This is a genomic window from Streptomyces sp. NBC_00386 (assembly GCF_036063235.1).
Classification (GTDB): Bacteria; Actinomycetota; Actinomycetes; order Streptomycetales; family Streptomycetaceae; genus Streptomyces.
This window is the reverse complement of sequence record NZ_CP107950.1, coordinates 2,640,394-2,698,064: the sequence shown is the minus strand read 5'-3', so window position 1 is coordinate 2,698,064 and position 57,671 is coordinate 2,640,394. Positions and strand designations below refer to the sequence as shown.

The window sequence follows — 57,671 nt, the reverse complement described above, 5'->3', positions numbered from 1 at the left end:
GGGCACCCTGCTCAAGGCGCGGGTGCACGAGGAGCTGGCCGCGGACCTCGCACCGTACGTCGCGGCGCCGGCCCTCCGGTAGGCGACCGGACCGGCACTCCGGCGGGCGACCGCTCAGCACGCACGAAGGCCCGCCCCCTCCCGAGGGGGCGGGCCTTCGCCGTGCCGGCCCGTCACGTCGTGCGGGTCACCGCCCGGCGAACTTCGCGCTCACCGAGTCGTACACACCCTTGGCCACATCGCCCAGCCGCGGGCCCGCCAGCCAGCCGAACTTGACCGGGCCGATCGAGGTGTTGGACACCAGGGCCGGCTTGCCGTCCGAACCCGTGGCCACCCAGCCGCCGCCCGAGGAACCGCCGGTCATCGTGCAGCCGATGCGGTACATGGTCGGGTCGGCCTGCGCGACCGACAGCCGTCCCGGCCTGTCCGTGCACTGGTACAGCTTCTGGCCGTCGAACGGCGCCGCGGCCGGGTATCCGGTGGCCGTGATGCTCGACACCTGGGGCACGGCCGGAGCGTTGAAGTTCACCGGCAGCGCCGAACCCACCGTCTCCTCCAGGGACTTGCCGTTGCCGCCCTTCTCCGGCGTCACATGCAGCACCGCGTAGTCGTACGAGGCTCCCTGGCCGCCCGTGGAACCGCCCTGCTCGATCCACTGGTCCGAGGTCTGCGCCCAGTCGCTCCACCAGACACCGTACGGAGCGACCTCCTGGCGCGGGGCGCTCTCCAGCTGCGCCTCCGTCCTGCCGGCGTCGTTGTACGAGGGCACGAAGGCGATGTTGCGGTACCAGCCGCCCTTCTTGCCGGCGTGCACACAGTGGCCCGCGGTCCACACGAGGTTGGACTTGCCCGGGTGCGCCGGGTCCTCGACCACCGTCGCCGAGCAGACCATCGTGCCCTCGGGGGCGTCGAAGAACACCTTGCCCGCCTCGGGCACGCCGGCGTGGTACGACGCCTTCACGGCCTGAGCCGTCACCGGGGCCGGTTCCGGGTCGGTGACGCCCTGGTCACCGGTGAGGTCGGCGTCGTCGACGCCCTTGTCCTTGTCCGGGTCGTCCGCGCCGCGCATGCGGGCCGGGTCCCAGAGGTCCTTGATGATCGGGTTGATGAAGTCGTCGGCCTGGCGCAGCCATTCGTCCTTGTCCCAGTTCTTCCAGGCGCCTTTCTTCCACTTGTCGACATCGATGCCGTGCTCTTTGAGCTTGTTCTTGATGTCGTCCGGGATCTGGATCTTTCCGTCACCGCCCTGGGACGCGGAGGCGGTCGGCTCACCGCTCGCCGTGTCGCTGCCCGAGTCGCAGGCGGTGGCCGTCAGCGTCAGCGCCGCGGCGAGGCCGACGGCGGCCAGGACGGGGGACGTTCTGCGGCGCGCGCTCCTGCCTCGACGGGTGGCGAAGGGCGGGCGTATGGATCGCATGGTGTAACTCCCCCTGGAATCATGGGAACGGTGCGGTGCGGTGCGTCTGCGGGTGCCTGAGCGGCTCGTCCGGCGGGGCCGAACGGCATCACAGACTATGCGGTCGCCATGAGGGACGCCCGACGGAACGGCAACGGTTCAGCTACGGGGGCGCTCACGCGGTACCCGGCGGTCTCTGACGGAGAGCCACCGCGCGCGCCGTCGATCCACCCGGTGAGGAACCGGCGAAGAACCGGCGAGGAACCTCGAATTCACCCGCTTCCCAACGCGACCGGCGTCGTTGGTACGTACGGGGGGCCTGCCGCCTGCGTCCGGACCCTTCTGCCAACTCGCCTCTGAACAGCGGGAGGACCTGAAGTCGTGGCCGTGACCGAGTCAGTGGTGGTGCCGGTGGAGGCGCCAGGGGCATCCGAGAGGGCGCGGGACACCGGCGCCGAGGCGCCCGAGCGGGCGCGCGCCGCGCACGAAGGCATTCTGCGGCGCCAGTCGGCGCGCGAATCGGCGGCTCGTACCTACGCGCGCGCCCTTCCGATCGTTCCCGTACGGGCCCGCGGGCTGACGATCGAGGGTGCCGACGGGCGCCGCTATCTCGACTGCCTCTCCGGAGCCGGGACCCTGGCCCTCGGACACAACCACCCCGTCGTCCTGGAAGCGATCAGAAAGGTTCTCGACTCGGGCGCGCCCTTGCACGTCCTGGACCTCGCGACACCGGTCAAGGACGCCTTCACCACCGAGCTGTTCCGCACCCTTCCGCCGCGGTTCGCCGAGCGCGCGCGGGTCCAGTTCTGCGGACCGGCCGGGACGGACGCCGTGGAGGCCGCGTTCAAACTGGTGCGCGCGGCCACCGGCCGCACCGGCATGCTCGCGTTCACCGGCGCCTACCACGGGATGACCGCGGGGGCGCTCGAAGCGTCAGGCGGCGCGACCGACGTACGTGTCGCGCGCCTGCCCTATCCTCAGGACTACCGCTGCCCGTTCGGCATCGGCGGCGACCGCGGCGCCGAACTCGGCGCGCGCTGGACGGAGTCCCTCCTCGACGACACCAAGTCGGGCGTCCCGCTCCCCGCCGGGATGATCTTCGAGCCCGTCCAGGGCGAGGGCGGGGTCATCCCCGCGCCGGACGCCTGGACACGGCGGATGCGCGAGATCACACGGACCCGGAACATCCCGCTGATCGTGGACGAGGTCCAGACGGGTGTGGGCCGGACCGGCGCCTTCTGGGCCGTGGAGCACAGCGGGATCACCCCGGATGTGATGGTGCTGTCCAAGGCCATCGGCGGCAGCCTGCCACTGGCCGTCATCGTCTACCGCGACGACCTCGACGTCTGGGAGCCCGGCGCCCACGCCGGCACCTTCCGCGGCAACCAACTGGCCATGGCCGCCGGCACGGCCACCCTGGCGTACGTCCGTGAGCACGGCCTCGCCGAACGCGCGGCGATCGTCGGGGCCCGCATGCTGGACCGGCTGCGCGCGTTCGCCACGGAGTTCCCCTGTGTCGGCGACGTCCGCGGCCGCGGTCTGATGATCGGCGTCGAACTCGTCGACCCCGAAGGGCCGCCGCAGCCCACGCCCGACGGCCCCACGCCCGACGGCCCCCGCCCCGCCGCCCCCGAACTCGCCGCCGCCGTCCAGCGGGAGTGCCTGAGCCGGGGCTTGATCGTGGAACTCGGCGGCCGCCGGTCCAGCGTCGTACGGCTCCTTCCTCCCCTGACGATCAGCGACGAACAGGCGTCGGCCGTGCTCGACCGGCTTGCCGACGCGGTGAGCGCGGTGAGCGCCACGGCCATGGGCGACCGGAGACCCGGGAGGGACGGGACACGGGGTGCCGACGGTCCTGAGTGACGGCCCGGCCTCTTCCGTACCGGGCGTACGCATCCCGGTGCGACCCGCCGGAACACCCGCCCGAGGACACCACGGACCCGGCGGGCCAGGTCGGTGAGGAACCAGCCCGGGCCCACCGCCCTCCCCGCCCCACCGACCGACCAGGAACGCCGAGCGTGCGGCGCACGCCGGTACCGGCCCGGTCCCGTCGCCGCACGAGCCCGAACGACCCGCAAGGAACTTCTCGTGAACACCACGCCCGCATCCGACAGCCCTCCCGCCCCGTACGACAGCCCTCCCGCCCCGTACGAGCGAACGGCCGTCGGCACACCGGCCCCGTACGTGCCCGGACCGGAGTCCGTCCCCCGGCAGACGGAGGCGCCCCGGGCGCCCGTACGGCAGGGCGGGGCCACCGTCGATCTGCTGGACCTCCTCGACCACCCCGACATCCGGACGGCGGCGCAGGCGGCGGCGGTCGAGAACCTGCTGCGCTGCTGGGTACGGGAGAACGACCTGGCCGCCCCTCACGACGGCACCCTGCGCATCCCCCTGCCGGCCAGCGGAGCGACCCTGCTCGTTCCCGTCCACCACTGGTCCCCCTCCGGCTGGCACCGCTTCGGGCTCCCCCTCCTCGCGGGAGCTCCCGCACAGGCACCGGCCGTCGACGCGGTGACCGTGGCGGCCCTCTTCGCACGGCAGACGGCCCCCGGAACACCGGCCGCGGAGACGCGTCTCCCGGAACCCCCGGCACCCCGCGGCGAACCGGCGGCAGCCGTGCCGGGCGAAGCCGACGCCCGGGACACGGACAGCCCGGCCGGTGAAGGCGCCGACCTCGTCGGCCGCGTCGCCGACTCGGTCCGGCGCACCGCCGTATTCATCAGGGACCGCAGGGAGCACCCCGCCGACCCACCCGACCTCTTCCTCGCCGCGGAACAGGCGCTCCTCCTCGGCCACCCCCTGCACCCGACACCCAAGGGCCGCGACGGCCTCTCCGACGCGGAGGGAAGGCTCTACTCACCCGAGTTGCGCGGCTCCTTCCCCCTGCACTGGATGGCGGTCGCCCCCTCGGTACTGGCCTCCGACTCGGCCTGGACGGAACGCGGCCGCCCCGTGTCGGCGGAGCAGCTGACCATGCGGCTGGCCGGGCCCGGACTGGCGTTCCCCGAGGGCTACGCCGCCGTACTGCCCCTCCACCCCTGGCAGATGCGCGAGGTCCGGCACCGCCCCGGGACCGCGGCCCTGCTGGATGCCGGACTGCTCCGTGACCTCGGTCCGCAGGGCACGCCGTGGCACCCCACCTCCTCCGTCCGCACGGTCTACCGCTCCGGTGCCCCCGCGATGCTGAAACTGTCGCTGGGTCTGCGCATCACCAACTCCCGTCGGGAGAACCTCCGCAAGGAACTCCACCGCGGCGCCGAGGTCCACCGACTGTTGCGCGGCGGCCTGTTCGAGCAGTGGCACTCCGTCCACCCGGGCTTCGACATCGTCCGCGACCCGTCCTGGCTCGCCGTCGACGACCGGGACGGCAACCCGCTTCCCGGGCTCGACGTGATGATCCGCCACAACCCGTTCCGGCCCACGGACGATGTCGGCTGTGTCGCGGGGCTGGTCTCACCCCGGCCGTACGCGCGACTGGGCACGCACAACCCGGCCGAGCGCGGCCCCTTCATGCGCTCCCGGCTCACCGAGATCGTCACCGGGCTCGCCGGCCGGACCGGCCGCCCGCGCGGCGCCGTCGCCACCGAATGGTTCCTGCGCTACCTCGAACAGGTCGTACGGCCCGTGCTCTGGCTGGACAGCGAGGCGGGCATCGCGCTGGAGGCGCACCAGCAGAACACCCTGCTCCTGCTGGACGCGGACGGCTGGCCCACCGGCGGCCGCTACCGCGACAACCAGGGCTACTACTTCCGCGCGTCCCGGCGCGAGGAACTCGACCACCGGCTGCCCGGCATCGGGGCGCACAGCGACACCTTCGTCTCCGACGAGGTCACAGACGAACGCTTCGCCTACTACCTGGCCATCAACAACGTGTGCGGCCTCATCGGAGCCTTCGGCTCCCAACGGCTGGCCGACGAGAGCCTGTTGCTCGCCGCGTTCCGGCGCTTCCTCGGCGGCGTGGCCACCGGCCCGGCCCGGCTGCGCACCCCGCTGCCCGCCCTGCTGCTCGACTCACCCGTCCTGCGCTGCAAGGCCAACCTGCTCACCCGGCTGCACGGCCTCGACGAGCTCGTCGGTCCCGTCGACACCCAGTCCGTCTACGTCACCATCACCAACCCCCTTCATTCCTGAGGGGCTTGGCCCACCCCGTCTCCCGAGAGGAGCGTCGTCGTGCCTCCCACCGACGAGAGCACCGACGCCGGCATCGCCCGCGCCGCCCGAGCCGCCCTGGGATCCGCGCCAGGATCCCGCGCGGGCACCGGCTTCGACCCCGGCGCCGGCACGGACTGCGAGGACACGCTCGACCTGCGCCTTTCGGACGAACTGATCGCACTGTTCGCCGGGGACACCTTCTCTCGGGACGGGACCGCGGACGGGGCCGCTCACAGGACCGCGGAGGGCGCCGTCCACGGGGCTCGGGGCGGATCTCCGGAGGAGACCCCGGACGCGGACGATCTGCTCGACCGGGTCGGCGGCTGGGGGCCGGCCAGGACGATCGCGGGCGCCCTCCACCTCGTCCCGGTGCGTGCCGGCCGCGACCTGGCTCTCGTCCACCGCTGGATGAACGACCCCGCCGTCGCGGAGTTCTGGGAGCTGGCGGGGCCCGAGGCCGTGGTCGAGCACCATGTGCTCCGCCAGCTCGACGGCGACGGGCGCAGCGTCCCGTGCATCGGGGTGCTCGACGGCACCCCGATGAGCTACTGGGAGATCTACCGCGCGGATCTCGACCCTCTGGCACGCCACTACCCGGCCAGACCCCACGACACGGGGATCCACCTCCTCATCGGCGGTGTCGCCGACCGAGGGCGGGGCCTCGGCTCCACCCTGCTCAGAGCCGTCGCCGACCACGTGCTGGACAGGCGCCCCTCGTGCGCTCGGGTCGTCGCGGAACCCGATCTCCGCAACACCCCCTCCGTGTCCGCGTTTCTGAGCGCGGGCTTCCGGTTCTCGGCCGAGGTCGATCTGCCCGGCAAAACAGGGGCTCTCATGATCCGGGACCGGTCCTTGCGCGATCTGCTGTAGAGCCGTGGCTCTCGGCCCGCCGGGCGACCTGTAGCAGAGCCGTCGCTCTCGGTTCGCCGGTCCGTCCCCTGTGGAGCCGTGGAGCTGTGGTTCGTGGGCCACCGACCGCCCATCGACCGCTCGTCCCGATCCGGTCCCCGTCGAGGAGTCTCCGTGCCCCACCCATCCGTCGTCCCGGACGCCCGGGAGACGCCCGCCTCGATCACGGCGTCGGTTCCCGCCTTGATCGCTCGGTTGTCAGTGGCGCCCCGTAGGCTGGCAGCGCTATGACAAAGCCCTCACTCCCCGAACTCCTGCATGCTGCCGTCACCGCTGTCGGCGGCACGGAGCGCCCCGGCCAGGTGACGATGGCCGAATCCGTCGCCGCCGCCATCGACGACAATTCCCACCTGCTGATCCAGGCGGGCACCGGCACCGGAAAGTCGCTCGGCTACCTGGTGCCCGCGCTCGCGCACGGCGAGCGGGTGGTCGTGGCGACCGCCACCCTGGCGCTCCAGCGCCAGCTCGTGGAACGGGACCTGCCGCGCACCGTCGACGCGCTGCACCCGCTGCTGCGGCGCCGCCCCGAGTTCGCGATGCTGAAGGGCCGGTCGAACTACCTGTGCCTGCACCGCCTGCACGAGGGCGTGCCGCAGGACGAGGAAGAGGGCCTCTTCGACCCGTTCGAGGCGGCCGCGCCCACCAGCAAACTGGGACAGGACCTGCTGCGGCTGCGCGACTGGTCGGACGAGACCGAGACCGGTGACCGGGACGACCTCACACCCGGTGTCTCCGACCGGGCCTGGGGCCAGGTGTCGGTGTCCTCCCGGGAGTGCCTCGGCGCCACGAAGTGCGCCTACGGAGCGGAGTGCTTCGCCGAGATGTCCCGCGAGCGGGCCAAGCTCGCCGAGGTCGTCGTCACCAACCACGCGCTGCTCGCGATCGACGCCATCGAGGGTGCGCCGGTCCTGCCACAGCACGAGGTGCTGATCGTCGACGAGGCCCACGAGCTGGTCTCCCGGGTCACCGGCGTCGCCACCGGCGAGCTCACACCGGGACAGGTCAACCGTGCCGTGCGCCGCTCCGCGAAGCTCGTCAACGAAAAGGCCGCCGACCAGCTCCAGTCCGCCGCCGAGGGCTTCGAACGCCTGATGGAGCTGGCTCTGCCGGGCCGCCTGGAGGAGATCCCCGAGGACCTCGGGTACGCGCTGATGGCGCTGCGCGACGCCGCACGCACGGTGATCACCGCCCTCGGGTCCACCCGCGACAAGTCCGTCCAGGACGAGGACGCCGTACGCAAGCAGGCACTGGCATCCGTGGAATCCGTGCACGCCGTGGCGGAGCGCATCGCCAACGGCTCCGAATGGGACGTCGTCTGGTACGAGCGTCATGACCGCTTCGGAGCCTCGCTCCGGGTCGCTCCGATGAACGTGTCCGGGCTCCTCAGGGAAAAGCTGTTCGCCGACCGCTCGGTCGTCCTGACGTCCGCGACCCTCAAGCTCGGCGGCGACTTCAACGGCGTGGGAGCATCGATGGGGCTCGCCCCCGAAGGCACCGAGGGCGAGGACGTCCCTCAGTGGAAGGGCGTCGACGTCGGCTCGCCCTTCGACTACCCCCGGCAGGGCATCCTGTACGTCGCCCGGCATCTCTCACGCCCCGCGCGGGACGCCGATCGCGGGGACATGCTCGACGAGCTCACCGAGCTGATCCAGGCCGCCGGCGGTCGCACGCTCGGTCTGTTCTCCTCGATGCGCGCGGCCCAGCTCGCGGCGGAGGAACTGCGGACCCGCATCCCCGAGTACCCGATCCTGCTCCAGGGCGAGGAGACGCTCGGCGAGCTGATCAAGAACTTCGCGGCCGACCCGAAGACCTGTCTGTTCGGCACGCTCTCGCTCTGGCAGGGCGTGGACGTGCCGGGCCCCAGCTGTCAGCTGGTCGTCATGGACAAGATCCCCTTCCCCCGCCCCGACGACCCGCTGATGAGCGCACGCCAGAAAGCGGTCGAGGAGAACGGGGGGAACGGTTTCATGGCCGTCGCCGCCACCCACGCCGCGCTCCTCATGGCCCAGGGCGCCGGGCGTCTCGTCCGGGCCTCGGGGGACCGGGGGGTGGTCGCGGTGCTGGACCAGCGTCTGGCCACGGCCCGCTACGGCAGCTACCTGAAGGCCTCGCTCCCCGACTTCTGGTACACCACCGACCCGAACCAGGTCCGTAGATCCCTCGCGGCGATCGACGAGAAAGCCCGGATGACCGAGGAGTCCACGGCGAAGGCCGACGACGCGGCAGGCCAGGCGGACGAGATCGAGGCGGTCGAGGCGGAGGACGCGTAGCGCACCTCCACGAGTCCGTCCGGCCGCCGGGCGGGGCCGGACGGACCGGCGAACGAACAGGACCCCGGAACCGGCGCAGTTGGTTCCGGGGCCCGGTCAGGGGCGGGAGCGGCGGACCGCCCGTCGCGGTGTCACACCCGGCGCAGCACGGCGACGACCTTTCCGAGGATGGTCGCCTCGTCACCGGGGATCGGCTGGTACGCCGAGTTGTGCGGCAGCAGCCACACGTGTCCGTCCTCGCGCTTGAATCGCTTCACCGTGGCTTCGCCGTCCAGCATCGCGGCGACGATGTCGCCGTTCTCGGCGACCGGCTGGCGGCGGACCGTCACCCAGTCCCCGTCGCAGATGGCGGCCTCGATCATCGAGTCACCGACGACCTTCAGGACGAACAGTTCCCCGTCTCCGACGAGCTGGCGGGGGAGGGGGAACACGTCCTCCACCGACTCCTCGGCGAGGATCGGGCCACCGGCGGCGATACGGCCGACGAGCGGAACGTAGGACGCGGCCGGCTTGCCCGCCGTGTCCGTCGGCTGCACCGACGACTGGTCGGACCCCCGTACCTCGTACGCGCGCGGGCGGTGCGGATCTCGCCGCAGGAAGCCCTTGCGCTCCAATGCCATCAGCTGGTGTGCGACGGAGGAGGTGCTGGAGAGGCCGACGGCCTGCCCGATCTCCCGCATCGACGGCGGGTAGCCGCGCCGCTGCACGGAGTCCCGGATCACCTCGATCACCCGGCGCTGCCGGTCCGTGAGTCCCGAGCTGTCGGCCCGGATGCCTGGAGGTCGGCCAGGCAGGGAGCGCTTTGGCCCCTCATGATTCGCGGCTTCGTTCATCGCATGCACCGGCTCGAGTCGGCCCTGGGAGCGGTCCTGGGCGGTGATGGTGGCGCTGTCTGCGGTGGTGGTCACGTCGGCCCCTCTCGATGGTCTCCCTGCTGGACAACGGTAGTTGCTTTCGAAAGGTTGCGCCAAACACACGTTCGAGTGAAAAAAAGCGAATTGCCTGACGTGAGCATGTGTCTGGGTGTATGGCTGGGCGATGCGCCTGACGGGCAAAAGGGTCCGTTGCTGTACCCTTCACCGCCGTGGGCGGCGGCCGTGCCGGCTGACCTGGGCCGCCGTCCAGTCTGCCATCCGATGGCCGGCAGGCCGGGAACCGGCCCTCTTTCCGTGTGCCGACCACGCTATCCCCGTGTGTCCGGGATGGGTATGCCTGTGCGGCACGTGCCCTTACGTGTACGACACGCGGGTCGTGGGCGATTTCGCGAGTCGATCCCCACATCTAGTGGTTGGATTGCGGAGGCATCCCAGAAGTTGTGGTCCCCCGGGTCTCCAGGCCCTCGGGCATCGCCTATGCTTGAGGCTGCTTCGAGGGGCCGGTGAGGTCCCGCGAGGTTCCTGAGTCGTGCTGTGAAGGAGGGTTGGAGCCATGCACTGCCCCTTCTGCAGGCACTCGGACAGTCGCGTCGTCGACAGCCGTACGACCGACGACGGCACGTCGATCCGCAGGCGCCGCCAGTGCCCCGACTGCTCCCGTCGTTTCACGACCGTGGAGACGTGCTCGCTGATGGTGGTGAAGCGCTCCGGTGTGACCGAGCCCTTCAGCCGCATCAAGGTCATCAACGGCGTGCGCAAGGCCTGCCAGGGGCGGCCCGTCACCGAGGACGCGCTCGCCCAGCTCGGCCAGCGGGTCGAAGAGGCCGTGCGAGCCACCGGAAGCGCCGAGCTGACCACCCACGACGTGGGGCTGGCCATACTCGGACCCTTGCAGGAACTCGACCTCGTGGCCTACATGAGGTTCGCGTCCGTGTACCGGGCCTTCGACTCGCTCGACGACTTCGAAGCCGCCATCGCGGAACTCAGGCAGGTGGATCAGCGCCCCGCCGCGGACGACGACGTCCCGGACGCGGTGCGCCAGGAGACCGACCGCGGGCGCGGCGGAACCGTGGAGGTTCCCGTGCCCGCCACCGCTGCCGACTGACCGAGGGCCGGACCCATAGGGACGTCCGGCCCCGCCCACGGGCGGCGACCACAGACCTGCTGCGTCAGGCCGCGTCAGCGGCACCCGCAGCATCAGACACAGACGGTGCCACGGGAAGTTCGCGGCACTTCAGCGCGTTTTAGCCTGTTACTGGGAGGCGGCATGACAGAGACGGCGAGCGGTCCGGCACGAGGTTCCCGCGCGAAGAGCGGAGCCAAGGCCAGCAAGGGACTGCGCATCGAGCGCATTCACACCACCCCCGGCGTGCACCCGTACGACGAGGTGGAGTGGGAGCGTCGGGACGTCGTCATGACCAACTGGCGCGACGGCTCGGTCAACTTCGAGCAGCGTGGCGTCGAGTTCCCCGGCTTCTGGTCGGTGAACGCGGTCAACATCGTCACCAGCAAGTACTTCCGCGGTGCCGTCGGCACCCCGCAGCGCGAGGTGAGCCTGAGGCAGCTCGTCGACCGCATCGTGAAGACGTACCGGAAGGCCGGCGAGGACTTCAGGTACTTCGCCTCGCCCGCCGACGCCGAGATCTTCGAGCACGAGCTGGCGTACGCCCTCCTGCACCAGATCTTCAGCTTCAACAGCCCTGTCTGGTTCAACGTCGGGACCCCCCAGCCCCAGCAGGTCTCCGCCTGCTTCATCCTGTCCGTCGACGACTCCATGGAGTCGATCCTCGACTGGTACAAGGAAGAGGGCATGATCTTCAAGGGCGGCTCCGGCGCCGGCCTGAACCTCTCCCGCATCCGCTCCTCCAAGGAGCTCCTCTCCTCGGGCGGCAACGCCTCGGGTCCCGTCTCCTTCATGCGCGGTGCCGACGCCTCCGCAGGAACGATCAAGTCGGGCGGCGCCACCCGCCGCGCGGCCAAGATGGTCATCCTCGACGTCGACCACCCCGACATCGAGGACTTCATCCAGACCAAGGTCAAGGAAGAGGAGAAGATCCGCGCCCTGCGTGACGCGGGCTTCGACATGGACCTGGGCGGCGACGACATCACGTCCGTCCAGTACCAGAACGCCAACAACTCGGTCCGCGTGAACGACACGTTCATGAAGGCGGTCGAGGAGGGCGGCAAGTTCGGCCTCACCTCGCGCATGACCGGCGAGGTCATCGAGGAGGTCGACGCCAAGTCGCTCTTCCGCAAGATGGCCGAGGCCGCCTGGGCCTGCGCCGACCCGGGCATCCAGTACGACGACACGATCAACCACTGGCACACGTGCCCGGAGTCCGGTCGTATCAACGGCTCGAACCCGTGCAGCGAGTACATGCACCTGGACAACACGTCCTGCAACCTCGCCTCGCTGAACCTGATGAAGTTCCTGAAGGACGACGGCAAGGGCCACCAGTCCTTCGACGTCGAGCGCTTCGCCCAGGTCGTCGAGCTGGTCATCACCGCGATGGACATCTCCATCTGCTTCGCCGACTTCCCGACCGAGAAGATCGGCGAGAACACCCGCGCCTTCCGTCAGCTCGGCATCGGCTACGCCAACCTCGGCGCCCTCCTGATGGCGACCGGCCACGCGTACGACTCCGACGGAGGCCGCGCGCTCGCCGGTGCCATCACCTCCCTGATGACCGGCAGGTCGTACAAGCGCTCCGCCGAGCTCGCCGCGGTCGTCGGTCCGTACGACGGCTACGCCCGCAACGCGCAGCCCCACCAGCGCGTCATGAAGCAGCACGCCGACGCCAACACCGCGGCCGTCCGCGTGGACGACCTGGACACCCCGATCTGGGCCGCCGCCACGGAGGCCTGGCAGGACGTGATCCGCCTCGGTGAGAAGAACGGCTTCCGCAACGCGCAGGCCTCCGTCATCGCGCCGACCGGCACCATCGGTCTCGCGATGTCCTGCGACACCACCGGCCTCGAGCCCGACCTCGCGCTGGTCAAGTTCAAGAAGCTGGTCGGCGGCGGCTCGATGCAGATCGTCAACGGCACCGTGCCGCAGGCCCTGCGCCGCCTGGGTTACCAGGAGGAGCAGATCGAGGCGGTCGTCGCCCACATCGCCGAGAACGGCAATGTCGTCGACGCCCCCGGCCTCAAGCACGAGCACTACGAGGTCTTCGACTGCGCCATGGGCGAGCGTTCCATCTCCGCGATGGGCCACGTCCGCATGATGGCCGCGATCCAGCCGTGGATCTCCGGCGCGCTCTCCAAGACGGTCAACCTGCCGGAGACGGCGACCGTCGAGGACGTCGAAGAGGTCTACTTCGAGGCGTGGAAGATGGGCGTCAAGGCGCTCGCGATCTACCGCGACAACTGCAAGGTCGGCCAGCCCCTCTCCGCCAAGACCAAGGAGAAGGAGAAGACCGAGGTCACGGCCAAGGCCGAGGACACCATCCGTACCGCGGTCGAGAAGGTCGTCGAGTACCGCCCGGTCCGCAAGCGTCTGCCCAAGGGCCGTCCCGGCATCACCACGTCCTTCACGGTCGGCGGCGCCGAGGGCTACATGACCGCCAACTCCTACCCCGACGACGGTCTCGGCGAGGTCTTCCTGAAGATGTCGAAGCAGGGTTCCACCCTCGCGGGCATGATGGACGCCTTCTCGATCGCCGTCTCGGTCGGCCTCCAGTACGGCGTGCCGCTGGAGACGTACGTCTCGAAGTTCACCAACATGCGCTTCGAGCCGGCCGGCATGACGGACGACCCGGACGTGCGGATGGCGCAGTCGATCGTCGACTACATCTTCCGCCGCCTGGCGCTGGACTTCCTGCCCTTCGAGACGCGCTCCGCACTCGGCATCCACTCCGCCGAGGAGCGCCAGCGCCACCTGGAGACGGGTTCCTACGAGCCCTCCGACGACGACGTCGACGTCGAGGGTCTGGCCCAGTCCGCGCCCCGTGCGCAGGAGCTGAAGGCCGTCGCCGTCCCCAAGGTCGAGGCCGTGCCGGCCGAGCCCGCCCCGCGGCAGGTCCACACCAGCGCCGAGCTGGTGGAGATGCAGCTGGGCATCCAGGCCGACGCGCCGCTGTGCTTCTCCTGCGGCACGAAGATGCAGCGGGCCGGGTCCTGCTACATCTGCGAGGGCTGCGGTTCGACGAGCGGTTGCAGCTGACACCGGGCGCCGGTCCGGCGAGCGGTCGCGGCTGACACCGAGCGCCCTCCGGGCGTGAACAGCTGATCAGGGCGGTGGAGCGAGCAGTCGGCTCCACCGCTCTCGGCGTTGCGGGCGGGTGCCGCCGGGTCCGGAGGCGGGCCCGGCGTGTGCGCGCCCACCCGTCCGGCGGCGAGCCCGTCGTGCGCGCCGCCTCCCGGTGTCCCGGGTGTCGCGCGGCGACGGCCCGGGGCTCGGCCGAATTCGCCTTTCATACGAAACGATCAACGGCTAGTCTCCCTCCGCGCGCATGGAGCGCGATGGGGAGGCGGGGGACATGGCTGACAAGGTGACCGGATCGAGGAGAGGTCTGAACACGGGGGTTCAGGCCGTTGCGGCGGTGGTGCTGGTCGCGGGCGTCACGGGGGGCATATGGGGGCTTTCGCGAGTCCTTCCGAACAACAACGGCACCGACGACCCGGCCAGGTGCTCCGACCGGCTCAGCACCCCGCCGCCGAAGCGCGTCTCCGGTGAGCAGCTGTGCCAGGCGCTCAACCGCGCGGACCTGCCGGCCCTCCTCGGGACGCCCGACGAGCACGCGCGGACGGCCGACGGCGACGACAGCTGGATCACCCTCGACGGTGGCACCAAGATCGCCAGCCCTGAGGCGAACGTGACACTGGAGACCTACTCCGTGAAACTCTCGGCCTCCGACGACCGGCTTTCCGTCGCCCAGGGCCTGGATCTGCTGCCGAAGGCGGAGCCGAGGCAGATCCTCGGCCACCCGGCGGTCCTCTACTCGGACCGGACGATCGCCTTCAGCTTCGGCGGGGGCAAGGCCGAGAGCGGCCCCGGCGGTGTCGCCCGCAGTCTGCTGGTCGCCAGGGACGCCAAGGGTGACGGCGGTTCGTTCGAGATCTCCGTCTGGCGTCAGGACGATGTGGCGCCCGACGACGCGGCGCTGTTCCGCGTCGCCGAGCTGGTGCTGCCGACGGTCCCGGGCTGGAAGAGCGGCTGAGCACCCGACGCCCGGCGAGCGCGGAACCTGCGGCCGGCACAGCGCGGACGCGAGGACACCGGGCTGTGCCTCACGCCTCCTGCGGGCTGCCCATGACCCGCGCGAAGGTCGCCGGATCGGTGTCGTAGCCGTGGATGCCCGGGTGGAACGTCCATTCCCCGGAGTGGTCGCGCACGAACTCCCCGATGGTCGCCGCCGTCGAGCCCAGGACGTCGCCGAAGTCGCCCTGCGTCAGGACGGTGTAGCCCTCACGCAGGCGGAAGGCGGGGTTGAGGACACCGACGAAGGTCCGGGCCTCGGTGCGCTGCTGGATGAGGACACCGACGACCACGCGCCCGTAACGGCTGTCCAGGCGCTCGAGTTCCAGGGTCATGACCTCGTCCCAGCCGAAGCCCTTGCCGTCCTTGCTGTCGCGGTTCAGATAGATGGTGCCGTCCGGAGAACGGCTGCCGAAATACACTACGTAGTCCGGGTTTCCGTGTGGCGCGGACGCCAGATACGTCGCCGCGACGATGTCGAGATCGGTCGCGGGCTCACCCGCGGGACTGGGATCCCACTTGATCGCCAACTCGGCCTTGCGGATTCCCTTGTTGAGACCGTTCACCGGATGTCCCCTCCCCGTTCCTCAACAGTGGCCATACCAACTCCCCTGAGAGTAGGGCCGGTTGTCCATCGTGCCACGCACACCGGGGCGTGCGCCCGGATCCACTCCGCCCGAGCGTGACCGGCGCCACGTTCCGGGGCCTTACGATGGCGCGGTGCTGGTCAAGTGGATTCGCTGCACCGTGGTCGACCGCCGCGGTTTCGAACGGGGGCAGCGAAAGTGGGCGGGGCTTCTGGGAGAGCCGGGATTCCGGGGACAGGGGGGAGGATGGAGCGCGGGGCGGTCCGGCGTCGCTCATATCTTCTCCTTCTGGGAGAGCCGCGCCTTCTACGACTCCTTCATGGCCCGGTCCCATGACCGGCTGGCCGCATCGCAGTCGGGCACTTTCAAGGACTCTCAGGTCAAGCTGTTCGACTACCGCTTCGACGTGAAGACGGGCTTCGAGCCGCGCTTCACGGACTCCGACGTGGTCCGGGTCGCGCACTGCCGTGTCCACGAGGAGCGCGCGGAGCACTTCGCACTCATGCAGGAGAAGGTCTGGAACCCCGCGATGGCCGGTTCGCCCGGCATGATCCGGGGCATGTTCGGCGAGGCGCCCGGCAGCGAGTTCCTGGTCCTGTCCATGTGGCGGTCGGCCGCCGAGCACGGTAAATACCGTGCCGAGCGGCTGGAGAGGCTTGCGCTGCGCGCCCAGCTGGACGCCGACATAGCCGCCCTCGCGGGGGACGTCGTACAGCTGGAACCCGGCTGGATCGTCTGACGGAACCCTCCCTTCGGGCGAACTGATGTGCGGGAACGGTGTGACCTGCGCCTTATGAGACCCGTACGACTGCTCGAACGGCGTCGGCACGATCTAGGGTTTCGGCATGGCACGACCACGGCGCATCGTCCTTGTCCGGCACGGCGAGTCGGTGGGCAATGCCGACGACACCGTGTACGAACGCGAGCCCGACCACGCTCTGGCGCTCACGGAGACGGGGTGGCAGCAGGCGGAGAACACCGGCAAGCAGTTGCGCGAACTCTTCGCAAGGGAGCGCGTAAGCGTTTACGTCTCGCCTTACCGGCGTACCCACGAGACGTTCCGGGCCTTCCATCTCGACCCCGGGCTCGTCCGGGTGCGCGAGGAACCGCGACTGCGTGAGCAGGACTGGGGCAACTGGCAGGACCGTGACGACGTACGTCTTCAGAAGGCGTATCGCGACGCGTACGGGCACTTCTTCTACCGGTTCGCGCAGGGCGAGTCGGGCGCCGACGTCTACGACCGGGTCGGCGGCTTCCTGGAGAGCCTGTACCGGAGCTTCGAGGCCCCCGACCACCCGCCGAACGTGCTCCTGGTGACCCACGGCCTGGCCATGCGGCTGTTCTGCATGCGCTGGTTCCACTGGTCGATCGCCGAGTTCGAATCGCTCTCCAATCCGGGGAACGCGGAGGTGAGGATGCTCGTTCTGGGGGAGGACGGCCGATACACCCTCGACCGTCCCTTCGAGCAGTGGCGTGATCCGGAAATCGTACGGAGCCACCGGATAGAGTGGCAGGGCGATGATCGCTGACACCTCTCCCGACGGGCGCTTCGAGCGCGCCCTCGCCAGCCTGCGCGGAATCGCGGTGGGAGACGCGCTGGGCTCGCAGTTCTTCGTGCCCGCGAACTACCCGCTGCTCAAGCGCCGAGAGCTGCCGCCCCAGCCCTGGCAGTGGACCGACGACACCGAGATGGCCTGCTCCGTGGTCGCCGTCCTGGCCACGCACCACCGCATCGACCAGGACGCGCTGGCGCACTCCTTCGCCCACCACCACGACTTCGACCGGGGCTACGGCCCGGCGGTCAACCGGCTGCTGCGGCTGATCCGGGAGGGCGGAGACTGGCGCGAGCTCGCGTCGGCGCTCTTCAAGGGGCAGGGCTCCTGGGGCAACGGCGCCGCGATGCGGATCGCCCCGCTGGGCGCCTGGTACGCCGACGATCCGGAGCAGGCGACCCACCAGGCGGAGATCTCCGCCTATCCGACGCACCAGCACCGCGAGGCCGTGGTCGGCGCCATGGCCGTCGCGGCGGCCGCCGCGCTGGCCGCCGACCCGGCGGGCCCGCCGAGCGCCGAGGCCCTGCTGGACGGCGTCATCGCGCTCGTACCGCGCAGCGCCGTGGGGGCCGGGCTGAGGCGCGCCCGCGACATGCTCGACTACGGGGACGCCGCGACCGTGGCCGCCGTGCTGGGCTGCGGACGGCGTACGTCGGCCCATGACACCGTGCCCTTCGCCCTGTGGTCCGCGGCCCGTGCACTGGGTGACTACGAAGAGGGCTTCTGGACCACCGCCCAGGTCGGTGGCGACGTGGACACGACGTGCTCCATCGTGGGCGGCGTGGTCGCCTCCGGGAAGGCGGGAGCGCCCCCCGCGGCATGGCTGGACGCCACGGAGGCGCTGCCGGAATGGCTGCCCGGGCTCCCGGCCGGAAGTGGCGCAGGCGCCGCGTAGGGCGTACGGCAGGGGTTCCCGAGCCCTGGGGCCACCGAGTGTGCGGGCGGCGTGCGGGGGCGCGGACGGCGGGCGCAGAGGGGGCGCTGGGCTGTGTCACAGGCTTGCTACAGCCCCGCAGCGCCCCCATGAGCCGCTTTACCCCCGGATACCGTGTGCGCCACGCCGCCCGTTGATCATGACGGGTGTGTGCCGACGAAACACCGGCCGACAGCCTCCCCGCCCCAGTGGCGCAATCCGGGCTGCCCGGTGACCGGCTGGGAGGGGATCCCTTGTCCGACATACCGTCCACGCCCGAGCCCGTAGAGGGATCATCGGCGCAGCGGAAGAGCCCAGAAGCGAGCGAGGAGATTCCGGGAGCCGAGTCCCGGCCCGCGCGGGCACCGGAGCCCGCGGACTCCACGGGCCCGGCCGAACCGGGATCCACGGTGCGGCGGCCGGAGACCGGTCCCGGCGCGATGGCGAAGTCGGCCGAACCGGGGGGTGCGGCCGCACTGGTGGGTGCGGACGGACCCGAGGGCGGGGATGTGTCCGGCGGTGGGGACGAGCCCGAGGGTTCGGACGCCTCCGGGGACGACCAGTTGACCGGCGGCGGGCAGGAGCCTGGTGCGCGGTCCTCGTCCGAGCGGGTGGCCGGGGCCGACGGCCGACCGCGGTCCCAGGCCTCCCGACCGCCGCAGGCGAGGACCGGCAAGACGGCGCCGTCGGCCGCCCCCGAACTGTGGTCACCGGAGTTGTGGGCCACGTCGCCCGCCCCGGTGCGTACGCCCACGCTGTGGGCCGTGCTCGCGACCGGCGTGCTGAGCATGCTGCTCCTCGACGGCGGTCTGGCGGTCAACCTTCTGCTGGTCGCGATCCCCACGGCACTCGCCGCGTACTTCGCGGGCCGGGACGCGGGGCGCCGCACGCGCGCGTGGAGCGCGGTCTGGGGCGTCGGCGGCATCGGTCTGCTGGCCGTGCCCGCTCTGCGGGACGCGGACTGGCCGTCGTTCCTGGCCGTCGTGACGGCGATCGGGCTCGGCTCGCTCGCCCTGAACGGCGGCCGCACCTGGCCGGCGGTTCTGCTCGGTCCCGTCGGCGTGGTCAACTCGGTGGTCACCGGTGTCGCCTGGGGCTGGCGCGGGCTGCGGGAACGATTCGGCGGAGCCCGTCGAGGAGTGGGTGTCGGGCTGCGCGCGTTCGTGGTGAGTGCCGTCCTGCTGCTCGTCTTCGGGGCGTTGTTCGCCGGAGCCGACGCCGCCTTCGCCGATCTGCTCGGCGACCTGGTGCCGGACACCTCGGTCACCGGTGGACCCTGGCGCGTGGTGCTTCTGGTGTCGGGCCTGGTCGTGGCACTGTCCGTGGCCCACACGGCGGCCGCACCGGTGCGACTGGACCGGGTCGTGGTGCGACCCGGTCGCCCGCGCAACCGTGTCGAGTGGGCCCTCCCGCTGATCGTGCTCACGGTGCTCTTCGCGGCCTTCAACGCGGTCCAGCTCGTCGTGCTCTTCGGCGGTTACGACGCGGTGCTGAAGAAGACCGGCCAGTCGTACGCCCAATACGCGCGCCAGGGTTTCTGGCAGCTGCTGTTCGTCACGCTGCTGACTCTGCTCGTCGTGGTGTTCGCGCTGCGCTGGGCACCGCGGGACGGCGCCGGTGACCGGAAGCTGGTGCGCGGTGTGCTGGGAACTCTCTGCGGCCTGACGCTCGTTGTCGTGGCATCCGCTGTGCGACGTATGGACATGTATGTGGAGGCCTATGGGCTGACGCGGCTGAGGATCTCGGTGCTGGCCGGGGAGCTGTGGCTGGGCCTGGTCATCGTGCTCATCATGGCGGCCGGTGTGTGGGGCGCCCGCTGGCTGCCCCGCGCCGTCGCGGCCAGTGCGGCGGCCGGCGTCCTCGCGTTCGGGCTGATGTCGCCCGACAGTCTGATCGCCGAGAGGAACGTCCAGCGGTACGCGGACACGGGCGACTTCGACGTCCTGTACGCCCGCGATCTGTCGGCCGACGCCGTACCCGCCCTCGACAAACTCAAGGAGCCGATGCGTTCCTGCGTGCTGAGACCGATCGCCGACGAACTGGACCAGGACGACGCGCCCTGGTACGCGACCAGTTGGGGTGAGGCCCGGGCCCGGGACATCCTCCGGGACCATCCGCCCGCCAAGTCCATCAGCGAGAGCGAGTGCGACTCGTTGACGGAGTTCCCCGAATACCGCTGAACGCGTTCTTCCGATGCGTCCAAGTCCAAGTCCAAGTCCACGTCCAGGTCGACCTGGACGGGCCTGGCCACCGGCTCCGTGTTGCGGACGGCCGGATCGTGGTCACCCTGGGTCTCCCTGACCCGGACCACGGCCCGGCCCTCCGCGGGGCCGCCCGGAGCCGTTCTCAGCCCGCGGCCGCTCTCAGCCCGGAACCCCTTTCAGCCCGCGGCCGGTCCCGCCGTACCGGCGAGAGCGTCCAGGTCGCTCTTCCTGACCTTGATCACCAGTGTCGCGGTGGTCAGGGCCAGCAGAGCCATGCCCACCGCCGGCACGAAGGCGGTCGAAATGCCGTGGGCGAGCACGTCATGACTCCAAGGGGCGGGCAGCTGCTGGGTCTTGGCGAACGCCGCCTTCTGCTCGGCCGAGCCGTCCGCCAGGAACTTCGCTACCTGCTTCTGCGCCTCGTCGCGGCTGGCCGTACCGAAGACCGTGGTGAGGATGGAGAGGCCGAGCGAACCGCCCACCTGCTGCGTGACGTTGAGCAGGCCGGAGGCCGCCCCCGCCTCGTGCTGGGCGACACCGGAGACGGCGGTGACCGTCAGCGTCACGAAGTTCAGGCCCATGCCGAAGCCGAACAGCAGCATCGGGCCGAGGACTCCGCCGGCGTACGAGTCGTCGGGGCTGATGAAGGTCAGCCAGCCGAGCCCGAGGGCGACGAGTGACGAGCCGGTGACCATGAACGGCTTGGGGCCGAGCACCGGCAGGAAGCGCTGCGACAGACCCGCGCCGACCGCGATCGCGACCGTCACCGGAAGGAAGGCCACACCGGCCGAGATCGGGGTGTACCCCAGCACGTTCTGTACGAAGAGCACGATGTAGAAGAACATGCCGAACATCGCGGCGGCGAGGCTCAGCATGATCAGATACGTGCCCGAACGGTTGCGGTCGGCGAACATCCTCAGCGGGGTGATGGGTTCCCTCGCGCGCGTCTCGATGATCCCGAAGGCCAGCAGCAGGGCCGCGGCCGCGCCGAACGACCCGATCGTGAGACCGTCCCGCCAGCCGTTCTCCGCCGCGCGGATGAAGCCGTAGACCAGGGACGCCATGCCGGCCGTCGAGGTGACCGCGCCCGCGACGTCGAAGCGTCCCGGGTGGCGCTGGGACTCGTTGATGTACATCGGCGCGAGAACGGCGATCAGGATGCCGATGGGCACGTTGACGAACAGGACCCATCGCCAGTCGAGCCACTCCGTGAGCATGCCTCCGGCGAGCAGGCCGATGGCGCCGCCACCGGCCGAGACCGTCGCGAAGACGGCGAACGCCCGGTTCCGCTCCGGGCCCTCGGGGAAGGTCGTCGTGATCAGGGCCAGCGCTGTCGGTGAGGCGATCGCGCCACCCATGCCCTGAAGGGCCCGCGCCGCCAGCAACTGCCAGGGCTCCTGGGCGAGTCCGCCGAGCAGCGAGGCCAAGGTGAACAGCAGGATGCCGGTCATGAAGACCCGGCGCCGGCCGAGGATGTCGCCGGCCCGTGCGCCGAGAAGCAGCAGGCCGCCGAAGGTGAGGGTGTAGGAGCTGATCACCCATGTCAGGTCGGTGGTGCTGAAATTGAGGGCGTCTTGAATGTGCGGGAGTGCGATGTTCACAATCGTCGCGTCGAGTACCACCATGAGTTGGCAGGCCGCGATGACGGTGAGCGCGATGCCGGGATGTCCCTCCCGGCGGGCCGCACCCGGCTTGCTGTCCTTAATCAACTGAGAGGTTGTCACTATGCTTCCCCCACAAGTGAGTTAGTGAACGCTCGCGTTCACTTGCGCGTCAACGGTAGTGACTCCCCGTCAGTGAACGCAAGCGTTCACTGAAGTCGCTGTCCGCTGGCGACGTGCCGGACATCCGTCCCGCACGAAAGCCCGGCTCCCCCGAATACCGCTCCCCTGTACGACGGAGACTCTGATGGCTACTTCGCGTTGGACGGCCGCCCCCGCTCAGGCGCCACCCTCGCGCCGGCGCGGCGCCGTGCTCGAGCGCGCGATCCTGGAAGCCGCGCTGGAACAGCTCGGCGCGGTCGGCTGGAACGGCCTCACCATGGAGGGGGTGGCCGCCGCTGCGCAGACCGGCAAGGCCGCGGTCTACCGCCGCTGGCCCTCGAAGGTGGACCTGGTCGCGGACGCGCTCCAGGCCGGACTGCCGGATCTGACTCGGGCTCCCGACCTCGGCAGTGTCCGGGAGGACCTGCTGCAGGTGTGCCGGCGGGTACGGGAGGCGATGTTCTCGCCGCCGGGAATCGCACTTCGCTCTGTGCTTCACGAATGCGATGTGAGGCAGGCCGAGCGCTTCAACCGAGTCATCCGCGGCGGGGTCGTCGAGCCCACCCTGCACCTGCTCCGCGAGGTCGTTCAGCGCGGGATCGAACGGGGAGAGGTGCGTCCTGACGCGGCGAACTCGTACGTCTTCGACGCCGTCCCGGCGATGATGATGTACCGCTCCAAGGTGTGCGCGAGCGAATGGAGCGAGCTGGATCTCCAGGAGATGATCGACCAGATGATGGTCCCGCTGCTGTGCGTGCGCGTCGGCTGACCGGCCTGCGCGGGTTGGTTGACCGGCTCTGCGCGGGCTGGTCGGCCCGTTGTACGGGAGCCCGTCGGTCGGTGTGCGCGGGTCGGTCGGCGGTTGTACGGGAGCGGGTCAGCCGGTGTGCGCGGGTCGGTCGGCCGGTTGTACGGGAGCCGGTCGGCCGGTGTGCGCGAGTCTGCTCCGCCGACGCCGGGGAGGGCTTTCCGGCGGCCCGGGGGGCCTGGGTGTCGCGAGGCGCTTCAGGCGGCGTACTCTGAGGGCGCCATGCCGTACGAACCCCCCACTCATACCGTCGAGCGCTCCCTCCGCGCCACGACCGGAGCGAAGGTCATTGCCGGTGTCGACGAGGTGGGGCGCGGTGCCTGGGCGGGCCCTGTCACCGTCTGCGCCGCCGTCACCGGACTGCGCCGCCCGCCCGAAGGGCTCACCGACTCCAAGCTCCTGACCGTCAAGCGCAGGACCGCGCTCGCCGTGGAGTTGGAGAAATGGGTGACGGCGTACGCCCTCGGGCACGCCTCCCCGGAGGAGATCGACCGACTGGGCATGACGGCCGCCCTGCGCCTCGCGGCCGTACGCGCTCTGGACGCCTTGCCGGTCCGCCCCGACGCGGTCATTCTCGACGGGAAGCACGACTATCTCGGCGCTCCCTGGAAGGTCCGTACGGTGATCAAGGGCGACCAGTCCTGCATCGCCGTCGCGGCGGCCTCGGTGATCGCCAAGGTACGGCGCGACAAAATGATGGCCGAACTGGGTGTCGACCATGCAGACTTCGGCTTTGCGGCCAACGCCGGGTATCCGGCGCCGGTCCACAAAGCCGCGCTGGAGGAGCGGGGCCCCACCCCGTACCACCGGTTGTCGTGGGCGTATCTTGATGCGCTGCCCCAGTGGCGGCACCTCAAGAAGGCCCGCAGCTTGACGGACGGAAGCGTTCCGGAGATCGAGGGCCAGCTCGGCTTCGATTTCTGACGATTCCGTTCGCACTCATGTGCCACCCGCCGGGGCGAGTCGCACCGGCGTTTGATAGATATCAGCTCATGCCTCTCATTCCCGAGGAGCCTCAGATTCACGAGAGTGCCCAGGGTCCCCGCGTCACTCCGGCCAGTGGCCGCACCGCGCCGACCCCTCGCCCTGTACCCGGTCCCCGTCCCGCGGCTCCGCCGCGTCCCGGCCGTCCGGGTCCTGTCCGGCCCATGCCGGCCCAACGCACCCCGCGCGAGCCGGTCGTGGCCGCACCGGGGCAGTCCCCCGAGCCGGCCGCACCCGTGGCCGGCACCCCGCAGATCCAGCTCGTCCCGGCCTCGGCCGACGGTGCACTGGACGCCGCGGAAGAAGCCCTCGACCTGCTGCTGGAGTCGGGCCGCGCTCCCGGTGAGGTGCTGGTGATCACCACCGGCGATCCGCACCCGTGGGCCGCGCACGAACTCTCGTTCGGCGAGGCCGCCTACTGGGCGCAGCACGACGCCGGCGACGACGTCTTCTACACCGACGCCGCCGCCGCCCGCCGCGCCGCTTCCCGTCCCGTGGTCGTGGTCGCGGTCAACGGTGGTTCCGGCGAGGTCGCCGCGACCACCCTGCCCCTGGCCCTCGGCCGGGCCGGTGCCCTGCTGATCGTCTGCGGCGACCCGCAGCAGATCAACTCGGTCCTGGCCGCAGGCGTCTGAGCGCGTTCCGGACCCGGTCCGGAACGCGCCCGGCGGGACGCTGAGGGTGCCGCCACGGCGGCACCTGCACGGCGGTCACCTCGGCGTCCCCGTATGCGTTCGCACCTACGGCCGCTCGCCTGCCGCTCGTTCGTGTGATGCCGAGGTGGCATGGCACCGGTCTGCCCCTCGCCTGAGGGCCTTCCGGCTTCCGGCAGGTGTCACCGGGGCTTGTGGTGGGTGTGACAGGAGCTTCCGGTGTGTGCCACTGGGGCTCCCGGTGTGTGTCACCGGACGGGAGGTCGACCGCTCTCCGCGTGCGTTTCCTCGATCACTCGCCTGTGCGCGCATGGGCGCTTGGTGTTTCGCCCCGCAGGCGCACGGCCATCCAGCGTGCCCCCTGCTCGCTGTGCGACCTCCTGGCCGCCGAGCATGGGTGCGCCCCGGACCCGAGCCACACGTTCGTGCCGCGCCGACGCACGAGCGGTACCACCCGTACCGCCCCGCCCTGATGTCCGCCCGGCCGAGCGTGTGCGGTCCGCCTTCCCCGGGGCGGGCCGCCGCCCACGACTCGCCCGCCTCTCAGCGGGCGGCCGCCCGGCGCATCACCTCGGAAGCGACGCCTCCGGTGCGGGGCAGTGGCGGCATCACCTCACCCACGTAGAACTCCGGCGCCGAGTCGGAGTTGGGGCGGCGTCCGCCGCGGCCCTCGCCCAGAACCTGCCAGCCGTCACGTGTCAGCGTGATGTACGCGCCGCACCGCAGTCCGTGGAGCGTGCAGGCATCGCGCAGTCCCCACATCCAGGCCCCGTCCTCCTCCGTCCAGCGCGCGTCCCCGTCCCGGCAGTACAGCAGTACGGCCGTGCGCGCGGGAGTGCGGCGCCGCAGGTCGTGCGGGATGACCCGGCGCAACTGCGCGAGCAGCGCGTTGCGGAACATCCAGCCGTCGGCGGGTGCCGAACGCCGGGTGAAGGACGCGCTCGCCATCAGTCGCTCGTCGTGGTCGAGCACTGCGACGACCGCGGTCGACGGTCTGGGCCGGTGCCGGGCGTGAAGGCCGCTCACGACCTCACGGGGATCGCGCAGAAGCGGAATTCCGGCCGAGGCCCATTCGGCGGGTTCCAGCATGCGGGTCAGTGGGTTGGTGGAAGCGGCGGACAGGTCGGGAGACGTCGACATGGTTGCCGCCGAGGACGGAGCGAATCCGAAGGTCACGGTCCTCCCTTCGGCTACGTGCCCATACAGCGGGCGGGGTCGGACTTGGGGGATGGCACGCCGCAGCAGAGCCCTACCGGACCACGGGCAAACCGTGCGGGGAGCGGAGCTCAATTCTTCCTGTCGAACTGGAATGCGGCAACGAGCAATTGGGACCACGGACCGCTTTCAGGCGATTAGTGGCTTATATACCTGCCCGGTGTTTCGAATCGCGACACGCGGGTCACGCCTGTACGGCGAGGACCAGCGGCAACACTGCCTGGGCACCCGCTCTGCGTAGCATCCGCGATGCCACCGCCAGCGTCCAGCCCGTGTCCGTGGCATCGTCCACCAGCAGTACCGGACCCTGTGCTTCTCTCAGGACGTCGGCCAGCCGCGGCGGCACGGTCAGGGCCCCGTCCAGCGCCTTCAGTCGCTGTGCGCTATTGCTCCGGGAGATCTGGGCCGCCTCGCCGACGTACTCCACGGATCCCAGTAGCGGCAGTCGGCCGATCTCCGCGATCCGCGCGCCGAGCGAGTGGATCAGCTGCGGCCGTGAGCGCGAGGCGATGGTCACCACGCCGACCGGGCGCGGCTGGGCGTCGGGCCGCCCCGAGGCCCAGCCGCCGGGGCCCTTCGCCCAGTCGGCCAGGACACCGACCACGGCTTGGGCGACATCGTCCGGAACGGGCCCGTCCGGAGCTTGCGGGGTGAGCATCGGCCGCAGCCGGTTGCCCCAGCCGATGTCCGAGAGCCGCCCCAGGGCACGTCCCGGAGCGGCCTGTTCGCCGGCCGGGATGCGGCCCTTCAGCTCGACGCCGACCGCGGCCAGCCCGGTCGGCCACATCTTCCGGGGCTCGACCTCGACGCCCGCGCGGTCCAGCTCGCCGTTCGCCGCGTCCAGCGCGGCGGCGGACACGGATGCCTGGAACCGCCCGCCGGCACAGTTGTCGCAGCGCCCGCACGGCGCGGCGCCCTCGTCGTCCAGCTGCCGCCGGAGGAACTCCATGCGGCAGCCGGTCGTCGACACGTAGTCCCGCATCGCCTGCTGTTCCGCCGCCCGCTGTTTGGCCACCCAGGCGTAGCGCTCCGTGTCGTACATCCAGGGCATGCCCGTGGAGATCCAGCCGCCCTTGACCCGGTGCACGGCCCCGTCCACGTCGAGCACCTTGAGCATGGTCTCCAGGCGGGACCTGCGCAGTTCGACCAGCGGTTCCAGCGCGGGCAGGGAGAGCGGGCGCTCGGCCCGGGCCAGTACGTCCAGAGTGCGTCGCACCTGCTCCTCCGGGGGGAAGGCGATCGAGGCGAAGTACTCCCAGATCGCCTGGTCCTCCTTGCCCGGCAGAAGCAGCACCTCCGCGTGCTCCACACCGCGGCCCGCGCGTCCCACCTGCTGGTAGTAGGCGATCGGGGAGGAGGGGGAGCCCAGGTGCACCACGAAGCCCAGGTCGGGTTTGTCGAAGCCCATGCCCAGCGCCGACGTGGCGACCAGCGCCTTGACGCGATTGGCGAGCAGGTCCTCCTCGGCCTGCTGGCGATCGGCGTTCTCGGTCTTCCCGGTGTACGACGCCACGGTGTACCCGCTCTGGCGCAGGAACGCGGTGACCTCCTCGGCCGCGGCCACGGTCAGCGTGTAGATGATTCCCGAGCCCGGCAGGTCGTTCAGGTGCTCGGCGAGCCAGGCCATCCGGTGCGCGGCGTCCGGCAGCCGCAGCACGGCGAGACTCAGGCTCTCCCGGTCCAAGGGGCCGCGCAGAACCAGTGCGTCGGTGCTCACGCCGGTGCCCAGCTGCTCCGCGACATCGGCCGTCACGCGCGCGTTGGCCGTCGCGGTCGTGGCCAGTACCGGGGTGTCGGGCGGGAGGTCGGCGAGCATGGTGCGCAGGCGGCGGTAGTCCGGCCGGAAATCGTGGCCCCAGTCGGAGATGCAGTGCGCCTCGTCGACCACCAGCAGACCGGTGGCCGCGGCCAGTTTGGGCAGCACCTGGTCGCGGAAGTCGGGGTTGTTCAGTCTTTCCGGGCTCACCAGGAGGACGTCGACCTCGCTCGCCGCCACCTCGGCCTGGATGGTCTCCCACTCCTCCGTGTTGGAGGAGTTGATCGTCCGTGCGCGGATTCCGGCGCGGGCCGCCGCCTCCACCTGGTTGCGCATCAGCGCGAGAAGCGGCGAGACGATCACCGTCGGCCCGGCACCCGTCTCGCGCAGCAGCGCGGTCGCGACGAAGTACACCGCGGACTTGCCCCAGCCGGTGCGCTGCACGACCAGCGCTCTGCGCTTGTCGGCCACCAGCGCCTCGATCGCGCGCCACTGGTCCTCGCGCAGCCGTGCCTCCCCCGCCCGCGCGCCGACCAGGCGGGCAAGGACGGCGTCGGCCGTGGCGCGGAGGCTTTCGCGGGAGGCGTCGTGTGCGTTGTCGGGGACTGGTGTGGGTCGCGGGTCTTCGTTGGTCATGGCTCCATGCAACCGGATGGGTCCGACAAAGCGCGAACGAGCCGTCGAGCTGTGGACAACTTCTGGCGTGATCATGCAGACCGTTATCCACAGGCTCAACCGGAATCTCGCGATCCGCGAGATGGTCGCCGCATGACGAATCACGACGAATCGACCGGTACGTCCGGCGACAAGAACATCAGCGCGGTCGGTGGACGCGGCGGGAACCCCGGGAGCGACCGATCCGGCGGCGAAGGCGATCAGAGCGGCCGGAACGGGTCGGGCGGCCGCGCCGCCGACGGGTGGGACGGCCTGGACGGCCCGTCGGCCGACGCGTGGAACAGTCCGGACGGCAGGTCCGGCGACGGATGGGACGGTCCGGACAGTCGGACCGGACGCGCGGGCCGGGACCGGCCGGTCCGTCAGGCCGGCCCGGAGGTCCACGACGGTACGGCCATTCCCGGCGGGCTGCGCCACGGAGGCGGTGGGGGCCGTGCCCGCGACAACCGACACGGGGGCGGTGTGAGCCTCCCGGGCGGGGAGCATCAGGTGACTCTCCGTACTCCGGCAGAGCTGGCCGACGCGCTGCCCTATCTCCTCGGGTACCGCCCCGACGACAGCATCGTGCTGGTCGCCCTGCACGACCGGGAGCGACGGGGCCGCTTCGGCGGCCGGGCCCGACTCGGTATCCCGGCCCATGCCGAGGACTGGCCGTCCGCCTCCGATCAGCTCGCCCAGGGACTGGTGAAAGGGAGCGAGCGCCGAGGCGCCCGCCCCGAGAGCATGGTGGCGTACCTGTGCCAGGAACCGGACAGTTCTCGGGAGGTCGCCGATCCTGAGGTGAACTCGCAACGGAGTCCTCGCAGCTCAGTGGCTATGAGCCGGCACGGTATTGATCGCAACATGTGTGGCGCAAGGCATGTGGGTCACCTTCACTCGTCCGTGGCTGTCCGCAGAGGTCGACCGCTGGCGTGCTCGTCAAGACTGCGTGTCGAGGTCGGTCATCTGATCGGGGTATCCCCGGAGCGGTGCGGATGCGGGGCGACCGTGCAGCCGGCGATGGGGTCAAACGCCATATCTGGCCGCGCAACCCCTCACCAGGCCATGGTGGCCTGCGTAGATCCTTCGCCCCGATTGCCCGGCAGCAGCACAGATGTGACCGTGTGCACGCTATGCGAGCCCTGCGCTCGGCGGGTCTGCCGCACGATCGGGTGACATCTTGCCCTGTGGGGCGAGTGGGAAGGATGTCGCTGTGCCCAAGCCTTATCCCGAAGAGTTCCGCGAGGACGTCGTGCGGGTCGCGAGGAACCGTGGCCCGGGAGTAACGGTCGAGCAGGTGGCCACCGATTTCGGCGTCCATCCGATGACGCTGTGGAAGTGGATGCGCCGTGCGGACACCGACGACGGATCCAGGCCCGGGGTGACCGGCCAGGAGAGCGCGGAACTGCGGGAAGCGCGTCGGCGGATCAAGCTGCTGGAGCAGGAGAACGAGGTCCTGCGTCGGGCGGCGGCCTATCTGTCGCAGGCGCATCTGCCGGGAAAAGGATCTACCCGCTCGTGAAGGAGCTGGCCGCAGGCGGGATGCCTGTCGCGGTCACGTGCCGGGTGCTGAAGCTCGCCAGACAGCCCTACTACCGCTGGCTCGACAAGCCGGTGGCCGACGCCGTGCTGGAGCAGGCGTATCGCGCGAACGCGCTGTTCGATGCCCACCGCGACGACCCGGAATTCGGCTACCGCTTCCTGGCCGACGAAGCCCGCAGCGCGGGATCCGGCATGGCGGACCGGACCGCCTGGCGGATCTGCCGGGACAACCACTGGTGGAGCGTGTTCGGCAAGAAACGCGGCAGGAGCAAGAAGGCCGGCCTGCCGGTGCACGACGACCTGGTCCGCCGTGACTTCACCGCGGATGGGCCGAACCAGCTGTGGCTCGCCGACATCACCGAACACGCCACCGGTGAAGGGAAGTTGCATCTCTGCGCGATCAAGGACGTCTTCAGCAACAGGATCATGGGCTACTCCATCGACGGCGGATGAAGTCCCGCCTAGCCGTGACCGCCCTGCACAACGCCGTGGCCCGGCGCGAACACGTCGACGGATGCATCCTGCACAGCGATCGCGGATCGCAGTTCCGGTCCCGAAAATTCGTGCGCGCGCTCGATCGCCACCGGATGGCCGGATCGATAGGGAGAGTCAGGGCAGCCAGCGACAACGCGGCCATGGAGTCCTTCTTCAGCCTGCTGCAGAAGACCGTCCTCGACCGCCGGAGCTGGACCACCCGCGAGGAACTGCGGATCGCGATCGTGACCTGGATCGAGCGGACCTACCACCGACGCCGCAGACAAGCCGCACTCGGCCGGCTGACCCCGTCGAATTCAAGACCGTCATGACCGCACCGGCCCTCCAGGCCGCGTGACCGAACCTGTCACCCGCACCAGACCCGTTGACAACACCCCATGATCGTTATTGCTGCTTTCTGTCGGGCCGTTCGTCATAAGAGCAAAGGCACATGACGCGTGACGAAGGCGACGGTGTAGACCTGTGGATCTGTCAACTCTCCCACCGTGGGCGACGGTGCTGCTCGGCACAGTGGTGATTGTCGTCGGGGCAGCGGCCCGACCGTCGGTCGCGGTGCTCATCGAGCGGCTAGGCCAAGCGCGTTCGAACGCCAAGATCGCTCGCGAGCAGCGTCGCATGGCTATGCTGGCCACACAATCCACCATGAACCTCACCCACTCTGTGGCGGGCGGTCCTGAATTGATCATCCGCCACCAAGCCCCGTGCCCGAAGCAGTCCGCCGACCTGGAGGAACGATGAGCGCGGAACCTGAGGCTGCTGACGACATGCCGGAGCCGGGCGAAGAACAAACGATCCAGTCCACCCCGGATGGCCTCCAGCCGCGCCGGTTCCGTGACGTCGCAGCCGCGCCACCGGCCGACTGGTCTATGACGCTGCACAGCACGAGCCGTAGTTCATCGGAGGACAGCGTCCTGAGCGAGTCACGGCTTTCGGGCACGACATGGTTGCCGATCAGTCCTGCGCCGAATAATGTGCCCCTCGTCACAAGCTGGGGGGACTTCTTCTTCCAGTACTACTCGAAGCTCTCGAACCAGCTACAGCCATATTGCTTCGGAGACGAGATAATGGCTGAGGACATCCTGAGCGAGACTTTCCTCAAAGTGCTCAAGATGGCGAAACCGCCCGCCACCTACGACAATCCGTACGGCTGGTTCCTGATGGTTGCCCGCCGAGTCGCCATCGATCTGTCCCGCAAAGAGGATCGCCGGACCACCAGGGAACGGGACCGTGAGCTCGCCCTGCCACCCATAGCAGACGAGGTCGAACGCCTACTCTTGGAAATCGAGGTCAAAGCTCTCCCCGAACCAGCATGGAGAGTGATCTGGTACCGGTACATCCTTGGCTACGACCGGAAGACCGTAGCCAAGATCATGGACCGGTCACTCAGGTGGGTCGACGAGCAGAACCGCAAAGGGCTTGGCCACCTCCGCCGCAACCGTTCACAGGCCGAGGAGCGCTGACCATGACTTACCCAGACGAGATGAATGCCAACGCCGACGAGTTCGTCCACGCGCAGCTGATCAGCCTCAAACGACGGTTGACCGACCTCAGCCTGGACGCCCTGACTCGTGGATACGGGCTAGTGAAGGACGAGACCCCGATTCACGACATCGACGCCATCGTCGCAGAGATCGCGGCAAACGTTGACGAGCGCCGCAACCAGCGCCTCAAGGACCAAAACGCCGAACCGACGCTCGGCACCGCGGCGGATCATCAAGCACCGAGCAAGGCTTGAAGTCAACTCCTCATGAACGAGCAGGACCCACTCACCGAGCTTCGCCGCGTACTTGACGAGTACGCGGTGAGCCGCGATGCAGTGCCACTACTCAACGACAGGCTTCGGTCCCGAGCCAATCAACTCATCAGTCTGAGCGGAATCGATCGGGACGAGGCCCTAGCCACGGTCGGTCTCCTGCACTGGCATCGATTTTTGCTGATGCCGAGCCCTGACGACGAGGCAGACCTGGACCGCGCGCTCGCACTGTTCGCCCAGATCTCGAAGACGAGGCAGAATCTCCTACCAGCGCCGATCTGCCAACTGCTCGCATCGAGGGCAGCGAAGTGGCAGCAAACCGGCCTAGTCATATGGAATGTCAGACATTGGGCACTGCTGGCCTCGGACACGCTGGCGGGATACCGCGAAAACCCCGATCCACAGTTGATCGACACCGCGGTCACATTTCTCGTTCGAGCCCGCACGGCAGCTTCCGGTCGGAGCACTAATGGCCTCCGAGCGCTCCGCCCTAATCCGGCGGACACCGTGGCGGCTTTGAGGGTCGCGGTCGATCAAGCTCGTGCTCAGGTAGCAGTTGCCGATACAAACCCCCAAATCCTGTGCCACCTATGCCTCATGCTCTACGACCTGTACGAGCTTTCTGGCTCGGTCGCCGATCTGGAGGAGGCCGTCAGGGTAGCCCGCACGGCCGCCACCTGCTCCGCCCAGACGAGCATTGCCACGCCGCTACTGACGAGTTGTTGTCTGGTCCTGCTATGCAGTTTCCGGTCCAACCACGATCGCCGGATTCTTGCCGAGGCAATCCGCTGGCTTGAAGAAGCCATCGATGCTACGCAGAGCGACGAAGGATAAGGCATGGCTACCGGGCTGGTGATAGACGGCAGCGGGTTCGACTTGGTCGTTGATGACCGGCGGATAGGTCCCCGTCGGACGTTGCAGGCCGCGGACGTCGAACTGCTCAATGCAGTTGCCGGCCAGTATGTGGATGCCGTGCGTGGCGGCTCCAAGGACCAGGCGCTGCTCGCGGTGGGACGCGAGTTGTATCAGTGGCTCGATGGTGACCTCGGTCAGCTGACGGGTCTGCTCGATGAGGCGTCGGCGCCGCTGGTGTTCGAGGTCCGGGCGCCTGCGAGGCCGTCCGCGGCAGCGTGGGCACTGCTGCGGGCCCCGTACGAGCTGCTGGCCGCCCCCGGGGGCGGGTTTCTTGCCGAGGCGCCGGAGTTGTTCGCCGTGGCGCGTCGGCTCGGTCAGCCGAGTCCGGCGCAGGCCCTGGACGGGTACCGGCTGGGGGTGGCGTTCATGGCCTCGGCACCGCGGGGCCAGTACGAGCTGGACTTCGAGGCCGAGGAGATGGCCATCCTCAATGCCGTCGGGGAGACGAGTCTTGATCTCGTCGTTGAGGACTCCGGCAATCCCGCGCGTCTTGGCCGGCATCTGTCCGAGTTGGGCGGGATGCCGGTGGTGCATCTGTCGTGTCACGGGCTGCACAACTGGCGCCCGGGCCCCGACAAGCCGGCCACTCCCGTCCTGCTGATGGAAGATGATCTCGGGGACGGGCGTCCGATGAGCGCGGAGGCGCTGGTGGGTCTGTTGACTCCTCGGACGCGGCTGGCGTTCGTGTCGGCCTGCCTGACCGCCACCGGTGCCGACGTGGCCGGGCATGTTCCCGCCGGCGCTGGCCACCGCGGCGGTCAGATAGCCGAGCCCGGCGTGCCGGTGGTGCATTCGATGGCCACCGGACTGGTGGCCGCCGGGATTCCCGCGGTCATCGGCTGGGACGGCTCGGTCAGCGACCAGGCCGCCACCCGTTTCGCCGAACGCCTGTACCGGCAGCTCAGCCGCCGTGTCGAGGTGGCCGTGGCGGTCGCCGAGGCCCGCCGTCACCTGCTGGCCTGTCCGGATGAGCGCCTGCGCTCTGAGTGGCACCTGGCGCGGTTGTGGCTAGGGCCGGCCGGTGGCGGTCCGCTGGTCGCGGGAAACCGCAAACGTCAGATGGTGCCCCCGCACCATGTGACCAAGGCGTTCCTGGACCGCAAGCACCAGCTGCCGGTCGCGGCCGTGGAAATGTTTGTCGGCCGCCGCCCGGAGATGCAGCGCACGCTGCGGGCCCTGCGCGGCGGGCAGAAGGCTGGGGCCCTGCTCCACGGGCAGGGCCGGCTGGGCAAGTCGAGCCTGGCCGCCCGGATCGCCGACCGTCACCCCAACCGGGCCGTGGCGGTCGTGTTCGGCGACTACACCCCGACGGCAATCCTCGACGCCGTCGCCGACGCCGTCACCACCAACCCGGCCGCCCGCACCCTCATCGAAGCCAGGCGCGCCGAGGTCCGCGACCAGCCGGAGCGCCTCAAGCCGCTCCTGATCGATCTGCTGGCCGGACCGTGTTCCCAGGAACTCGACGACGTCGGCAAACCCCTGCTGCTGATCATCGACGATCTCGAACAGATCCTGACCGCCAACCCGGATGGCCCGCACCGGGTCGACCCCGGGTACGCCACCGTGCTCGCCGACGTGCTCTCCGCTTTCGACCCGACCATCACCGACAGTCGACTGCTGGTCACCAGCCGCTACACGTTCACTCTCGGCGGGCTGGAGCACCGGTTGGAACCGGTCCAGTTGCAGCCACTGTCGCCGGCGGCCCGGCGCAAGCTCCAACGCCGCCAGCAGGACCTCGCCCCGGCCGAGCACCTGGCCCAGCGCGCCGACCTGGCCCGCCGGGCCCTGGAGGTCAGTTGCGGCAACCCCGGGCTGCAGGACCTCATCGGGCTGCGCCTGGTCTACAGCGACCAGGTCGACCGGGCCCGCGCCGAGGCCGCTGTCGCCGGCATGGAGACCTACCTTCACCAGGGTGATCTCCCGGCCGACAACGCCGACATCGGCGAGTTCCTGGAGAACCTGGCGCTCGACACCCTCCTCGACCAGGCCGGGCCCGCCCACCGCGACCTGTTGCGGGCCTGCACCCTGTTCACCCTCCCGGTCCCGCAACCCGTCATCGACACCCTCGCCGCCGCTGTCGGCGGATCGGCGTCCCGCCTGTGCGGCCTCGGACTCCTTGACAACTTCCCCTACCAGCATCGCCCTGACGTCCCGGCCTTGACCGTCAATGCCCTCGCGGCCGGACGCCTGGCCCCTCTCACCCCCGACGAGCGGACCGCCCTCGCCACCGTGGCCGTTGAACCGCTCTACGCCCAGTGGGGCGGTGCCACACCCCGCCCCGCCCGCGGCAGCGACCAGGACCTGCAACTGACCCAACTCGCCCTGGCCGCCGACAACCCGACCATCACCGCCGACTGCGCCGCCGAGGCCGTGTCCGCCCTGCGGCAAGGCCCGGCCTCCACCGCCGCCGAGCTCGGCCACCACGCGATCACCCTCCTCGACCGCCACCACCACGAGGTTCCCCTCACCCTGCTACGGGCCGTCGCCGACGCGGCCGTCACCAGCGGCGACGGCGACCACGCCGACGCCCTGCTCCACCGCGCCGTCCAGCAGACCCGGACCAACGACCGGCACACCGACCCTGCCGGCCACGCCGCACTCCTCTACGACCACGCCAACCGCCTGATCACCCGCGGCGAGGTCGACCAGGCCGAGGACCTGCTCCACCAGGCCCGCCAACTCTTCACCGACACCGGTGACACCCGCTCGGTCGCGGTCACCTGGGGACAGATCGCCGACATCTACCAGCAGCGCGGCGAAGTCGACGAAGCCCTGCGCATCCGCCGCGAGGTCGCCCTGCCGGTGTACGAACGCATCGGCGACGCCCGCGAGGCTGCAGTCACCTGGGGAAAGATCGCCGACATCGTCGAGCGGCGCGGTGAAGTCGACGAAGCCCTGCGCATCCGCCGCGAGGTCGCCCTGCCGGTGTACGAACGCATCGGCGACGCCCGCGAGGCTGCAGTCACCTGGGGAAAGATCGCCGACATCCTCCAGCGGCGCGGTGAAGTCGACGAAGCCCTGCGCATCCGCCGCGAGGTCGCCCTGCCGGTGTACGAACGCATCGGCGACGCCCGCGAGGCTGCAGTCACCTGGGGAAAGATCGCCGACATCCTCCAGCGGCGCGGTGAAGTCGACGAAGCCCTGCGCATCCGCCGCGAGGTCGCCCTGCCGGTGTACGAACGCATCGGCGACGCCCGCGAGGCTGCGATCACCTGGGGAAAGATCGCCGACATCCTCCAGCGGCGCGGTGAAGTCGACGAAGCCCTGCGCATCTACCGCGAGGTCGCCCTGCCGGTGTACGAACGCATCGGCGACGCCCGCTCGGCTGCGATCACCTGGGGACAGATCGCCGACATCCTCCAGCGGCGCGGCGAAGTCGACGAAGCCCTGCGCATCTACCGCGAGGTCGCCCTGCCGGTGTACGAACGCATCGGCGACGCCCGCGAGGCTGCGATCACCTGGGGAAAGATCGCCGACATCCTCCAGCGGCGCGGCGAAGTCGACGAAGCCCTGCGCATCTACCGCGAGGTCGCCCTGCCGGTGTACGAACGCATCGGCGACGCCCGCGAGGCTGCGATCACCTGGGGACAGATCGCCGACATCTACCAGCAGCACGGTGAAGTCGACGAAGCCCTGCGGCTCCAGCTCAGGCGTCTGGAAATCAACGAGCGGCTCGGCGACATGGACGGCATCGCAGCTGTCAACTGGGACCTCGCACGAATCGACCTGAGCCGCCAAGATTTCAACGCGGCAGCACCGAGGCTGGTCACCTCGTTTCAGCTTTTTCTGAAGCTCCAACGCGCGGATGGCATCGCGGTCGTCGGGGCTACCTTGGGACAACTTCTACTAGCCGCAGGTGAACGCGAGCAGGCCCGACAGGTGTTCCAGGCGAGCCGGGCGGCCGCCGCCGAGATCGGTTTCGACGCCATAGACCAGCTTGACGAGCTACTGAAGGCCAGCAGCGAGGGAATCGAGGGGGCAGCACCATCGAGTTAGTCGGGGCAGCAACCGAGGACGTCGAAGTCGCCGGACAATGAGCTCTTTCCATCATCGGCCTGAGCTCGCCAGATGCAGGGTCAGGACGGCTTGGACCAGGCTTGTGATGCGGGTGGTCGAGCACCGCAGTTTGCGGAGGAGTCGCCAGGACTTGCGGGTGGCGACGGCCTGCTCGACCAGGGCCCGGATCTTGGCGTGGGACCGGTTGACGGTCTTCTGACCGTCGGAGAGCGTCTCCCAGCGTCCCCAGTACGGAACGCGGACTGTGCCTCCGGCACCTCGGTATCCCTTGTCCGCCCAGCACGTAATGCCGGCGTCCGTGAGCATGCCGACGATGCCGTGTTCACGGGCGGCCCGGACGTCATGGACAGCGCCGGGAAGAGCCGGCGATACCCACAGCAACCGACCGGACGGATCGGCCAGAACCTGCACGTTCATCCCGTGCTTCTTGTGCTTCCCGGAGTAGAAAGGGCGGTCCGCGGTGATCCGGTCGATGGGCAGCAAGGTGCCGTCCAGCAGTACAAACGCCTTGGTCGATGCCGTACGGGCAGCCTCCTCGAGGGTCGGGGCGAGTGCGGCCAAGAGGTCGACAGCCTCGGCGACGTATCGGTAGGCGGTGGTGGTGCCGATACCGAACCCGGCCGCGAGCTGGGCATAGGGCTGGCCGTTGCGGAGGTGGGCGAGTGTGAGCAGAGCCTGCCGGCCCGGAGTCAGGCGCCTCCATCGACTACCGAGCTCCCGGCGGTGTTGGCGGAGCTTGGCGGACAGGAAGCGCAGGGCAGAGCTGGACACGTCGACGCCCGACGGGTACACAAGCACACGAAGCCTCTGGAGGAGACGGATTTCTTGGTCGAAGACCCGTCTAGCAGGGGCTTCACCTGTCTGTCAGCCCAACTGGCTTACGCATCTGCCGGGTTGGAGTCGACTCAGTTCCTCAAGACCCAGGTCGGCGGCCTACTCGCGACGGACTTTCTCCACCTCGACACCATCGGCCTGCACTGCTTGTACGCCCTGCTCGTCAAGGCATCGTGGGAGCCATGCCGACGGCCGCCCCTCGGCATCGGAGTCCGCCGATCATTCCAGGCGACAGTCCGGACCAAGGGGTGGCACCATGCGGCCATGTGCGAAGACTGCCTGGCCGGCTACACACGCTGTGTCCACGTCACCGCTGATGCCACCGACGCGTACCGCCAGGCCATGCGGCTGTGCGCGCTGATGGAACACCGCGGCGAGGAGGCGGAACTGCTGACGCTCCTGGAGAGCGTCGACGAGGTCCGCCGAATGGCGGCGGAGCTGCCGAACTCCCGCTTTGTGCACCGCCCTTACCCTGGCGCCCGACCTTCTTGCGGCGCCGGCGGCTGCGAACCGGACGTGCCGGTCATGGACGACCGTGAACTGGAGGCACACCTGCCGCTCGAGATGTCGGCACGGTTCGCACCGGGGACGGCCGAGGACCGGGTCATCGCGGCACTGGGCGACAACGGCAACGCGGTCTTCCTCGTATGGCCGGGCCGCTGGCCGGACAGACCCGAGCACGGCCTGCACGGCTTCCGCCACGACGCGGTACAGGTCGCCTTCCGCGGCGACCACTCCGACCCTGCACTGCCGTCCGGCCGGCACGCGGTCCACGTCCACGTGTCCAAGGAGTCCGGCCACCGCGGCGTCGAGTATCTGGCTGCGCAGGCGGGCGTCCACCCGTGACCAACTCGGCGCTCGTGCACGCCGCCGTCCGGCCCGCATCACCGCACTCGTCCAAGCCGTCCTCGCCCTACATCTGACCAACTCAGCGTGAAGTTGGAAAGAGCTCACTGGCCACCGCAACATCGCTGCCGGCCTCCGTGACATTTTCTATGAGCCCTTCACGCGCCCGCTCAAACTCCTGAGTATCGGCTTACCGGCACCGCAGCAAGATCCCCACGTTTTTGAATCAGCTCTGGTTGATGCGGTCAGTCCAATGCCGCGCGTGCAGTTTTCTTGAAATCTCCATAAGCGTCGAACCAGCTTTCTCGCCTCGACGGGGGAGCGCTGAGGAATGTGACATAAGTGAGGATTGCCGATTTATTTGGGCCACCCCAGGCGTCGAACGCGTCGTTGAACTCTGACAGCTCAGGGTTCAGATAAGTTGACGGCTCGGTGCCGGGAGCGAGTAGTGACTGGCGCTCCAAGTGCTCAGCGCGAGCGATCAGCCTGACTGTGGCCTTCACGGCTCGGCTGGCCGGGTGTGACGGATCACCACCTGCTGTCTCGGTAGCGTAATCACGCGCATCAAGAGCGCGGCATCGAAGATGCGTTCGGCGCACGAGAGCCACCGATGCTTCCACGAGGTTTTCTGCTGCCGAAATTACCGTATCAGGTCCCTCCAGTTCGATAAGGAGATGAGCGTTGTTTAGCTCGACAGCATCCCTTTCGATTCGGTCTCGAATGGCAGTCCTATCGTAATTAATGTGCGAGATTTTCAAGAGTTCAATATCGATGTCACTAAGACTCCTTGCTTTCGTCAAGAAGGCAACGTATGCCTCGCGTCTGACTTCCCGGCGCCATTGGGAGTGGGCGGCGGAAGCTTGCTCCTTCGCCGCCTCGACGGCGGCCCGGTAGGTGGCTTCTGCCGAGTGGACGGTAGCCTCCATCTGCGATTTGGCACTGCGCGCTGTGGCCACGACGGTAACGGCTGCCACAGCGGCGGCGGCTATGGCGCCGACTCCTTGCAAATCCATGAGTGAGATCTTCGCGCAGCGGCTGTGACTGCGGCACACCGGCCTGCCGGAACAGACCGGTGGCGGGTACACTCAGGGTCCCTTGCGCGATCGAGATCTGTCCGGATTCATCCGGTGAGGCCGAGGGCGGTCAAGGATCTGCGGCAGTCGCGGGCGGTGCAGCGGAGGGCGGCGGCGATGCCGGTGCAACCGTTCTGACGGTGGACGCCGATGGCAAGGTTGCGCAGGCCGGCCATGATGCGTGGGAGGCGACCGACGCGGATCTTGGAGTCGTCCTCGCGGAAAGTGCGGTCGCGGACGTGGTGCAGGAGATTTTCAATCTCCCAGTGCCCTCCGATCCAGGCCGCGAGCTGGGGGCCGGTCGTCGCGCCGGGCAGCAGACCGGTGATCAGATAGACGCGCTCGATGCTGAAGTCCTTCCTCCAGCGCACGACTTGTAGAGCCTGGCGTGCGTCGGGGTGGTCGAGGTGCGCAAAGGCGACGGTCTTCAGCCGCCGGATCTCCAGGCGGTGGTGAGCGCAGGTGCGGTCGTGATGGTCGAGCGTGGTCTCGCGCCAGGTTAGGTGGCGGACTCGCCTCACCGGCCTGTTCGGCCAGGTGAAGCGCGTTGCGTCGTGGGGCTGCATCACCGTGCTGAAGCACATGTCCAACTTGACGCCCCTGCTCGGCTTCCACTGCTTCGAGCTGGTGCTCAGTGATGCCAAGCCCGTGGCCGCCCCCGTCCTGGAGTCGTTCCGCGCAACTCATACCTACCAACAACCCGACGCCACAGTCAGGTTGGAAAGGGCTCAATGTCTCGCTGCGGTGACCATGAGCTGGGCTACCCACCCAAACCGGCTCCGACAACCACTCCCGCCAAAAGGGGTGACGTACTGGTTAACCCATGATCCAACTCGCCGCCTCACCCACGAAGCCACCCACAACTGGCGGGATAGCTAAGTCAAATGAAACAGACAACCGAGAATCAAACGCTCACTTAGCGGTTCAGTTATTGCACTTCTGAAACATGAAAAAGGTAGCTGCGGCGCGCAAAGTTCACGTACGGCGTCGAGGGCCGGCGTGCAGCCGTTCACTGTTTATGTTCAAGTTCTGCTGCGAACAGGACGGCAGCTGCCTTAAGGATTCCGTTAAGGCGGCGCAGGTCAGCGTTCTCCTTCTCAAGTTGATGAACTCTGACGGTGGCGCCCGCGGCAGTTTCAGTATTTAGACCAGATTCCGCATCGGCTTTCTTAACCCAGTGCCGTAGCACCTCTGGGTGAACCCCCAACAGTTCCCCCACCTGTCGCACAAGGCCGGAGCGTCCGGGGCTGGCCGACCTCAACTCAATGACCATCCCGACTGCCCGCTCAATCAATTCTGGCGGGTACTTCCTCGGGGCCGGCATAGCGGCGTCCTCTCCAAGAAACTTGGCTTCGTCGACGGTCGCTGCTCAAACTCGACACGGCTGAAGCACAGCACGTCATGCCGATTATGCACAACTGTTCATGGCAGTCAAATGGGCACAGATGTCAAGTCAAGGTCGTGCCTCACCTTGATCCGCCTGATCCTCAACTCCACGCCTTCGGCATGCATGTGCGTCGGTTGCGTGAGGCTCGTGGGCTCACTCTTGAGGAGCTCGCCAGCAGAAGTGGCATGAGCTTCCGTGGAGTCGTCTACGTCGAGCACGGACGTCGCAACCCAAGCTTGACTACCTTGATCAAGCTTGCCCGCGGCTTGCACATCGAGCCATCCACGCTCCTCACGATCTTTGATAATGACGGCTGAAGTGCTGAGTGAACCGCTCCGGGTCTGACGGAGCGCTCTCCCTCAACTGCCGACGGCGGTTCTCGCAGAGCCCTTGGGGATCAGTCCGAACGGCCACCATCTGGATACAGTCCGGAGGCAACCGGGCTCGATGCGCCGCACAGCTCCATGATCGACCCCACCCTCCAACTGAGCCGCACAGCGGACACTGGAGAAAACCCGAGTGTTGACGGTCCAGCAGTCATATTGTTCCGGCCATGGATGCAGAGCAGTTGAAGCGTTCATCCCGCAGATAGATGAATGCCGCACTGGCGGCCTTGCCGAGGGCCCCGCGAGCCACGACTTCGCCGTTCACCATGCTGGAGTCGCTACGGAGCACCCGCTCAAGGCGTACCTCGCTAAGGCGGTGTCCTATGTGGTTAGGCGTCGTTGACTTCGATATGGGGCGGGGCACGTGGAGTTGGCTTGTTCCGGACGGACTGTGGGAGATCGCGAAGCCGTTGATCCCGCCGTCGAAGGTGCGGCCGCAGGACGGCGGGACGCAGGACATACCTGATGCGAAGCTGTTCGCGGCCATCGTCTACGTTCTGGTCAGCGACTGCGCCTGGCGGGCTCTACCGCCCCCCGCTTCGGCATCTCGAAGTCGACCCGCCCATCGCCGGTTCTTGATCTGGTCCCGTGCCGGGGTGTGGGGCCGGTTGCACCGGGCCGTGCTCGACAAACTTGCCGTCAAAGACCTAATCGATCTCTCCCGCATGGTCCCCGACACCGCCCACGTGAGGGCAAAAGGGGGCGAACTCGCAGGTCCGAGCCCCGTGGACCAGGGTAAGCCGGGTTCCAGGATGCATGTCCTGTCCGACCGGTCGGAACTGTCTCTCGTGGTCGGTGTCTCAGGTGGCAACACCCACGAGAGCCAGGGGCTCAAGCCCATGATCGCCGGGCTCTAAGCGAAACACGACCCCGATCGAGGCCGGCGTTACAAGCCTCGCAAGCTCCACGTCGACAAGACACCCCATGCAGCTATCGGGTCAAGCAGCAGCTGCTGGCGGTGTCCGTGAGATGACGGTGAAGGCGATCGTTTCGTCGAACTTCTGGCGGGTCGTCAAGCAGTGATGCAGTTGGCCGAGCATGCGGTTGAACAGGCGTCGGAGGGCTGCGTGGTAGCGATCACCGGTGTCTCTTCGGCGGTTGTAGTGGGCATGGGCCCCGGGTGAGGCGGTGAGGGCGGCGAACGCCCAGTGCCGTCCGGTCGCTGCCAGGCGGCTGTTCTTGATCCGCCGATGGCTGACGCGTCTGCTTTTGCCGGATTCACGGGTCACCGGAGCGCTTCCGGCATAAGCCTTGAGGTCCCGGCCCGTCGCGAACCTGGTGCGGTCGTCACCTATCTCAGCGAGCATCCGGGCGCCAGTGAGCACGGAAAGGCCGGGGAAACTTGTGATGATCTCCGCGTCGGGATGCTGAAGAAAGAGTTCCTCGGTGTCACGAGCGAGGTCCTCGCAGGCCCGGCATGCCGCGTCGAGCTGGGCGAGCAGTGCGAGTGTCTGACGCCCCATCGCCGTTTCCACCAGAGCCGGTTGGCGAAGCCGTGTCTCGCGGAGCACTCCGAGGAGTCGGTCGGTCTCGGTATCGATCCGACGCTGGCGGCCGGCCCTTGTGACGGCGGCTCTCAGTCGGCTGCGGGTGAGGCGGGCAGCCTCCGCCGGAGTCGGCGCAACCGCCAGGATCGCGCGGGCCTCTCGGGCAAGCAGACGCTCGCGTTTGTCCGCAAACGCCTCAAGGATCGCCGGGTAGTACTCACGGAGATGAGATCGGAGCCGATTGTGGGCTCGCGTGCGGTCCCAGACCGCGTCCTGCTGAGCTCGAGCCAGAACGGCAATCGCCCTGGCCAGATCGGAGTCGTTCGGCAGCGCCCGATGCTGCTCGGCGTCGGTCCGCAGGATGTTCGCCAGGACCAGGGCGTCGTGGTGGTCGGACTTTTTGCGGGAGACGACATGGCGGTCGCGATAGCGGGCCACAGCCATCGGATTGATGGCGTAGACCCGGCGGCCGGAAGCCCGCAGGCAGGCCACCAGGAGTCCGCGGGAGGTCTCGATCGCGATCGGGATCGGATCGTCCGGGCTGTCGCCGTGCTCGGCGAGCAACTGCAGCAGGTCCTGGAAGCCGGCCGTGTCGTCACTGATCCTGAGCTTGCCGAGCAGTCGGGCGTCGGAGTCGACCACCGCCACGTCGTGGTGGTCCTCCGCCCAGTCGATTCCGCAGGTCACGTGCAACGTGCGCTCCTCTCGAGCCTTCGCTGTCCCTCGGCTTCGAGCCGAGACGGGACCACCCGGCCACCTAATAGAAGCGCTCGCCGGCGCACCACCCCATCAGCCGTCCGTGGCCCCAGCTGAGCCCAGGGGCCTCGCTCTTGTGGAGAGCTCCACGGCTCCGGCTGATCGGGAGGTGGCCCTGGGAACGGCTCGAACCACGGCACGGTACGCCGACCGAATTCGAATCGGCAGAGGCTGGGTCTGCGTCCCTCTTGTCGAAGCGCTCCAGGCGCTGCATACAGACCAGACGTCGCACCCAGCCCCTGCCAGGACTGGCTCAACGGCCAACCCACAGCGCCTATTAGGCATACGACCAGCCCGATCTACGCAAATGGGTCTGCGGCAAGAGGATCGGCGTACGTATCGCCCGCAAGGGCCTCGAATCCAGCAAGCATTTGGGACGCCACCGTTGGGTGATCGAGCGCACCATGTCGTGGCTGTCCGGCTACCGCCGACTCAGCCCCCGCTACGAGCGAAACCCCCGAAGCTACCTGGCCTTCCTCGGGCTCGCAGCCGCACTGTGCTGCTACAAGCGATACGTCCGCCTCACCTCATAGGACGGTCTAAACGGTGGTCATTCCAGGGCTTTGGGTAGTTCACCTCGCCGAAGAAGCGCCCGGCCTGCCGCCAAAGTAGCGTGCACGGCGGGAGCAGTGATCGGGATCGATGACTCACCGCGACGCCGCACGATGCTGATGAAAGCACCTTCGACCTTCCCGTCCACGATTGCTCCGTGAACAAGAAACGGCTTGTGCTCCTCAGGCTGAGGCGGGATGTGCAAAACCACCAAATTCCCTCCCTCAACTGACACCATCTCAATGTCGAGATGGTCCGGCGGTGGATACAAGTGCTGTTCGAGTGCGGTCTGATAATTGCGGAGGGTCCGGCCATCCACCGGCACGGGGCAGATACTACTGATGATCTCGCCACCGGGGACTTTTTTGCCCCGCATACCGACCACAACGATCCCGCCGTGTTCAGCATTAGCAAATCGGGCGACGGCCTGCGCGATGGAAATCTTTCCCGAAGGAGACTGCAGATCGTAGTGGTCCCTTTTTACGTCGAGCCACGGCCCTTCCTCCTGCCCGATCAAAACCTTCCCATGGCCAGAACGAAGAAGATTGAGAGTTGTATCGCGGGTCAGCTCTCCGCTCTCAAAAGCTTTCAACAGAGCTAGAGCACCTTCGCCGACCTTAAAGAAATCGGCCAAGTCTCGTCCACGCGTTGAACAAGATATCTCGATATTCCAGACAGTTGGATGAGTGTAATCAGGGTCCCACGCGACAGACTCCACCGACGTCCTGCAGCGCTGCAGGTAAGGAGTCAGGACGGGCACGAATACATCGGTTGCCACATCCTCATCGATATCATATTCGTCAGAGGCGTGACTGACTGAGACAACCATTTGTCCTGCAGAAAGCCTGAATGAAACAGGCTCTCTATCGGAATACTCCCAGTCAACTGAATCATCACGAGTGACATTAACTACGACGTCGCCACCACCCAGCACCTGCCTCAATGCCTCTTTCAACTCACTAGGGCGCATTCCCTGAAGATCATCGAGGTAGAGGAGGAAGTCATCAGTATCGAATCCGCGACGAGACTGGCCGTCGGCCAAGATGAGTGCGTGTCGATCCCGACTGAACCTAACTGATTTGATTACGGCCATGCGATCTACCCCATCCTGTTGCTCGAACCCGCCGCTAGCTGCTGGTGCCCCGGCGCCGGAAAAGCCGGCGCCGGGGCAGAGCGGACGGGTCTAGGACCGGCAGCAGCGCGGCGTGGAACGCCGCCAGCGCCCGCCCCACCCCTTCGTCGTCCTTGTAGTTGGCGGTTACCGCATCGAACACGTCTCCCGTTGCCTCGGCGAGCGCCTGCTCTGGCCGTCTCGCCAACGGTGCGACAGCAGCTCCCAGGCGGCTGAGCGGCGCGACCAGCCCTGCCGCCGAGAGTGCACTCTCCCGATCCCACTGACTGATCACCTCGGAAGTCCTTCCGATCCCGGCGAGACTCCGGTTAAAGGCCTGATCCTGATTGGACCGCGCCCACTCTGCAGCTCCCTGTGTCACCGCGTGCAAAAGCATGGTCAGTCGCGGCCTCCAGCCGCCCATGAGGTGATCGTTCACACCGCCCGCCGCTTTCAGTGAGAGCACGGCCGCGAGCAGCTCATCTGCCTGCGCCTGCAACTCTGCCCGATCAGCAGCCCCTTGTGCCCGGGCTTCCAGCGACGCGTCAGACCCTCAGTCACCCCGGAGCTGAGACCGAGACGACCAGGCCACCAGCGGCACCGAGCGCCGCCACCACGAGATCATGGTTCATGCCCCTCCTGGCACCCTAAGAGACCCCATATTTCCCCCCACGCACGGTGAGTCGGCCGAACAGCCTGGATTCTTTTCAGGGTGAGGGTCCTGGCGAGGCGTCACGGTGCCACACGATGTCCCGGGGCCGCCTCCGGCCCCGCACCACGCTGCTGCTCCGGTGCGGGACCTCACTCGCGTATCCGCGGGAGGTCAGATGCTCATGCACGCGCTTGTGTGTCCGACGCCGCTTGCGCAGGCACGGTCACAGTGCCTGGTCGTGCGGCGAGCGCCTGGTCGACGAAGTCCCGTACGAGCGCCAGAGTGTCGGGCACCGTGACCTCCTTCGTCCACGTCGTGCTGTGCTGCCAGCATTCCAGCTCGAAGCGGTGTGCCCCGTGGGCGAGTTCCACGTGCCGGGCCCACGGCCGGTATCGGCATGGCCGGCTGCGGTGGCGGTGGCGCTCGCTCACCTCCAGATGCTTCTGGACGAGGGCGACGTGGTACCGGCCGGGCAGAGTCAGCCCTTCCAGGCAGCCCCGGCACTCCAGGAGGTGCAGGGCGGCCCCCTCCTTGTCCTTGAGGAAGTGGCGTGGGGAGCTCTTGCCCTCGAGGGTGTTGCAGCTGCCACACAAAGGCCCGCGCAGATAGCCGTGGTCGTGGCAGTGATCCCACGCCGCCGCCCGGGTCTCGGCACACAGCCGGCACAGGTAGTCGTCGGCACGGATGCTGCGCATGCGGCGCGAGTCGTACAGCACGCCGCGCAGATGTCCGGTGTACCGCTGGAAGGTGGCACCCGAGCACGGCGGACACAGGGTGACGTAGCCGAGCGGAGCCTGCGTGCGCCAGCCGCCCCAGCGAGGGCCCTGCGCGCTGCAGCGGGAGCACGTCCGGGCCCGGCCGACCAGGTCTTCCTCCACCTGCTCCCAGCGGTCCAGGAGCTCAGCGTAGGCCCTCGGCAGAAACAGGCTGCCGCCGGAGTGGATCATCAGATCCAGCGGCCGGGTGTTGGCGATGTTCTGCCGGTGCCTGGCCCCGCTGCGTGCCGCGACGAACTCGTCCCATGTCAGCGTGCCAGGCAGCCCGCTGGCCCCGAGACGTCTCCAGCTGTCGTTCCACTCTTCGTAGGGCAGTGCCTCCTGATGCTTGCGGCGGGCCTCCCAGAACAGCCATGACGCGATCTGGGGCCGCCAGGCGGCCGGCCCGCGGTACCCCATGCCCTGGTCGTCGCCGTCCGCGGCGTCGAAGTAGGCGGGCAGGTGCATCTCCACGACGTCGTCGGCGTCCAGGCGGAAGTCCGCGAACGTCTGGGCCGCGCGGCGAATCTCGCGTTCGTCGTACGTCCACTTCGACTTGTTCTTGAAGCAGCGCACCGCGATGTCGCCAAAGACGACATGGCCGTGACGGCGCACAAGAGCCATGTGCAGGAGGTCGTCCGGGTCCAGCGGAACAGGGGAGCCGGCGGAGATGTCCGCGAAGAAGGTGAGGGCGAGCTTGGGGCTGATCTGGGCCATGGCCGGATGGTGACAGCGGGGTCTGACAACTCCCACCCCGTATTCGTGCAGACGAGCGGTTTATCGTGCGTCCGTTCGGGGGTGGTCCGACCCCGCCTCACGCACCGATAAAGTGATTCACTCGCAGCGAAATACAGGATGGGCCATGACGGCGAATTTCGAACAGGCAGATGGCACCGGTTCCCGCTTCCCTGGGCGGGAACCGGTGCCATCTATCCACCTAGCCGCAAGCCTATTTGTTCATCACTCTGTCTTGAGCGTAGGGGCCACGGACAGGCCGAAATCGGCGAGGGTGGGCGTTCCAGTCGCGATCGAAGACCTCTCCGTGGGCCTCGTTCAGGAGCAGTGACCAGTCGGTTTCACGAACGAATTCCTTGCGCTCGAAATGGGCGCTCCACCACACCAGGTCGGCGTAGGTACGGATGCGTTCGGTCCCGATTTTGTAGGGAATGCCAACTCCGTTGGCCACCCAACGGGTATCAAGGCTGTCGAGCTTGTACCAGCAAGCGTAGTGATGGACTTGCCACTGCGCGGGCCATGGGGCGCCTGGGGAGCCAAAGCTCTCGAGACGGACCTGGTCGTGGATGGTCGCAGCGTCACCCAGCGCTTCCAACTCGCGAGACCGATCAAATCGGTCCAGAGTCCACTGTTCATAGGCTTCGCGTGCAGCTTGGTGTTCGTCCGAGCTGATCCACACCATGCCGGTTTCTGGCTCCACCGTGCCGCCGCAAGAGCCGCACAGTGCGATAAAGTCAGAAGTGCCTTGATTATCCAGGTTTAGTACGTGGCGTCGAGCTTCAGCGTAAGATTCGCCGGTCTCGGCCACCCTCTGTCGGATAGCCTGCTTCCGCTGCCTGTCTTTCGTCATCGCTAGTCCTGCCAGCAGGTTCCCACGCCCCCACTGCGATTTGGAAGACCAGTGCGGACGTTCAGTTCGTGCGAGTCCAAGACCCTTGTCCTCGTTGCCGTTCGCAGCGTGGGTGCAGATCGGCTCGGAAGCGGGCGCACACGGCCGCCACTAGGCGGTGAGCCTAGCATCAATACCAGTGACTTAGCGTCTTTTTCGGGGTCCTGACGTGCGGAAACGTCGACGGGCAGGCTTCTCGGCAGTCGTTAAGTCACCGGTATTGCCGGCGGCACGAGGTCTTTACGGACCCGCCACAGCAGGTCCGCCCCCGTCGCCGCGGCTGTGTGCCACAGGTCCACGCCGTAAAAGCCGCGGTCGGCCAGCAGCAGCATGCCCGGCCGCACAGACACCAGGACCGCCCGGGCCAGAGCCTGCTTTCCGGTGCGCAGAGCTCCGGCCGCAGCGCCGAAGACGGCATGGGTGCCGCACTCCACGAGGCCGACCATGCGCAACTGCGGGCAGCCGACGTCCTGCTCGCCGCGCCCGGAGCGGGGCGGACGGCCGAACACCTCCACGTTCGCCTTCGTGTCGGGCAGATCGAACGTGGTGCCGTCGATCGCGGTCAGCCGCCAGCCGCGATAGAAAGCGCCCTGAGTATCCGGTGTGGCAACCGGACAGCACACCCGCGCAAACAGTTGCCGCAACGGCGCCGCCCCCAGCCGGGACCTGGCTTTCCAGATCGCCGCCGTACTCAGCACCACCCACGATGTGCGCCAACACCTCGCACCCCGTAGCCCCGGGGTCAGCAGCCGCGCGACCTCCTCATAGCTCTGCCCCGAGAACAGGCACATCGCCAGCACGAAGTAGACCACCAGCCGGGCCGGCAACAGCCGGTTCCGCTGCTGCACTCGGCCCGTCTCTGCCAGCACCTCATCCACCAGTGACGGAGGAAACGCCTGTGTCAGCACCCCGACCGCGACCCGGTCCGACAACCGCTCACCAGATGGCTTCAGTTGACCCGCTCTTGGCACATCTACATTGCAGCGAGCTCGCGGTCCCACTTCGCACCGCCGACACGCCGCGGATTCGCGGCTGCCTCCTGGCGCCAGTACTGGTAGTCCTCGACGTCGGACGTCACGGCCTGGGTCCAGAGCTTGCCGCGCCGCCAGAGGAAGTTGAAGAAAAGACACAGATCGGTGGTGTAGTTGCGCTTGGTCTCGCGGGTGTACCTCGAGAACGGAGCGCTTCGTACGTAGAGACCGATCAACTCATCGACCCGGTAATCCGGCGTGAGCAGAATTGGATCCCCTGGCCGTACCCCGGCCAAGGCTTCCCGCTCGGCGAGGTCGTTCCACTCAGCCATCACGGGCAACCGTAACGGGATCTTCACAGGAGCTCGTGGTACCCAAAAGACACGCCACTCTGGCACTAAAGGTTGTCCCGTAACTGCGAGCCGCTGCCCTCCCTCGGCGGTGGGTCGCGACGTGCTCCCTGATCAGCCGAAGATGAGGTCGACGTTCTTGTCCACGCAGGACCGCAGGACGGTGACCAACTGACTGACGTCTTTGATGCGCCGTCGCAGGACAGGGTCGCTGGGGTCCGGCAGACGGTGATCGAGGATTGTTGCTTCCAGACGGGGCAGCATGGCCGCGCATTGAGCGGGCGTGAGGTCGGGGCCATCGTCGTCTGGATGGTTGAGGAGTGGCTCCAGCGTGGTGGAGACGCTGGACCAGTCGCGGTCTCCGCCGAAGCCGTCCATCTCGGCGAGCGCGAACCCCTCGGTCTGGGCCAGCCACTCCCTGAACATCCCGAAGCCGGTGTAGGACCAGGAGGCGTCTGGACTTGTCACGTCGTCGTCACCTGGGAAGAGCATCAGCCCCATCTCGACCACCCTCCTTGCTGGGCGCCCAGGATCGCCGATGGGGGGGTGCCTCTATGTCTTTGGTCAAGTAGGGAGGGTCCTGTGCGGAAATTTCGCAGCCTTGGACGACGTGAAGGCGGGCTGACTACGAGTGCGAGTCCGGGGCGGGTTGATCAGGGCAGATCTTCGTCCGGGTATAGGTATGTGTCGTTCTCGGCGTAGTAGACGACTGCCTCGCATGCCTGTTGCGGGGAAGGAATGGCCCCGTCATGGTGTGCGCGCCAGGTGTCCAGGACGTCGTGGATCAGGGCGGTTTCCAAGAGGTAGGTGCGGCCCTCTGCATCTGGCTGGCCGGTGCCTTCCCGGTTGGCGACAGCCATCGCGTCGCTCTGCGCAGTCCAGGGCTCGCTGGCGAATACGGTCAGACCGTCGTCCTTCTCAGTCAGTTGGCTGATCAGTTCTGCAAGTGTCATGGGTACTCCGGCTCGGCTCATCGGCTAACTGGAGAGTCCCATGTGGCGTGGGGTTCTGGGTTCGTAGAAGGTGCCGTCGCGGAGCATCGCGAAGAGCACGTTGATCCGCTGACGGGCAAGGCGGAGAAGGGCCTGGGTGTGGGTCTTTCCGCGGGCTCGGCATTTGTCGTAGTAGGTGCGGGAGGCGGGATCGTGCAGTGCGGCGAACGCGGACAGGAACATTGCGCGCTTGAGCTGCCGATTGCCGCCTCTGGGCGCGTGTTCGCCGTGTATCGAGGTCCCCGACGACTTCGTCGTCGGGGCGAGGCCGGCGTAGGAGGCCAGGTGAGCGGCGGTGGGGAAGCTGGTGCCGTCGCCGACGGTGACCAGCAAGGTGGCGGCGGTCCTGACCGCGACCCCCGGGATCGAGGTCAGGACCGTGGAAAGAGGGTGAGCCTCCAGCAAGCGCCCGATCTGCGCTTCCAGAGCTCGGCGCTGTTCGTGAACGGCCGCGAGCGAGCGGGCCAGCGACGGGATCACGACGTCGAGGGTGCCGGTGCCCGGGACCACGACGGTCTGCTCGTCGAGCGCGTCGAAGACGTCGTCGATCAGCCGCTGAGCCATGCGCGGGGCCTTGGGCCGGATCAGATCAACCAGCCTGCGGCGTCCGGCTTTGCGCAGGGAGGCCGGAGATCCGTGGCGTTCCAGCAGCCAGGTCACGGCCTGATGGTCCAGGCGCGGCCCGAGGACGCGCTCCAGGCTGGGGTGGAACTGGGTGAGCAGGCCGCGTATCCGGTTGGAGGTGCGGGTGGCCTCGGCCGCAAGGTCCTGGTCGAAGCCGACCAGAACGGTCAGCTCGGCGGTGATCTCGTCGGTCAACTCCAGCGAGCGCAGGGTGTGCGGCATGGTGCGGGCTGCGTCCGCGATCACCGCGGCGTCCTTCGCGTCGGTCTTCGCCTCGCCCGGGTAGAGATCGGCGATCCGCCGCATGGCAAGCCCGGGCAGGTAGGCGACCTTGCAGCCGGTGTCCCGGGCGACCGTCAGCGGCAGGGCTCCGATCGAGGCGGGCTGGTCCACGACGACCAGCACGGTGCCAAACTTCGCGGCCAGCTTGTCGAAGACGGCCCGCAACTTCGGCTCGCTGTTGGGCAGCTGCTTGTCGAAGACCTTCTTGCCGGCCGGGGTGAGCCCGTGCCCGTGATGCGCACTCTTGCCGACGTCCAGGCCGAGGAAGACGCCCACGTCGTCGATGTCGTACAACCTATCCTCCCGAACAGGGCTCGTGCGGTGCTGGTCAGGGCGATGGCGCCGTACGCGCGCATCCACGTTATGCAGACCTGCCGCCGCGAGTTGCCGGGCATTGCGCCCGGCCAGGCGGTAGTCGGACCTCTCATCAGCGTCTCCCACGGCACCCCTCGGGCCCGGTGACACCACCCCCCAGGTCATCCGCTCGACAGGGGGGAACAGTCATGCCGGGCCCGGAGGCCAGCGGTCCTCTTGCAGGACCGCGAAGAAGATAACGGGGGGGCCGTCAGCAATTGAAATGATCTCCGGATGGCTGGTGTGATCACGGCGGTGGAGACGTCCTGGATAGCCCCGTTCACCGGGCTGAGCCCACGCTGCTTCAGCAGGCTGGTGACCGCGGTGCGTCGCGAAGTCGCCAAGGAGCCGCGGCGTGGACGGCCGTGGGGTCTACCACTGGAGGATCGCCTCCTCTTGGTCACGGCCTACTGGCGCACAAACTTGACTTTGCGTCAGCTGGCTCCGCTGTTCGGTGTCTCCAAGTCGGCGGCCTGCCGGATCATCGATGATCTCGGCCCGAGGCTCGCACTTCGGTCCCGCGAGCGGTTCCGTAAGGACACCGTGCTCATCGTGGATGGCACCCTGGTGCCCACCCGGGACCGCTCGATCGCCGAGCAGTCGAAGAACTACCGCTATTCCACGGCTCATCAGGTGGTCATCGACGCCGACACCCGCTTGGTCGTCATCGTCGGCCGGCATCTGCCCGGAAATCGGCACGACTCCCGGGGCTGGGAGGAATCTGGAGCCAAGGATGCTGTGGGCCACACCATGACCGTCGCGGACGGTGGCTACCAGGGAACCGGGCTCGTCATCCCGCACCGCAGGACGAAGGGCGAGGAACTTCCGGCCTGGAAAGAGGAACACAACCGCTCACACAAGCGAGTTCGAGCCCGCGTCGAGCACACCTTCGCCCGCATGAAGAGCTGGAAGATCCTCCGCGACTGCCGCCTCAAAGGCGACGGCGTCCACCACGCCATGCGCGGCATCGCACGTCTGCACAACCTCACCCTCAACGGATAACCGAGAGGGACCTACCAGGGCCGTCAGCATCCGCATCGACAACAAGATCCATTACGGGACAACCTTTAGTGTCCCGCGCCAGTAATCCGTCGGTAGATCTGCCTCGTCTCGGCGGCCGAACTTTGGTCGCCGACCGGGGCGTGTTGATCGTCCGCAGCTCAACCAGAACTACCTAGGAACTTCAGGCGCAGGACACTAGGCCGCCCCCGTTAGATCAGCATCAACATGCCAATCTAATAGGGAACACGTCATGCATCGTCGGAAGTCAGTGGCCGGTGTTGAGCCGGCTGATCAGTTGCCGGTTGGCGGCCCGTGCGGCCTCAAGCTCCTGGTTGCGTTCCTCCAACTGGCCGGTGAGGTCGACGGTGTGCTGTTCGAGCGCGGTGATGCGGCGCTTGAGCTGGTCGATGTCGTCGGGGCCGCCGAGTCCGGAGTCCCTCCACGCCTGTTCGCCGAGGAGTTCGGAGAGTTTGTTCTCCAGGTTGCGGATTCTTGCGGTGAGGCGGGCGGCGCGGTCCTGGGCGTTAGCCAGGTCGGCCTGGAGCGAGGCGCGGGTAACCTGGGGGCCTGCGGTGCCGGCCCGCGGCTCGGTTTCGGCGGCATGGACCTGGGCGAGCAGGTCCTTGTGGCGGTAGAGGAACGCGCGGTCGACGCCTGCCTGGCGAGCGATGCCGGAGACGGTGATGGGCGTGCCGACTTTAACGGCGGCGGCGACGGCGTTGATGACGCGCTGGCGGCGGCGTGCGGAGTCCGCCTGGCGGCCGTCGGCCATGGCTGTGGTGGTCATGAGGTCCTGTCCGGTCGGAAGTCGACGAGTGGCTGGCGCACGGAGGGCAGTCCGAGGTGGACGACGTTGTTGCGGGCCCCTCGCACCACCGCGGTGGCCTGCTCGATTTCGGTGCGCTCCTGTTTGGAGAGCGCGTCGACGGAGTCCTTCACCCGGCCGATCAGACGGCGCACGCGGCGGATCTCCTCGTCGGAGGGCATCGCCTCTGCCTTCGCCCAGGCGTCGGCGTCGATCACGGCTGCCAGGCGCTCGCGGTTGCGCAGCAGGTCGGCGAGGTAGGCCTCCAGGTCCGGGAGGTAGGAGACGTCGGTGCTGAAGTGGCCGCAGCCCACGCAGCGGAAGCGGACCGGGCAGTCGTGGCCGCCCGCGGCGACGTTGGAGGGTTCGCTGCACAGCCCGTACGGGACGGCGACCTCGCCGACGGCTCGGCGCAGGCGCTCGGTGTCGAGCAGGGCCTTCGCGGTGCGCCAGATCCGGGTGCCGTGGCGGTCGAACTGCATGGCGATAACCCGTTCGACGGCCTCGCGGCGCCGTTGTTCCCCGACCCGGTAGTACTGCTGCGTGGTGACGGCCTCCTCGTGGTCCATGAGCTGCTGCAGGACATCCGGGGGAACACCGGCGTCGGCGTGGCGCTGGGCATAGGTGTGGCGGTAGGCGTAGAGGAAGATCTTGCTCTTGTCGAACTCCAGCAGGTGTGTGACAGGCTGCCCGTCGACTTCGACCTTGGTCGGCATCCGTAGTTGCGGCAGGTTCTCGACCCAAGCCCGGTGCAGGGACTGCAGGCGCGGGACGCTGATGGGGCGGGTGCCGTCCAGGCAGCGGTAGGACGTCGGCAGGAGCATCAGTCGGCCGGTCGGGGTGTTCGGGTACTTGGCGCGCACACGGTCCTGCTGGGCGGTGATCAGGCCGGCCGTCGCCTCGGCGATCGGCAGGCGCCGACCGTAGCGGTGGGACTTGAAGTTGTCGTAGACCAGCACCGGCTTGCCCGCCCCGTCGCGCTCCAGGCAGCCGAAGGCGAGCTGGCAGATCTCCACCGGGCGGCGTCCCGTATCGATGGCCAGCTCGACAGCGAGCCGGATCTCGCGCTCGTGTCCCTGCTCCAGCCACGGCAGATGCGCACACAGGGCCTGCATGACCTCGATGGGCAGGTCGTGCCCGACCTCGTCCTCATCCGGGACGGCCGGAACGTCGTCCACACCAAGCGCGAAGTCGTCCGCGAGCCCGTGTAGAAGCTTGTTCGGGCGGGTCAGGCCCATTGCCCGCATCCGCGCCAGCATCCGGCGCAAGTCGACGCACTGCTCCCGCCGGGTCTTGAGCGTGACCTCACCCTGCTGTTCGAGGTAGGCCATACGGTTGAGGTAGGCGACGATGTCGTCGCGGCCCAGGAGTCCGAGGTGCTCTCCCCGGTCGGGGCGCTGCAGCCGCAGGCTCTCCGACAGGCGGTTCAGGGCGCGGACGTGGGCCTGGATGGCGGTGCCGACGTTGCTGCCGCGGCGGCGCGGCATGTCGTCCAGCGCCCAGTGCTTGGCGGCCTCCCGCAGCCAGGGCTGGCTGATCCTGGCGAAGTGCAGCCAGCCGGTCTGCCCGAAGGCGAGCAGGTCCCAGACGTCCTTGCGGCGCTCGCTCTCTGGGGACATCCGGGCGCGTTCGCAGCCCCGGACGATCGTGGTACGCAGCTGGCGGTTCAGGCTGCTCAGGCCTTCGACGGGAAGGTCCTCGACCGCGGTGACCTGGCGCTCGCGCAGCAGGTCGCAGAAAGGGCGGAACTTGTAGTAGCAGGTGCGCGCGCCGTCGCGCACGCGCTGCTGGAGGCCGAGGACGACCTCCGCGACGACGCGCTCCGGCAGTCCCCGCAGGTTTACTTCCCGGCCCACGTCGATGGGCGCGGCGGTGCGCCGCCAGTGTTCCTCGTCGACCGTGCCGTACCGCCGCCGCAACTCCCGCAGGCGGCAGTCGTGGGCCATGCAGTACGGCGACCTTTCTCCGGCCCGCTGCCGCACACACGCAACGGTCTCGCACAGCCCGAACGACGGCAATGGCCCGGTCTCGGGATGGGCGAGGAAGTCCTCCAATGACAACTTCAGTACGGTGATCCGCCGGTAGTGGTGAGCGGCGCACAGCTGCTTCTGCGACGACCGCCACGCCCGCGGACAGTTCGGCACGACGCACTGTCCGTCGCCGACGTAACGGACTTGCCTGGCCTGGGCCGTTTTCAGGTACTCATCGATAGGCAGACCGCTGCGCTTCCAGCGCGGCCGGCAGCCCGAACACAGGCCGCACGCGTAGGTACTGCCCCTGTCGCATCCTGGATTGATGCAGGCGCGGGTACCGAGCTGGGGGTGCTCCCGGGGGAAGTGGAGCACGCGAACCTCCGGGTCCCAGCCCAGCAGGTCCAGGAAGCACTTCTCGACCGCCAGCCACAGCGCGGCGGCGATCGGATCACCGCTCCCGGTGCCGGTCCGGGCCAGCAGGGCGGCGGTCACCGGGTGCCCTCGGCGGTCAGCTCACGCGGGCTGGCGACCCGCTCAACCGCTTCCCGCAGGCGGGTGGGTGCCGGGTGCAGGTACGGCTGGGCGGAGGCCGGGTGGTTCTGGCCCAGCAGCGCCTGGATCTCGTCCAGGGTGCCGCCGGCATCCGCCACGTTGCTCGCGAACCCGTGCCGCATCCGGTGCGGCGCGACCGGCCCTTCCAGGCCGGCCCGGCGGGCGAGGGCCTCGACGAGGTCGCCGATCGCGCCGGGGGTGACCGGTGATCCCAGCGGGGCGCGGAACAGGTTCACCAGCAGGAAGTCGCTGCCGCCCGCGCCGAGCCGCTCGTGGCGTTCGGCCCCGTACTGGTCGAAGGCCTGGACCACCAGGAAGTCCACCGGCTGCACCCACCGGCGCCGCGACTTCGACCACGCACCGTTCGAGTTCTCCCGGCGCACCACGTGCAGGTGTGCACCCTCCGACGCGCAACCCAGCACGCGTGAGTCCATCAAGAGGTGGCAGTCCTCCCGGCGCAGTCCCGCCACTTGGCCGCGGCGCAGCCCAACCCGGGCGAGCAGGAGCACGATCAGGCGGTCCCGGGCGTTGCGGCACGCCCGAAACATCGCCACCACCTGCTCGTCGCTGGTCCGGTCCACCTCCGACACCGGCTCCTGGAGACGATGGCGGGCCTTCAGACGGTAGGCCAGCCCGGTCCCTTCACCCCGCGCCTCCTGCGGCAGGCTCCGGGTGTCGGCGAGCTCGTAGATCACGCCCAGCACCCAGTCGGGCGCCGCGCCGTCGCGGATCGCGTGCGCGAGAAACCCCCGGACCCCGGTCAGGATCCGGTTGATCCGGCGCTCACCGCGCACCGGCTCGGCTCCCGGCCCCATCCGCACCGTGCCGATGCTGCCGTCGGGCTCGATCGGGGTGTACTTCAGCCACACCATGAACAGGCCCAGGTCCTGCGCCGCCTCCTGCCACCGTCGCCCCGTCCGCAAGCACCAGGAGAGGTACAGGGCGGCATCACCGGCGTAAGCCTTCGTGGTCAGCTCCGCACGGTTCTGGCCGAAGCGCAGATGGCGAAGCCACCGGTCCGCCGGACATACCACCTCCATGCGGTCATCGATGACCGTCCAGTAGCGCGTCCCGGACGGCATCCGTACTGGAAATGCTCGCACTTCTCACCTCTGGCTCTGTGACTTCAGCAACGACCAGCCACAGAGCGACACCCCCTGAGAACCGGCTCCCGGCTCCCAACGAGGAGACATCCCCCGACGTCACGCCACAGGACCATGACCCCCTGAGAACGGGAACGGCGAATCGGGACGGGACGTGATGGAACGTCTGCGCCCGCTCGCACAGCTGCTGCGGACGGCCTGCGGACGTCTCGACGTTCCGGTGATCGAGGCACTATGCATCTCCGACGGCCGTTTCTGGACCTACACCTGCCCAGGTCAGGGATGCTGCCCGGCGGAAGGCACCTCGATGGGGCTGCCGGGCACGTCCGTCCTTGCCGCCGCCGCGACGTACGCGGGCCTTCAGGTGCGCGGATCCCTGAAGGACCTGACAGCCAGGTTTCTTCCCTGGGAGTCCACCGCCGCGCTGGGCCAGGAGGTGGCGCTGGACACGGCCAGCATGGCTCTCGTACCGAGGATCCTGGAGGACGACAGCCGAGCCGAGGTGGCCGAGGAGGTCCTCGCACTGGCCCGGCGGATCAAAGACCGGTTCGCGGCGGCCTTCCCCGTGTCGGGCACGCGTCCGTCG

General features: G+C 68.5%; 45 protein-coding genes and 6 pseudogenes (2 of these 51 only partly in view). 28 read left to right on the top strand and 23 right to left on the bottom strand.

The genetic code is table 11. The annotated features are described in order from the left end of the window. Window positions 1-82, top strand: the 3' portion of a protein-coding gene (gene hflX, locus OG780_RS11655) for a GTPase HflX (RefSeq protein WP_328447331.1). It extends 1,415 nt beyond the left edge of the window; the window shows 82 of its 1,497 coding nt (coding positions 1,416-1,497); its start codon lies beyond the left edge, outside the window; the stop codon is at window positions 80-82. Window positions 83-187: 105 nt separating this feature from the next. On the opposite strand, the gene OG780_RS11650 is transcribed toward hflX, so the two are convergent. Then, on the bottom strand, window positions 188-1,417 hold the full coding sequence (locus tag OG780_RS11650; RefSeq protein ID WP_328447330.1) for a trypsin-like serine peptidase: 1,230 nt from the start codon (window positions 1,415-1,417) through the stop codon (window positions 188-190). A 390-nt stretch (window positions 1,418-1,807) separates the two neighbouring features. Between OG780_RS11650 and OG780_RS11645 the strand changes: the two genes are divergently transcribed. The 4 genes from OG780_RS11645 to OG780_RS11630 all read left to right on the top strand — a co-directional run bounded on the left by OG780_RS11645 (window position 1,808) and on the right by OG780_RS11630 (window position 8,727). Continuing rightward, on the top strand, window positions 1,808-3,259 hold the full coding sequence (locus OG780_RS11645; protein WP_443062313.1) for a diaminobutyrate--2-oxoglutarate transaminase family protein: 1,452 nt from the start codon (window positions 1,808-1,810) through the stop codon (window positions 3,257-3,259). A gap of 321 nt (window positions 3,260-3,580) precedes the next feature. Further along, window positions 3,581-5,527, top strand: a complete 1,947-nt coding sequence (locus OG780_RS11640) for an IucA/IucC family protein (RefSeq protein ID WP_443062312.1) — start codon at window positions 3,581-3,583, stop codon at window positions 5,525-5,527. Window positions 5,528-5,566: 39 nt separating this feature from the next. Next, on the top strand, window positions 5,567-6,418 hold the full coding sequence (locus tag OG780_RS11635) for a GNAT family N-acetyltransferase (RefSeq protein WP_328447329.1): 852 nt from the start codon (window positions 5,567-5,569) through the stop codon (window positions 6,416-6,418). 266 nt (window positions 6,419-6,684) lie between these two features. Beyond that, the gene (locus OG780_RS11630) at window positions 6,685-8,727 is read left to right on the top strand and encodes an ATP-dependent DNA helicase (RefSeq protein ID WP_328447327.1); all 2,043 of its coding nucleotides are present in this window, start codon (window positions 6,685-6,687) and stop codon (window positions 8,725-8,727) included. A 131-nt stretch (window positions 8,728-8,858) separates the two neighbouring features. Here OG780_RS11630 and lexA read toward each other — a convergent pair whose 3' ends face one another. Beyond that, the gene (gene lexA / locus OG780_RS11625; protein ID WP_081219793.1) at window positions 8,859-9,635 is read right to left on the bottom strand and encodes a transcriptional repressor LexA; all 777 of its coding nucleotides are present in this window, start codon (window positions 9,633-9,635) and stop codon (window positions 8,859-8,861) included. Window positions 9,636-10,155: 520 nt separating this feature from the next. Here lexA and nrdR point away from each other — a divergent pair. The 3 genes from nrdR to OG780_RS11610 all read left to right on the top strand — a co-directional run bounded on the left by nrdR (window position 10,156) and on the right by OG780_RS11610 (window position 14,764). Then, window positions 10,156-10,707: a transcriptional regulator NrdR gene (gene nrdR / locus OG780_RS11620; protein ID WP_328447324.1), complete on the top strand. Its 552-nt coding sequence runs from the start codon at window positions 10,156-10,158 to the stop codon at window positions 10,705-10,707. A gap of 162 nt (window positions 10,708-10,869) precedes the next feature. Next, window positions 10,870-13,767, top strand: a complete 2,898-nt coding sequence (locus tag OG780_RS11615; RefSeq protein ID WP_328447322.1) for a vitamin B12-dependent ribonucleotide reductase — start codon at window positions 10,870-10,872, stop codon at window positions 13,765-13,767. Between the two features lie 316 nt (window positions 13,768-14,083). Further along, the gene (locus tag OG780_RS11610; RefSeq protein ID WP_328447320.1) at window positions 14,084-14,764 is read left to right on the top strand and encodes a DUF6215 domain-containing protein; all 681 of its coding nucleotides are present in this window, start codon (window positions 14,084-14,086) and stop codon (window positions 14,762-14,764) included. A gap of 70 nt (window positions 14,765-14,834) precedes the next feature. On the opposite strand, the gene OG780_RS11605 is transcribed toward OG780_RS11610, so the two are convergent. Beyond that, the gene (locus OG780_RS11605; protein WP_326785094.1) at window positions 14,835-15,368 is read right to left on the bottom strand and encodes a TerD family protein; all 534 of its coding nucleotides are present in this window, start codon (window positions 15,366-15,368) and stop codon (window positions 14,835-14,837) included. A 154-nt stretch (window positions 15,369-15,522) separates the two neighbouring features. On the opposite strand from OG780_RS11605, the gene OG780_RS11600 reads away from it, so the two are divergent. From OG780_RS11600 to OG780_RS11585, 4 genes and pseudogenes are all read left to right on the top strand, one after another. Further along, window positions 15,523-16,128, top strand: a complete 606-nt coding sequence (locus OG780_RS11600) for a YdbC family protein (RefSeq protein ID WP_326785093.1) — start codon at window positions 15,523-15,525, stop codon at window positions 16,126-16,128. Window positions 16,129-16,234: 106 nt separating this feature from the next. After that, window positions 16,235-16,895 (top strand): annotated as a pseudogene (locus OG780_RS11595) (histidine phosphatase family protein). 12 nt (window positions 16,896-16,907) lie between these two features. Continuing rightward, on the top strand, window positions 16,908-17,837 hold the full coding sequence (locus OG780_RS11590) for an ADP-ribosylglycohydrolase family protein (RefSeq protein WP_328447316.1): 930 nt from the start codon (window positions 16,908-16,910) through the stop codon (window positions 17,835-17,837). Window positions 17,838-18,109: 272 nt separating this feature from the next. After that, window positions 18,110-20,035, top strand: coding sequence for a DUF4153 domain-containing protein (locus OG780_RS11585; RefSeq protein WP_328447314.1), 1,926 nt, complete (start codon window positions 18,110-18,112; stop codon window positions 20,033-20,035). Between the two features lie 200 nt (window positions 20,036-20,235). On the opposite strand, the gene OG780_RS11580 is transcribed toward OG780_RS11585, so the two are convergent. Next, entirely contained in the window at window positions 20,236-21,783 is a 1,548-nt protein-coding gene (locus tag OG780_RS11580) for an MFS transporter (RefSeq protein ID WP_328447312.1), read from the bottom strand. Window positions 21,784-21,967: 184 nt separating this feature from the next. On the opposite strand from OG780_RS11580, the gene OG780_RS11575 reads away from it, so the two are divergent. The 3 genes from OG780_RS11575 to OG780_RS11565 all read left to right on the top strand — a co-directional run bounded on the left by OG780_RS11575 (window position 21,968) and on the right by OG780_RS11565 (window position 24,249). Continuing rightward, window positions 21,968-22,591, top strand: a complete 624-nt coding sequence (locus tag OG780_RS11575) for a TetR/AcrR family transcriptional regulator (RefSeq protein ID WP_328447310.1) — start codon at window positions 21,968-21,970, stop codon at window positions 22,589-22,591. Window positions 22,592-22,852: 261 nt separating this feature from the next. Next, window positions 22,853-23,554: a ribonuclease HII gene (locus tag OG780_RS11570; protein WP_326785089.1), complete on the top strand. Its 702-nt coding sequence runs from the start codon at window positions 22,853-22,855 to the stop codon at window positions 23,552-23,554. A 68-nt stretch (window positions 23,555-23,622) separates the two neighbouring features. After that, window positions 23,623-24,249: a hypothetical protein gene (locus OG780_RS11565; RefSeq protein ID WP_328447307.1), complete on the top strand. Its 627-nt coding sequence runs from the start codon at window positions 23,623-23,625 to the stop codon at window positions 24,247-24,249. A 561-nt stretch (window positions 24,250-24,810) separates the two neighbouring features. Here OG780_RS11565 and OG780_RS11560 read toward each other — a convergent pair. Together OG780_RS11560 and OG780_RS11555 are read right to left on the bottom strand one after the other, a co-directional pair. Next, a complete protein-coding gene (locus tag OG780_RS11560) occupies window positions 24,811-25,443 on the bottom strand; it encodes a hypothetical protein (protein WP_326785087.1) in 633 nt (210 codons plus the stop codon). Between the two features lie 223 nt (window positions 25,444-25,666). Further along, on the bottom strand, window positions 25,667-27,874 hold the full coding sequence (locus OG780_RS11555) for a RecQ family ATP-dependent DNA helicase (protein ID WP_328447303.1): 2,208 nt from the start codon (window positions 27,872-27,874) through the stop codon (window positions 25,667-25,669). A gap of 132 nt (window positions 27,875-28,006) precedes the next feature. Here OG780_RS11555 and OG780_RS44630 point away from each other — a divergent pair. The 7 genes and pseudogenes from OG780_RS44630 to OG780_RS11520 all read left to right on the top strand — a co-directional run. Continuing rightward, window positions 28,007-28,687 (top strand): annotated as a pseudogene (locus tag OG780_RS44630) (DUF4192 family protein); the annotation flags it as partial. A 418-nt stretch (window positions 28,688-29,105) separates the two neighbouring features. After that, window positions 29,106-30,240, top strand: a pseudogene (locus tag OG780_RS11545) (IS3 family transposase). A 184-nt stretch (window positions 30,241-30,424) separates the two neighbouring features. Beyond that, the gene (locus OG780_RS11540; RefSeq protein WP_328447301.1) at window positions 30,425-30,667 is read left to right on the top strand and encodes a hypothetical protein; all 243 of its coding nucleotides are present in this window, start codon (window positions 30,425-30,427) and stop codon (window positions 30,665-30,667) included. After that, window positions 30,664-31,389, top strand: coding sequence for an RNA polymerase sigma factor (locus OG780_RS11535; RefSeq protein WP_328447299.1), 726 nt, complete (start codon window positions 30,664-30,666; stop codon window positions 31,387-31,389). Before OG780_RS11540 ends, OG780_RS11535 begins: the two co-directional genes overlap by 4 nt. 2 nt (window positions 31,390-31,391) lie before the next feature. After that, window positions 31,392-31,664, top strand: coding sequence for a hypothetical protein (locus OG780_RS11530; protein ID WP_328447297.1), 273 nt, complete (start codon window positions 31,392-31,394; stop codon window positions 31,662-31,664). Between the two features lie 12 nt (window positions 31,665-31,676). Continuing rightward, entirely contained in the window at window positions 31,677-32,516 is an 840-nt protein-coding gene (locus OG780_RS11525) for a hypothetical protein (protein ID WP_328447295.1), read from the top strand. 3 nt (window positions 32,517-32,519) lie between these two features. Continuing rightward, the gene (locus OG780_RS11520) at window positions 32,520-36,593 is read left to right on the top strand and encodes a tetratricopeptide repeat protein (RefSeq protein ID WP_328447293.1); all 4,074 of its coding nucleotides are present in this window, start codon (window positions 32,520-32,522) and stop codon (window positions 36,591-36,593) included. Between the two features lie 51 nt (window positions 36,594-36,644). Here the strand turns inward: OG780_RS11520 and OG780_RS11515 are convergent, their stop codons facing one another. Then, window positions 36,645-37,412, bottom strand: coding sequence for an IS5 family transposase (locus OG780_RS11515; RefSeq protein ID WP_328447291.1), 768 nt, complete (start codon window positions 37,410-37,412; stop codon window positions 36,645-36,647). A 300-nt stretch (window positions 37,413-37,712) separates the two neighbouring features. On the opposite strand from OG780_RS11515, the gene OG780_RS11510 reads away from it, so the two are divergent. Beyond that, window positions 37,713-38,294, top strand: a complete 582-nt coding sequence (locus tag OG780_RS11510; protein ID WP_328447289.1) for a hypothetical protein — start codon at window positions 37,713-37,715, stop codon at window positions 38,292-38,294. Between the two features lie 245 nt (window positions 38,295-38,539). On the opposite strand, the gene OG780_RS11505 is transcribed toward OG780_RS11510, so the two are convergent. The 3 genes from OG780_RS11505 to OG780_RS44620 form a co-directional block, all read right to left on the bottom strand. Further along, window positions 38,540-39,307 (bottom strand): hypothetical protein, encoded by a 768-nt coding sequence (locus OG780_RS11505; RefSeq protein ID WP_328447287.1) that lies wholly within the window; start codon window positions 39,305-39,307, stop codon window positions 38,540-38,542. Between the two features lie 107 nt (window positions 39,308-39,414). After that, entirely contained in the window at window positions 39,415-40,011 is a 597-nt protein-coding gene (locus tag OG780_RS44625) for a hypothetical protein (protein WP_443062149.1), read from the bottom strand. Between the two features lie 365 nt (window positions 40,012-40,376). Continuing rightward, the gene (locus OG780_RS44620; protein ID WP_443062148.1) at window positions 40,377-40,691 is read right to left on the bottom strand and encodes a transposase; all 315 of its coding nucleotides are present in this window, start codon (window positions 40,689-40,691) and stop codon (window positions 40,377-40,379) included. A gap of 77 nt (window positions 40,692-40,768) precedes the next feature. Here OG780_RS44620 and OG780_RS11495 point away from each other — a divergent pair, with 77 nt between their 5' ends. Continuing rightward, a complete protein-coding gene (locus tag OG780_RS11495) occupies window positions 40,769-41,071 on the top strand; it encodes a helix-turn-helix domain-containing protein (protein ID WP_328447285.1) in 303 nt (100 codons plus the stop codon). 419 nt (window positions 41,072-41,490) lie between these two features. Next, window positions 41,491-42,057 (top strand): annotated as a pseudogene (locus OG780_RS11490) (transposase); the annotation flags it as partial. 21 nt (window positions 42,058-42,078) lie between these two features. On the opposite strand, the gene OG780_RS11485 reads toward OG780_RS11490, so the two are convergent. Beyond that, the gene (locus OG780_RS11485; protein WP_328444927.1) at window positions 42,079-43,320 is read right to left on the bottom strand and encodes an IS110 family transposase; all 1,242 of its coding nucleotides are present in this window, start codon (window positions 43,318-43,320) and stop codon (window positions 42,079-42,081) included. Between the two features lie 344 nt (window positions 43,321-43,664). Between OG780_RS11485 and OG780_RS11480 the strand changes: the two are divergent. After that, a pseudogene (locus tag OG780_RS11480) lies at window positions 43,665-43,916 on the top strand (transposase); the annotation flags it as partial. 17 nt (window positions 43,917-43,933) lie between these two features. On the opposite strand, the gene OG780_RS11475 reads toward OG780_RS11480, so the two are convergent. The 9 genes from OG780_RS11475 to OG780_RS11435 all read right to left on the bottom strand — a co-directional run bounded on the left by OG780_RS11475 (window position 43,934) and on the right by OG780_RS11435 (window position 51,590). Then, window positions 43,934-44,977 (bottom strand): ATP-binding protein, encoded by a 1,044-nt coding sequence (locus OG780_RS11475; RefSeq protein WP_328447283.1) that lies wholly within the window; start codon window positions 44,975-44,977, stop codon window positions 43,934-43,936. A gap of 85 nt (window positions 44,978-45,062) precedes the next feature. Then, window positions 45,063-45,209: a hypothetical protein gene (locus OG780_RS11470; protein WP_328447281.1), complete on the bottom strand. Its 147-nt coding sequence runs from the start codon at window positions 45,207-45,209 to the stop codon at window positions 45,063-45,065. Between the two features lie 668 nt (window positions 45,210-45,877). Further along, the gene (locus OG780_RS11465) at window positions 45,878-47,170 is read right to left on the bottom strand and encodes an endonuclease domain-containing protein (protein ID WP_328447279.1); all 1,293 of its coding nucleotides are present in this window, start codon (window positions 47,168-47,170) and stop codon (window positions 45,878-45,880) included. 232 nt (window positions 47,171-47,402) lie between these two features. Then, window positions 47,403-47,996, bottom strand: a complete 594-nt coding sequence (locus tag OG780_RS11460) for a hypothetical protein (protein ID WP_328447277.1) — start codon at window positions 47,994-47,996, stop codon at window positions 47,403-47,405. A gap of 287 nt (window positions 47,997-48,283) precedes the next feature. Further along, entirely contained in the window at window positions 48,284-49,009 is a 726-nt protein-coding gene (locus tag OG780_RS11455) for an IS4 family transposase (protein ID WP_328447275.1), read from the bottom strand. A gap of 41 nt (window positions 49,010-49,050) precedes the next feature. Continuing rightward, window positions 49,051-49,380, bottom strand: a complete 330-nt coding sequence (locus tag OG780_RS11450; protein ID WP_328447273.1) for a hypothetical protein — start codon at window positions 49,378-49,380, stop codon at window positions 49,051-49,053. A gap of 132 nt (window positions 49,381-49,512) precedes the next feature. After that, a complete protein-coding gene (locus OG780_RS11445) occupies window positions 49,513-49,899 on the bottom strand; it encodes a hypothetical protein (RefSeq protein WP_328447271.1) in 387 nt (128 codons plus the stop codon). Window positions 49,900-50,051: 152 nt separating this feature from the next. Then, window positions 50,052-50,351 (bottom strand): hypothetical protein, encoded by a 300-nt coding sequence (locus OG780_RS11440; protein WP_328447268.1) that lies wholly within the window; start codon window positions 50,349-50,351, stop codon window positions 50,052-50,054. 24 nt (window positions 50,352-50,375) lie between these two features. Beyond that, on the bottom strand, window positions 50,376-51,590 hold the full coding sequence (locus OG780_RS11435; protein ID WP_328447266.1) for an IS110 family transposase: 1,215 nt from the start codon (window positions 51,588-51,590) through the stop codon (window positions 50,376-50,378). Window positions 51,591-51,884: 294 nt separating this feature from the next. Here OG780_RS11435 and OG780_RS11430 point away from each other — a divergent pair, with 294 nt between their 5' ends. Beyond that, on the top strand, window positions 51,885-52,652 hold the full coding sequence (locus OG780_RS11430; RefSeq protein WP_328447264.1) for a transposase: 768 nt from the start codon (window positions 51,885-51,887) through the stop codon (window positions 52,650-52,652). 265 nt (window positions 52,653-52,917) lie between these two features. Here the strand turns inward: OG780_RS11430 and OG780_RS11425 are convergent, their stop codons facing one another. From OG780_RS11425 to OG780_RS11415, 3 genes are read right to left on the bottom strand one after another with little or no spacing between them, the layout of a single operon-like run. Then, entirely contained in the window at window positions 52,918-53,439 is a 522-nt protein-coding gene (locus OG780_RS11425) for a DUF6262 family protein (protein ID WP_328447262.1), read from the bottom strand. Beyond that, entirely contained in the window at window positions 53,436-55,922 is a 2,487-nt protein-coding gene (locus tag OG780_RS11420) for a tyrosine-type recombinase/integrase (protein WP_328447260.1), read from the bottom strand. The genes OG780_RS11425 and OG780_RS11420 overlap by 4 nt, the downstream gene beginning before the upstream one ends. Then, window positions 55,919-57,085, bottom strand: coding sequence for a tyrosine-type recombinase/integrase (locus OG780_RS11415; RefSeq protein WP_328447258.1), 1,167 nt, complete (start codon window positions 57,083-57,085; stop codon window positions 55,919-55,921). The genes OG780_RS11420 and OG780_RS11415 overlap by 4 nt, the downstream gene beginning before the upstream one ends. Window positions 57,086-57,209: 124 nt before the next feature. Between OG780_RS11415 and OG780_RS11410 the strand changes: the two are divergent. Further along, window positions 57,210-57,671: pseudogene (locus tag OG780_RS11410) on the top strand (DUF4192 domain-containing protein) (its annotated part continues 726 nt past the right edge of the window); the annotation flags it as partial.

Bases quoted from the DNA above. Each gene is read 5' to 3' on its own strand.
- nrdR (WP_328447324.1), top strand. From the start codon at position 10,156: ATGCACTGCCCCTTCTGCAGGCACTCGGACAGTCGCGTCGTCGACAGC.
- OG780_RS11650 (WP_328447330.1), bottom strand. From the start codon at position 1,417: ATGCGATCCATACGCCCGCCCTTCGCCACCCGTCGAGGCAGGAGCGCG.
- OG780_RS11510 (WP_328447289.1), top strand. From the start codon at position 37,713: ATGTGCGAAGACTGCCTGGCCGGCTACACACGCTGTGTCCACGTCACC.
- OG780_RS11610 (WP_328447320.1), top strand. From the start codon at position 14,084: ATGGCTGACAAGGTGACCGGATCGAGGAGAGGTCTGAACACGGGGGTT.
- OG780_RS11505 (WP_328447287.1), bottom strand. From the start codon at position 39,307: ATGGATTTGCAAGGAGTCGGCGCCATAGCCGCCGCCGCTGTGGCAGCC.
- OG780_RS11440 (WP_328447268.1), bottom strand. From the start codon at position 50,351: ATGACACTTGCAGAACTGATCAGCCAACTGACTGAGAAGGACGACGGT.
- OG780_RS11525 (WP_328447295.1), top strand. From the start codon at position 31,677: ATGAACGAGCAGGACCCACTCACCGAGCTTCGCCGCGTACTTGACGAG.
- OG780_RS11465 (WP_328447279.1), bottom strand. From the start codon at position 47,170: ATGGCCCAGATCAGCCCCAAGCTCGCCCTCACCTTCTTCGCGGACATC.
- OG780_RS11615 (WP_328447322.1), top strand. From the start codon at position 10,870: ATGACAGAGACGGCGAGCGGTCCGGCACGAGGTTCCCGCGCGAAGAGC.
- OG780_RS11445 (WP_328447271.1), bottom strand. From the start codon at position 49,899: ATGGGGCTGATGCTCTTCCCAGGTGACGACGACGTGACAAGTCCAGAC.
- OG780_RS44620 (WP_443062148.1), bottom strand. From the start codon at position 40,691: ATGCCGGCCCCGAGGAAGTACCCGCCAGAATTGATTGAGCGGGCAGTC.
- OG780_RS11565 (WP_328447307.1), top strand. From the start codon at position 23,623: ATGCCTCTCATTCCCGAGGAGCCTCAGATTCACGAGAGTGCCCAGGGT.
- OG780_RS11425 (WP_328447262.1), bottom strand. From the start codon at position 53,439: ATGACCACCACAGCCATGGCCGACGGCCGCCAGGCGGACTCCGCACGC.
- OG780_RS11555 (WP_328447303.1), bottom strand. From the start codon at position 27,874: ATGACCAACGAAGACCCGCGACCCACACCAGTCCCCGACAACGCACAC.
- OG780_RS11630 (WP_328447327.1), top strand. From the start codon at position 6,685: ATGACAAAGCCCTCACTCCCCGAACTCCTGCATGCTGCCGTCACCGCT.
- OG780_RS11570 (WP_326785089.1), top strand. From the start codon at position 22,853: ATGCCGTACGAACCCCCCACTCATACCGTCGAGCGCTCCCTCCGCGCC.
- OG780_RS11575 (WP_328447310.1), top strand. From the start codon at position 21,968: ATGGCTACTTCGCGTTGGACGGCCGCCCCCGCTCAGGCGCCACCCTCG.
- OG780_RS11530 (WP_328447297.1), top strand. From the start codon at position 31,392: ATGACTTACCCAGACGAGATGAATGCCAACGCCGACGAGTTCGTCCAC.
- OG780_RS11430 (WP_328447264.1), top strand. From the start codon at position 51,885: ATGGCTGGTGTGATCACGGCGGTGGAGACGTCCTGGATAGCCCCGTTC.
- OG780_RS11520 (WP_328447293.1), top strand. From the start codon at position 32,520: ATGGCTACCGGGCTGGTGATAGACGGCAGCGGGTTCGACTTGGTCGTT.
- OG780_RS11450 (WP_328447273.1), bottom strand. From the start codon at position 49,380: ATGGCTGAGTGGAACGACCTCGCCGAGCGGGAAGCCTTGGCCGGGGTA.
- OG780_RS11590 (WP_328447316.1), top strand. From the start codon at position 16,908: ATGATCGCTGACACCTCTCCCGACGGGCGCTTCGAGCGCGCCCTCGCC.
- OG780_RS11535 (WP_328447299.1), top strand. From the start codon at position 30,664: ATGAGCGCGGAACCTGAGGCTGCTGACGACATGCCGGAGCCGGGCGAA.
- OG780_RS11495 (WP_328447285.1), top strand. From the start codon at position 40,769: ATGCCGATTATGCACAACTGTTCATGGCAGTCAAATGGGCACAGATGT.